This window comes from Arthrobacter bambusae (assembly GCF_022606295.1).
Lineage (GTDB): Bacteria > Actinomycetota > Actinomycetes > Actinomycetales > Micrococcaceae > Arthrobacter > Arthrobacter bambusae_A.
In genome coordinates this window covers 114,779-172,121 of sequence record NZ_JAHHZS010000005.1, presented here as the reverse complement: position 1 = coordinate 172,121, position 57,343 = coordinate 114,779, and the positions used below count along the sequence as shown (strand labels likewise).

Here is a 57,343-nt window from a genome sequence, read left to right as displayed (position 1 = left end):
TGTCCGTCCAGATTTCCACGAAGCTCAACCGCTCCCACGCCGTAGTGGGGGAACAAGCGATGATCCTGCCGACCATGGGCCGCACGGAAATAGACCGTCAGGCCAGCGGCGAGCAGTTCGTCACCGTCGAAGACACGGTCTGCGCGGTTCACCGTTCGGCGGGAAGGCTGGAGCCGATTTCGGACAAAGTCTTGTCCGAGGTGGCGATCGTGTGCCGCATGGCCGGCACGGTACTCGGCGATAAGGTCCCGGTTGATTGGCACGGCTTCGAGGCGGACTACGACACCGTGCGCGAACACATTTCCCATGTGGTGCCGGGCTTTGAGAACTTCAACCAGAAGGCCCGGAGCCGTGACGGTTTCGTCCTGGCCCACGGCCCGCGGGACGAGAGGAAGTTTCCCACCGCCACCGGGAAAGCAATGTTCACGGTCAACGACCTTGAGACCATCCATCTCCCCGAGGGGCGTTTGCTGCTCCAGACAGTGCGCTCCCACGATCAGTTCAACACAACCACCTACAGCATGAACGACCGCTACCGGGGCGTGAAGAAGGGCCGCATGGTGCTTTTCGCCCATCGTGACGACCTGGCTGATCTGGGCCTTGCCGATGGTGGCTATGTGGACGTGCACAGTGAAGCCGACGACGGCGTGGACAGGGTACTGCGGCAGTTGCGGCTCATCGCGTACCCGACGGCGCGCGGTTGCGTGACTGCCTACTACCCGGAAGCGAACGTCCTGGTACCGCTGGATTCGACCGCCGAAGGCAGCAACACTCCCGCGTCCAAGTCCGTCGTGGTGCGCCTGGAACCGGCTGCGCCACCCGGATGACTCCCTAATCGGGATTAAGGCGGCAAGGCGGGGTTCAGGCGGCGAGGCGCGCTTCGACCTCGGCTGCGGATGGGTTGGTGGCCGCGGTACCGTCCGGGAAAAGGACCGTGGGGACGGTCTGGTTGCCGCCGTTCAGCTTCTCCACGAGTTCGGCCGTGCCCTCAACCTCTTCGATGTTGATCTCGTTGTAGCCGATGCCCTTGGCGTCCAGCTGCTTCTTGAGACGGTTGCAATAACCGCACCAAGTGGTCGAGAACATAGTGATGGTGCCGGATTCGGGAGTGAAGTCCACGGATTCTCCTGTCGTTGTTGTGACGAACTACTCGCGTCAACGGTAACCCGGCAGGCGGTATTCCTTCGTGCGCATGTGTCACATGACACTCAAGGGAGCGGATGGAATAAGCATTCTGCCGCGAAATGTGACTTTTGGCCCTGCAAGACAGCTCGGTTCGCCGTCAGGCTTCAAGAACCAGAGGTTCCCCTTCCGGCAGGAGTACGCCATGGACCAGGAAGCATTCACGGGCAAGATCGTTGTTGGTGTTGACGGATCTCGCGCTTCAATTGAGGCCCTCAAGAAGGCCCGAAACATAGCGGTGCCGTTGGGGGCGCAGGTCGTTGCCATGGCGTGCTGGTCGTTCCCGCAGGTCTACGGAGGATATGTAGCCATGGGCGTCGAGGATTACGAGAAGGAGGCCCAGGGAATACTTGAGGAATCGCTGTCACGGGCGTTTGGCCCGGTTGTCCCTGAAGACGTTACGTCGCGCCTCCTCTGCGGTCCACCCCGGGACTTGCTCATCGACGCCAGCAGGGATGCCGACATGGTTGTTGTTGGCCGGCGGGGCCATGGAGGATTCGCCGGGCTGTTGCTCGGCTCGGTCAGCTCTGCCTGCGTGGCCCACGCCCACTGCCCCGTCCTGGTTGTCCGTGCCCCCGAGGAGGGTTGAACCCGGGATGATCCTAGAGCGACTCTTCGACAGCCACGCCTGACTGGAACTCGCGGCCGTCGGCTTCACTGAAGGCCGTCATCACATGCCCCTTGCCAAGGCCGTTGATCGCCGAGAGGGGGAAATGGCCCGTAATGGTGTTCCCCGAGTGCTCAACACCCTTGAGGTCGTAGTTCTCCTCGGCGCTGAGGTCGTGGTTAAACGAGAAGAAGGCAATCGCCTCCCCGTTCATGAACTCGATGCCCAGTCTTCGTTGAGAGGAATAGTCCGGAGTCGCCGCGACCAGCCCTACGACAAAGGCGCCGGAACCCGGGATGTTGCCCTCGATCTCGAACTTCGCCACGAGCGTGGCTTCCGTGGCGGTAATGCTGGCCTGCTTCAGAAGTGCCTCATGGATGCTCATGGCTCAATCCTGCTCTGTGCGACCTCCGCCGTCCACCCCTGATTCGGCTTTTGTCAGAGCGTGGCGGCCGGCCGGATCTGATCGAGCCCACGCGCGGAATCCGCCCTGACCAGCCGGAAGGGGTGCCGATACAGGTACCGGCAGGCCCTCCCTTACGGCCAGGAAGGCTTCTAGGGTTGAGGGCGTGGATCACCGGAATGAAGGCATGAAGCGATTACTCGTCCCGTCTGCGGCGCTGCTGTGGGGGTTCCAGTTCGCGTTCCTCAACCCTGCCCTGGCACTCCTCCTGGTGGCCCTGTTCAACGCCACCCCTGCGGAGGTGGGATGGGTCCTTGCCGTCTACAATGCCAGCGGCTTCGTCGCCTCCCTTCTGCTGCCTGCCTACGCAGATCGTGCGAACGACTACCTTCGGCCCATGCTGGCCTGCGGGGTCCTGACCCTGGCGTTGTCCGCCCTCCTGGCGGTGGGCACGTCGCTGCCGATCGCCGTCGTGGGCTTGATTGTCCTTGGCGGTCCGGCGGGGGTCGGCAGCTCGCTGCTCTTCGCCCACCTCAGGCACTCGGGTGCCGGAGCGTCGGACGTGATGAACACCCGCGCGATTGTCTCCTTCGCCTGGGTGGCCGGGCCGCCGCTCGCGACGCTCATCATGGGCGCGCTGGGCAACCGGGCCATCCTGCTAGCCCTCGGCGTGGTGGCTGTGCTCAATGTCGCCACGACTGCCGCCATGATTTCCCGACGACGCGCTGCCTCTGTCGAGGATCGTCCCAAGGCCCATGCCGAAGAAGACGGGCAGCTGTTCTCGAAATCAGGCGTCGCCGCCGTCGTCTTCGCCTTTGTCGCCTTGCAGGCCACCAATAGCGCCGCCGTGTCCATCATGAGCCTGTTCGTGACGCAAGGGCTCGGCGTGGACGTCATCTGGGCGGGCGTCGCGCTCGGCGTGTCCGCCGCGCTCGAGATCCCTGCGCTCTTCCTGATCGGGCGGCTGGCACGCCGCTACTCCAGCCGGGCGCTCATCGCCTCCGGATGTGTCGCCGGGATCGCCTACTACGCGGGCATGGCTTTTGTCTCCAACCCCGGCACCCTGATTGCGCTCCAGGTCCTGAATGCCTGGTTCTTCGGGATCGTGGCAGGTGTAGGACTGACCCTGTTCCAGCGGCTGATTCCCCGTCCCGGCCTGGCCTCCGGCCTCTACACCAACACGAGGCGCGTCGGCGCTATCGTTTCTGGCCCCATCATCGCTTTGGGATCGACGACGGCGCTCGGCTACCAAGGCGTCTTCGCGGCGTGCGCGGCACTCACCGTCCTGGCGCTGCTTGTCATCGTGTTGGCCGGGCGGCCGCGGCCGACGCCGGCAAAGGAACGGCCTGCTGCCCCTGCGCCCGCACTTGACGCTAGCGATTGATCCTGACGACGCGAAGGATGATCCCAGCTACGAACATGAGCACGCCCAGGGCCGCCGATAGCGGCGGAAGCGTGGTCACGAGGACGACGCAGGCCAGGGCCCCGAACACCTGGAGGGCCTTGGGGTATCGGCGGTCTTCGTCCGGCTGGGTGAAAGCCGCGATATTGGCGACCAGGTAGTAGACGAGCACGCCGAACGAGGAGAAGCCGATCGCACCGCGCAAGTCGGCGACGGCGACGATCACGCAGATCACCACGGCGAGGGCGGCTTCGGCGCGGTGCGGGACCCGGTACCGGGGGTGGACGGCGGCGAGCCAGTGCGGCAGGTCGTGGTGCCTGGCCATGGCCAGCGTGGTGCGGCCCAGGCCCGCGATGAGGGCGAGCAAAGCGCCGAGGGACGCGACGGCGGCTCCGACGCGGACCACCGGGACCGCCCAGGCGAAGGTCCCGGCTCCGGCCGCGGCAGCGAGCGGCGTCGGAGTGCCTGCAACACCGTCAGGCCCGAGGGCGGCGAGAAGCGTCACTGCGATGATCGCGTAGAGGACGACGGCGACGCCCAACGCTATCCCGATGGCACGCGGAATCGCGCGGCGTGGGTCCCGGACTTCCTCTCCCATGGTCGCGATCCTCGCATAGCCGGCGAAGGCGAAGAACAGCAAACCTGCGGATTGGAGGATCCCGTACCAGCCGTGTGCAAGGAGGCCATCCCCGGGGATGTTGGCCGGGGACGGCGCAGAACCGGTCCAACTGGCTGCCACCCCGATGGCCAGCGCCGCCAGCACTGCGAGAACCAGAATGCGTGTCAAGCCTGCCGTACGGGTCACCCCGTGATAGTTCACGGCGGCGAGGACGACGACGGCGACGATCGCCACGGGACGTTCCCAGCCCGGAGGGGCGGCATAGGCGGCGAACGTCATGGCCATGGCCGCCGCGCTGGCGGTCTTGCCGATGACGAATCCCCACCCGGCCAGGTAGCCGGACCATGGCCCCAGCCGTTCGCGCCCGTAAATGTATGTTCCGCCAGACGTGGGGTATGAGGCAGCGAGTTGAGCGGAGGATGTGGCGTTGCAGAATGCCACCGCTGCCGCGATGACGAGTCCGATCAGCAGTCCTGACCCTGCGGCAGCCGCCGCAGGGGTGAACGCCGCGAACACGCCGGCGCCGATCATGGAGCCCAATCCGATCACGACCGCGTCAAAGGTGCCCAGCCGGCGGGCCAGGGCCTGGGGATTGCTCATGGGATTAGGACTTCCCCGCGACTGTCAAGACGATGAGGACGCAATTGAGGCCGACGATCAGTGCGGCGCTGGTCCACCCGGCAATCTTCAATGCCGTGGAGTCCGTATGGATGCCCATGACCTCACGCTTGCCGGTAAGTCGGATCAGCGGAATCAAGGCGAACGGAATCCCGAAGCTCAGCAGGACCTGGCTCAGCACGAGCGCCAGGGTGGGTTCTATGCCCGCGCCGAGAATGGCCAGCGCCGGAACCAGCGTGACTACCCTGCGGACCAGCAAGGGCACCCGGATCTTGAGGAGGCCGCCCATGACCGTTGCGCCGGCGTAGCATCCGACGGACGTCGATGCCAGCCCCGAGGCAAGCAAACCGACCCCGAAAGCGACGCCGATGATTGGTCCCAGGGCCGAGGTCACGGCGGCGTGGGCTCCGGCGATGGTGTCGGTTCCGTCGACTCCCCGCAGGCTGGACGCGGCCAAAAGGAGCATGGCGATGTTCACGACGCCGGCCAGCATCAGGGCACCCGCGACGTCCACGCGGGTGGACTTGATGAGCCGCGTCCGCACGGCGGGATCCTCCGAGAAACCGTGCCGGTCGCGGGCCAGGGCCGAATGCAGGTAGATGGCATGCGGCATGACGGTGGCACCGAGCATGCTCGCGGCGAGGAGGACAGTGTCCGTGCCCTCGAAGCGCGGCACCAAACCAGCGAGCACTCCACCGGTCTCGGGTGGGTTGACGAAGAGCCCCGAAACGAACCCGACCGCGATGACAGCAAGGAGAATCATGATTGCATATTCAAAGGACTTCTGGCCCTGGGAGGACTGGAGCCCCAAGAGAACCATGGAAGCCAGGCCGATGATGATTCCGCCCGGGAGCAGCGGCAGTCCGAAAAGAAGGTTGAGGGCGACCGCGCCGCCGATGACTTCGGCCATGTCCGTAGCCCCGGCAACCACCTCAGCCTGGACCCAGAACAGCCTGCGGCGGCGGGTTCCCAAGCGTTTGCCCAGCAGTTCCGGAAGGCTCTGGCCGGTGGCCAAGCCGAGTTTCGCCGACTGGTACTGCACCAGGACCGCCATGACGTTCGCCGCTACCAGGACCCACACGAGAAGGTAGCCGTAATTTGCCCCGGCAGTGAGGTTTGCCGCGACGTTTCCCGGATCCACGTAGGCGATCGCGGCGACGAAAGCCGGACCCAAGAAGAGCAGCCGCGACCGCCACCGGGCCTTGCCCGCCGGTCGCTCGGCAATCGTGGCAGCCATGGTTTCCTCAACATCGCGGATACGGACACTTGAGGATACCGTTAAGTTAGGCATGCCGAAAAGTGGTTTTTAGGTACGGCTTGATACGCGCGCACTTTTCCCAACTGACTCGCATTAGGTGTCGTTCTGAGACCTCAAAACGACACCTAATGCGAGTCAGTTGGGTGGGTTCAGGCGTGGGTGGGTTCTTCCACGAGCGCCGTGGCGATGCTGTCCGCGTCGTCGAGCGCGGCGAGGTACCGTTCGGCATCCAAAGCCGCGGCGCAACCCGTTCCGGCGGCCGTAATGGCCTGGCGGTAGCGGTGGTCCACTGCGTCGCCGCAAGCGAAAACCCCGGAGAGGTTGGTAACGGTGGTGGGGGAGTCCACCTTGATGTAACCCTCGGCGTCGAGTTTCACCTGTCCCTCGACCAGGTCCGTCCGGGGGACATGTCCAATGGCAACGAAGATGCCGGTTGCTGCATGCTCGCGCGATTCGCCGGAACGCGTGTCTGCCAGGGTCACCCCGGTGACCTTGGCGTCGCCGTGGATGGCGGTGATGGCCGAGTTCCACGCGAAGCGGATTTTCGGATTGTCCTTGGCCCGCTGGGCCATGATCCTGGAGGCCCGGAGCTCCTCCCTGCGGACGACGACGGTCACGGTCTTCGCGAACCGGGTCAGGAACATCGCTTCTTCCATCGCGGAATCGCCGCCACCCACCACGATGATGTCCTGCTCACGGAAGAAGAAGCCATCGCAGGTGGCGCACCAGGAAACGCCGTGTCCGCTCAGCCTCTTCTCTTCGGGCAAACCGAGTTCCTTATAGGCCGAGCCGGTCGCAAGGATCACGGCGGGCGCCTCGTGGGTGTCGCCCGAGCCGGTGACCACGCGCTTGAGGTACCCCGTCAGCTGGACTTCAGTGGCGTCGTCGAAGACTATTTTGGCGCCGAAGCGTTCGGCTTGCTCCTGCAGGCCATCCATGAGTTCGGGACCCTGGATGCCGGCGGGGAAGCCGGGGAAGTTCTCCACTTCCGTGGTGTTCATCAACGCGCCGCCGGCGGTGACCGAGCCTGCAATGACGAGGGGGCTCAGGCCCGCCCTGGCTGCATAGATTGCCGCGGTGTAACCGGCAGGGCCGGATCCGACGATGATCAACTGTTCTTTGTTCATGGGACAAGTGCAACAAGGTCGGGGGATTCAATCAAGGGCCCGGCCATCCACGGGCATAATGGGTGGATGTTCAGCGAAGCCGGAGCCGTCCTGATCCGGCCCATGCGTCCCGGGGATTGGCCCGAAGTCCGAGCGATTTTCACGGAAGGCATCGGGACCGGGCAAGCAACCTTCGAAGCGGCCGCTCCCGAATGGGAGCAATTCGACGCAAGCCGCCTTCCGGACCACCGTTTCGTCGCTGAAGCATCCGGGCTCGTACTGGGATGGACGGCCGTTTCCGCTGTGTCCTCGCGACCGGCTTATGCCGGTGTCGTCGAACATTCCGTCTACGTCGCCGGTTCTGCCCGCGGACGGGGTGTCGGAGGCCTGTTGTTGAAAGCGCTGGCTGCGTCCACCGAAGATCGTGGCATCTGGACCATCCAGTCGAGCATTTTCCCCGAGAACCAGGCCAGCATCCGCCTTCACCAGGCGAATGGATTCACGATCGTCGGCCGCCGTGAACGCATCGCACGCATGATCTCGGGACCTTTTGCCGGCCAATGGCGGGACACGCTCCTGCTCGAGCGGCGCTCACGGAAGGTCTGACGTGCTTCCTGCTGATCCCTGGCTCACGCTACTCCGCCCAGTCCTGGTGTGCGCGGGTGACAAAGTGCTCCACCCGCCGGTCGGGAACGAGCCAGATCAGCGCCACGACAGTGTAGGCGGCGACGGCGAGCAAAGGATGCACGAAGCAGAGGCCAAGACCTGCAAGATAGATGAGGGGTGACGTCTTCCCCTTCCAGTCCCGGCCAACCGCCTGTGCGAGTGGACCCTGCCGCCCCTGCTGCCGGATCAAGGACTGCTGCAGGACGAAGTAGGCAATCGCGGCGCAGAGCAGGTTGAACCCGTAAGCCAGCACCGGGACCTCGGCGAAACCCGTCTCATCCATCCAGCGTGTGCTGAACGGGAAGAGGGATATCCAGAACAACAGGTGCAGGTTCGCCCACAGAATTCTGCCGTTGACCCGGTCCGCCAAGTGGATCATGTGGTGGTGGTTGTTCCAGTAGATCCCCACGTAGACGAAGCTGAGCAGGTAGCTGAGGAACGTGGGAAAGACGCTGAGCAAGGCATGCCAGCTCGGTTCCGGTGGCACCCGCAGTTCAAGCACCATGATGGTGATGACAATGGCGAGGACGCCGTCACTGAATGCCTCAAGCCTGTTCTTGTTCATCGGATTGCCTTCATGGGGAAATCATCGTTGCTGCGGACCCCCGTGGCCAAGTGACACTCCCTGACAGCAGAAAGCCCCCACGAAGCGCGAGCACGCGGCCAAGGGCCATGGTGCTTGCGCCCGCAGGGGCATTCGAGCCGAGGGCCGCCGGATCAGGTCCAGTGCGGCTTGAGGACCTCGGTCCGGTCTGTCGCCGGGGCCGGGGTTGGCGAGAGGGCCGAGATCTCGTCCCGGAGTTCCGCCGTCATCCCGACGTCCAGCGCGGCCAGGGAATCTTCGAGCTGTTCGAGGTTCCGTGCTCCGGTGATCGGCGCAGTGACTGCCGGATGCGACATTGCCCACGCCACGGCCAGTGTCGCAGGCTTGATGCCGGATTCCTGGGCGAACGCGGTAAATCGATCGGCAGTTGTCAGGTCGCTCTCGACGCCGTACCGGTCTGCATAGCGGGCATTGTCGACCAGCCTGCCGCCTTCGGGACGCTTGCCGGCACCATATTTGCCGGTCAGCAGCCCCGCTCCGAGTGGGCTGTACGTGATGACGCCCATGTTCTCGGCCTGGGCCAGCGGAAGAATCTCCACTTCCGCCTGCCGTTTGACCAGGTTGTACATGGGTTCGATCAGCTCGAACCGCGCGAGACCCTCCTTCGCGGAGATGCCCTGAGCGGTCGCGATTTGCCAGGCCGCCCAGTTGCTCACGGCAGGGTGGAGGATCTTCCCCTGCCGCTGCAGATCGTCGAGCGCGCGCAACGACTCTTCGATGGGAGTGTGCTCATCGAAGGCGTGGACAAAGTAGAAATCGATCCATTCTGTGTCCAGGCGCTTCAAGCTTGCCTCGACGGCGCGCACGATGTGCTGGCGGGACAAGCCCTGGGCATTGATGTCCGCGCCGGTCGGGTAGAACACTTTGGAGGCAATGACGACTTCGTCCCGGCTGTCCGAGACGAGCTTGCCCAGGATCTCCTCCGAGCGGCCGCCGCCGTAAACATCGGCAGTATCGAAGAAGTTGATGCCCAGCTCGCGGGCCCGGTGGAACATGTCCGCTGAGGCCTGTTCGTCGGCTTCGGAACCGAACGACATTGTCCCGAAGCACAACGGCGAAACCTGCACTCCCGTTCTGCCTACCGTGGTGTACTGCATTCTTTTCGCTCCCCTAACCCAGTGTCGAGCTGTCGATCACGAAGCGGTACCGCACATCGGACGCGAGAACGCGCTCGTAGGCGTCGTTGATCTTGTCGGCCGGGATGACCTCGATCTCGGCACCAAGTCCATGCTCGGCGCAGAAATCGAGCATCTCCTGGGTCTCGCGGATGCCGCCGATTGCCGATCCGGCGAAGGAGCGCCGTCCTGTGATGAGCGAGAACACATTGACCGGGAGCGGCTCCGCCGGTGCGCCCACGTTCACCAGCGCGCCGTCGAGCGTCAGCAACTGAAGGTAGGAGCTGATGTCGATCGGGGCGCTGACCGTGTTGATGATGAGGTCGAACGACCGCGCAAGCTCCTCGAAGGTGGCCGGATCGCTCGTGGCGAAGTAACTGTCGGCGCCCAAGCGCAGGCCGTCTTCCATCTTCTTCAACGACTGGGACAACACGGTGACCTCGGCGCCCATGGCGTGAGCGAGCTTGACGGCCATGTGGCCCAGCCCGCCGAGTCCTACGACTGCGACCTTCTTGCCCGGGCCGGCACCCCAGTGCCGCAGCGGCGAATAGGTGGTGATGCCTGCGCACAGCAGGGGAGCGGCGGCGTCGAGCTCTATTCCTTCGGGGATACGCACCACGAAGTCCTCGGTCACGACGACGTGGGTGGAGTAGCCGCCCTGGGTGATGGTCCCGTCACGGTCGACGGCGCCATAGGTACCGGTCATGCCTTTCAGGCAGTATTGCTCCTCGCCCTTGCGGCAGTTCTCGCATTCGCGGCAGGAGTTCACCATGCAGCCGACGCCGACGCGGTCCCCGACCTTGTGGCGGGTGACCGCGGGGCCGACTTCGGTGACGATTCCGGCGATTTCGTGGCCCGGGGCCAGAGGGTAGGACTGCGGTCCCCAGTCCCCGCGGACCGTGTGGATGTCTGAATGGCAGATGCCTGCGTACTTGATCTCGATCAGCACGTCGTGGGCGCCGACGTCGCGGCGCTCGATGGTGGTGGGGACGAGGGCTTCGCTCGCGGAGGGGGCGGCGTAAGCGTTGACGGTCAGCATTATTCTCCTGTTGATGGACGGAGGATTGGCACTTTCCATCAAACAGGAGAATTCCAAGCTGAGGGAGTCCCTGCTAGTAGGGGTACTGGCAGGGCCTCCCTCACATTGAATCGGATCCGTCGCGGACTAGCTGGCACCCAGGAAGATCGGGTTCGTCAACGCCGCCATGGGTCCGAGCGGGATGGCAGTTCCCATCTCCGTGCCGCTGCCCGAGGTTCCGTCGAGCTTCGGATGGCGGACCTCCACGCGAACGTAGGCCGCGAGCTGCGGGGTGGTCACCCACGTGCTCGTTCCCTGGCCCGACGCCGGAAGGGTGACCTGCTGGGTCTGTCCCTCATCCGTGATGAAGCGCACGACGCCGTTCGGCACCCCGGCGATTTTCGCCGTCACCGTGACGCGGGCATCTGCGGCGACGTTGAGCCGCTCGCCAACGGTCGCCCTCTTGCCGCCGGACGTGACCTGGAAATCCACTGAGACGTCGGCGGACTCTGCGATCCAGTTCCGTCCGTTGCGGATGCCGTCCAGCAGGGCATCGCGCGACAGAGCCGCGGCGTTGACCACGTTGTGCGGGAGCCCGATGACCTGCGGAACACTGTGGGCGTCGCTGTTGCCCATGGCCGGGAGCCACCGGCCACCTGTGCGCACGGAGTGGGCCAGCATCGAGTCCCACGTGTTGACGGAGGACTCGTCGTCAATGGTCCACGGGCCCGTCCATACCTCTACGGCGTCGGCGTCGTCGTAACCGAACTTCCAGCGGCAGGCGACGTAAGGGCAATAGGGGTGTGCGGGGACAACGATTCCGCCGGAGGCGTGGATCCGCTGGGCTTCCTGCTCGAACCCCTTGTCGCGGGCCCGGTAGCGCCAGTCGATCCATTCGCCGGGCTCCAGGCCAAGCGCGAGGTAGTGGCCGTTCCGCGTGGTGACTTCCTCGCCCGTGAGGATGAGCAGGTCGTTGCCGGCGAGCGGCCCCCAGACGCCGTGCGATGCCGGCGTGTTGTGGTCCGTGGAGATCATGAAGTCGAGGCGCGCGGCGCGGGCGCCGGCTGCGACCTCTTCGGGGGTGCGCTTTCCGTCGGAGTAGACGGTGTGCAGGTGCGCATCGCCGCGGTACCAGGCCGCACCACGGCCGGCAATCTGCTGCGGCGGGTACTGGGGCTTGAACGGAGCGACGTCGGGTCCATACTCAAGGGTGATGTTGACGGTGTAGTCGAGGCCTTGCTCGGCTACCTGGTACGGGCCGAGGACGACGTTCCACGTGCCCTTTCCGATCGGTCCAGGCAGGTAGCCCGGCGTCGTGTCGCCGGCGCTGATGCTGAATTCGGTGCGGAAACCGCCGGACCAGCCGCGGAAACCCTTCCCGGCGAGATCGGTGCCCTTCTCATCGAAGATTCCGATGTCGCAGGCGTTCCCGAGGAGTCCGGAGGCCACCTGGGGCTTGCTGTAGGTATACGAAACGCTGATCTTGTTGACGCCGGCGGGGACGTCGATCGGCAAATAGACGAAATCTGCGGCGCCCGGTTCCAGATGCCCGGTGATCGTCTTGCTCTTGCTGGTTCCGGTGGCGGCTGCCGCGAACGAAACCGGGGCCAGGGTCAACGCCGCGCCGGTCAGGGCGGCGGCGAGGAAGCCGCGGCGGGTGGCGGAAAAGGAGACATTGTCGCCCGAATGGGCTTTGCATGGTGAAGTCACTCCCTCGATGTTGCCGAGCGTTACTGAACAGTAGGCAACGGAACCAAGAACGCAACATGAAACCGGAAGCGCCAGCAAGCCGGGTCCATCCAGTGGACATGTCCTCAACGGACCCTTGCCACGAGCCATGCCCGGGCTTACTGTTCTTGGCATGCACCAAGGGCTGGGGCGACGGCGCAAACCTTTCCCGTGGACCGAACAGGACGGTGTTTTCAGATGTGCGATATTCCGGGTTTGATCAGTCGCCTTCAATCCGAAGACCTCGCGCGATTGCGCGAAGCAGGCAAAGAAAAGCCCTTGGAACCGGGGATGGTCGCCGCGATAGATGCCGCGGCCGGCGGACCAGGCGAAGGCCGCGGCTATTACGTGGTCAGCGGTTCCTTGTATCCGGTGGACGCCAGGGACTACCACCTCAGGGAAGATGTAGCGGAGGCCGTGCTTGCATCGGAAGGAACCTCCGTAGACGTGACGGCCTAAGGCCGGGTCAGCCATAACCCGAGGCCGCCGAGCGCCGGCCCCCCTGGAAAACCGGGTGGGCCGGTGCTTTGGGCTGGATGTGCCTTTCGCTAGTCCGAATCTACAGCGTGCCCAATAACTCCTGCATTTCCTTGATCTCGGCCTCCTGGGCCACCACGATGTCCTTGCCGAGTTTGAGGGCGTCCGCGTTCTTGCCGTCGGCGCCTTCCTTCTGCGCCATGGCCACGGCCCCTTGGTGGTGGGCGATCATGTGGGTCAGGAACAGCCTGGCAGCTTCACGGCCCTGGGCCGCCTCGAGTTTCGTCATGTCCCCGTTGTCCACCATTCCGTTCATGGTGTGGCCGCCCGACATCTCCGCCGGCTCGTTCCAGTCCCTGAGCCAGCCCGTCATCTTCTCGATCTCCGGTCCTTGGGCTGCCTTGATCCTGCCGGCGAGCGCAGTCACCTGGGCAGGGATGCCGTTCTTGGCGAGCACACCGTCGCTCATCTGGACGGCCTGGGCATGGTGGGGGATCATCATCCGGGCAAACTCTGCGTCCGCGGCGTTGTGGTCTGCCGGCGCGGACGCCGCTGAACCGGCAGGGGATGCGGAGGCGCTTCCGTGGTTCATTCCCGGCATGCTGCTGTCGCTGGTTCCAGCCGAGCAGCCGGCAAGCGCGATTGCAGTGGCAACAGTAATGGTGGTCATGGCAAGGTTTTTTCTCATGCTTTTGGGGTCCTTCAATCATCAGCCTGCAGAGGTGCGGCTGTGCGGGACGCGCACGGCAAACCCACCGTGTGGGCGGCGCGTCAGGGAGGAGTCTTGTGCAGCGGGCGGGCAAGCCCGGTGCGGGTGTGGATTCTACGTGCGACTGATGCAGAGATCGCCCGGGGAAGGACTACCCGGACGGTGCGCATAGTCGGAGACCAGGACACCTGCTCCTGCTGCCCCCGCAGTGGCATAGGGCGGGACGCCGGGCAACGGTGCTGTCAGCGTGTTGTGGCCCGGCGCAGGGACGCAGACGGCGTGCAGGGCCGACATCCCGGTGCAGCTGCCTGGGCATGTGCACGACGGCGCGGGTGGAGAATCCGCGTGGTGGACTGCGGGGTGGCTAACGACAGAGGCTTGGCTCACGACGGCGGCCGGGCCCGCCGCGGGGGTGGCTTGCATGCTGTGGCCACCCGCCATGACGTGCATCCCGACGATTCCGGCGATGATCGCAAACAGTCCTGCCAACAGGCCGATGCGGAGGAGGAAGGCGGTGGCACGGCCCCGTAGGGGGTCGGTCATGGTCTTCCTCCTTCTGCAGCTTATGCGCTCTGTTCCCGCGCTTTACGACGGGTTCAACGAGTATAGGCCGCGTTCAGTTTCATCCTGCTGTCGGTCTCACCCGGCCATGGTCCGTCCCGTCATGGTCCTCGGGGGCTGAGCAGCTTTCGCCGCGGCGGCTTCGCGGGCGAGGAATGCTCCGAGCTCGCCGATGGTGCTCATCAAAGGCGCGGGGAAAACGACGGTGGTGTTCTTGTCCACGCCGATCTCCACCATGGACTGCAGGTTGCGCAACTGCAGGGCCAATGGGTGGGCCATCATGGTGTCGGAGGCCATGCCCAGTGCGGCTGCGGCCAGGGACTCGCCTTCGGCGGCGATGATCTTGGCACGCTTCTCACGCTCGGCCTCGGCCTGGCGGGCCATGGCGCGCTTCATGCTCTCCGGCAGCTGGATGTCCTTGAGTTCCACGAGGGTCACTTCGACGCCCCATTCCAAGGTCAGTCCATCCAGGATCTGGCGGATGTTGGCATTGATGACGTCTGTTTCCGCGAGCGTTTCGTCGAGCGTGTGCTGGCCTACTACTTTGCGCAGCGTGGTTTGTGCGATCTGGTCGATTGCGGCGTAGACGTTTTCGATCGCAAGGACGGACTTGATGGCGTCCACCACCCGGAAATAGGCGACGGCGGAAATGTCCAGGCTGACGTTGTCCCGCGTGATGATGCCCTGGGACTGGATAGGCATGGTGACGATCCGCAGGGAGACTTTCCTCAGCCGGTCGACGAACGGGATGATGACCACAAGCCCAGGGGTCCGGAGTCCCTGGACCCTCCCCAGCCTCAACAGGACACCACGCTCATACTGCGTGACAATGTGGACGGCCATCGCAAACCAGATGACCAGCAGGACAATCAAGACAATCAGCCAGGTGATGGCGTCCGCTGTCATGGCCGCACACCGGCTTCGTCGCTTAGCTCTGATGCATTCATGGCGGAGATCCTTCGGTGGCAGTGGAGGGAAAAGGGAGCCCACTTTCCGCAGCGGGGCGGGCGAACCGCTCACGTTGTATCTCCAGTAAATACCTTGGATTCGCGGAGTTGTAGGGCCACACGAAAGGAATGCCCCCTGGGGACATTCCTTTCAATGCCGTGGCCTAGACCCTCTCGCGGGTCCGGTCGATAACCGGCTCCGGATTGTTCGTGAACTCACGGTGGCGGCGTGGGAAGGCCCAGAACATGAAGTCCTTCGCGTCCACCTTGGGCTCAGGGCGTTCCTCGGGTTCCTGTGAGGCATCTTTCCTGGTGTCCCGCCGGAAATCCTTGTTGTAGCCGTAGCACATCACAGACCTCCTTCTAGCAACTGCCTTTTAATCGTCCTCCCGATTCGGCAAGGAGTCCACCTTTGAGGGTCCGATCCGCATCTATGCACAATGGAGAAGTGAAATCCCCACTCGTTCCCCGGAACGCCGCGCTCGCCTACCGCCCTTTCGACCTGGACAGGATCGGCGCGGGACTGGTGTTCGGAGAATCGCTGGGGGAACTCGCCAAAGCCCTCGATGCGGGAGGAGCGGCAGGAACCGCCGTCGTGCAAGCGCCCCCGGGGACCGGCAAGACGACCCTTGTGCCGCCCTTGCTTGCCAACATCGCACTCGCCAGGAACGAGGCCGGCGCCGTCACAGGCAAAAAGCTCCCTCGGATGGTGGTGACCCAACCACGACGGGTGGCAGCGCGATCAGCGGCACGGCGCCTCGCCGCCCTCGACGGCAGCGGGCTCGGCGATCGGGTCGGGTACACGGTCCGCGGAGAAAGTCAAACAGGTCCGGGCACCATCGTTGAGTTCGTTACCCCCGGAATCCTCCTGCGCCGACTGCTGGCGGATCCCGGCCTTGAGAACGTCGGCACCGTGATCCTGGACGAAGTCCACGAGCGCGGCCTGGAGACGGACCTTTTGCTCGGAATGCTCATAGAGGTCCGTGAGCTGCGGGACGACCTGACGCTTGTCGCGATGTCGGCAACCCTCGACGCGCCACGGTTTGCCGCGCTGATCGGAGGCGCCGGCGCCGGAGAAGGCGCAGGCGGGAAGCACGACGGCGGCGGCCCGGCACCCGTCGTCGACTGTCCCTCCGCGCTGCATCCCTTGACGGTGGACTGGGCGCCCGCGGCAGGTCCACGGTTGGACGGACGCGGCGTGGCCCGCGCCTTCCTGGACCATGTGGCGGATACCGCCGCGGCGTCGTACACGGAGACGCTCGCAGCTGATCCGGATATCGACGCCCTGGTGTTCCTTCCTGGTGCGTGGGAGGTCTCCTACGTCGCGTCCCGGCTGCGCGCCAGAATGGCTGCGAGGCTACCGGGAGTGGAGGTATTGGAACTTCACGGCCAGGCAAGTCCGGCGGAACAAGACCAGGCGGTTTCCGGCCGGGAGCCCGGCGGACCTCCCCGGATCGTCGTCTCGACTGCCCTGGCCGAGTCCTCGCTGACAGTTCCAGGAGTCCGGCTGGTCATCGATTCGGGACTGTCCCGTGAGCTGCGCCGTGACGCCAACCGCGGGATGTCGGGACTCGTCACTGTCTCCTGCTCGCGTGCCTCCGCCGAGCAGCGCGCCGGACGCGCGGCACGCCAGGGGCCCGGACGGGTGGTCCGCTGTTACGAGCAAAAGGCGTATGGTGCCGCACCTGCCCACCCGACCCCGGAAATCGCGGCAGCCGACCTGACGGGCGCCGCTCTCGTCCTGGCCTGTTGGGGATCGCCGGGTGGCCGGGGGCTGGCACTTCCAGACGCTCCGCCCCAAGGTGCCACGGATGATGCCATCGAGGTACTGCGGGAGCTCGGTGCGATTGGCCCTGACGGACTGGCCACGGAGGCGGGAAAGACCCTGGCCAGGATCCCTGCCGATCCACGGCTGGCCCGCGCCCTGCTGGATGGCGCCGCCGCGGTCGGGCACCGGGCGGCTGCCGAGGCCGTCGCCCTCGTGGCGGGGGATCAGCGGGCTCCCGGGGCTGACCTGACGCGCCTTCTGGCCACACTCCGGACGGGCAAGGATCCGGCCGCCAGGCGTTGGGCGGAGGATGTCCGCCGCATGGAGGCGATCGCACGCCAGGAAAGGTCCGGCGTCGGGCCTTCCCTGACCACACCGCCGAGCCGGCCTTCACCGCCGAGCCGGCCTTCACCGGTGAGTCCGGCAGAAGCGCTCGGCTTCGTCGTCGCGCTCGCGTTCCCGGATCGCGTGGCGCGTCGCGTCCCAGGCGCCGGCCCCGAACGCTACCTGCTGACGTCCGGGACACGTGCCGGACTGCCGGCAGGTAGTACGCTCGCCGGCCACGATTGGCTCGCCGTGGCCGAAGTGTCCCGCGCGGAGGGCCGGGATGCGGCGGGCACCGGCGCCGTCATCCGATCCGCAGCCCCCTTGGCAGCGGATGCGGCGGAAGCTGCCGCCAGCCACCTGACGAGCGACACGGTGGAAGCCGATTTCACCCAGGGCCGTGTCACCGCCAAGAGGGAACGGCGGCTGGGAGCGATCCTGCTTTCGTCCACGCCCGTGCGCCCGACCATCGACGACGGGCGCGTTGCCGTCGCCCGCGCCCTGGCGAAAGAGGGCCTGGGGACGATTGGATGGTCGCCGGCCGCCGATGCCTTGCGCCGGCGATTGGCTTTGCTGCACAGGGAACTGGGTGATCCATGGCCGGACGTCTCCGAGCCGGCGTTGCTGGCCCGGCTGGAGAAATGGCTCGCGCCTGAACTCGAAGCGCTCGCAGGAGGCGCTGCCACGAGGGGTATTGACCTGGGCGAGCCGTTGCGGCGGCTTGTGCCGTGGGCTGAGGCGGCCCGACTCGGCGAGCTGGCACCGGAATGGCTTGAGGTGCCGAGCGGTTCGCGGGTGCGGATCGAGTATCCGGACGCGGCCGACGACGACGGCCGGCCGGTAGTGGCCGTGAAGCTGCAGGAGTGCTTCGGTTGGGCAGAGACGCCGCGTGTGGCAGGCGGACGCGTGCCGGTGCTGTTCCATTTGCTCTCCCCGGCCAGGCGACCGCTCGCCGTGACAGATGACCTGGCTTCCTTTTGGTCGGGCCCCTACGCCCACGTCCGTGCGGAAATGCGGGGCCGCTATCCGAAGCATCCCTGGCCCGAGGACCCATGGACCGCGCCCGCCACGGCCAGGACCAAGCGGAAGATGTGATCCCGGTCTGGCGACGGTTCCAGCCCTCTGGGAGGCATTCACAGGCTTTTTCTTTAGGATGCCACGGTGATGAACATGGAATTGCGACCCGCTGACCTGGCCAACGACTGGTGGCAGGCCGTCCTGCGGGGATTCACCACCCAAGAGGTCCCGAACCTGGCGGCCCCGGTTGTCCTGGGTATCCTCGCTGCGGCCGTCGTATTGAGCATCCCGCGGGCCACCTGGCGTTGGTTCGGCCTCTACGTGACCTTCGTGCATGAACTGGGCCACGCGTTCGCCGCCCTCATGACGGGGCGGGTTGTCCACGGGCTACGGATCGGGCTGGACCACTCCGGACAGCTCCTGAGCAGCGGGCGCGGCAAGTTCGGCGCAGCCTGGTCCGGTTTCTGGGGATATCCGAGTCCCGCGGTGGTGGGCGTGGCGCTCATATGGTCCGTGTCTGCAGGGTGGTCCGGGGCGGCCATGTCCGTCGGTGCGCTGGTATTGCTGCTCGCGCTGATCTTCCTGCGGAACTTCACCGGAATCTTCGTCGCGCTCCTGAGCGCGGCGACTGCCCAGCTGCTTGTCATGTTTGCTTCTGCACCGACGGTCAGCCATGTGGTGCTGGGCCTCGGCATAGCGCTCGAGGTGGGGGCCGTGCGGGACTGGTTCAAGGTGGCTGCCGTACATACCGGCCGCCGGGATCGGCTCGCATCCTCGGATGCCTACATCCTGGCCCGTTCCACGGGGGTGCCGTCCTTGTTGTGGCTGGCGGCTTTCGCGGTTGTCATTGCCGCGAGCGCGGCCATTTCCGTTCGCTTGGTGTGGGGAATGCTCTCCTAGCCTGCAGTTTCGGCACGGACTCCCTGGATTGCTCTTGCCGTGCGCCGGTCCAGGGTGTGGAATCGGTAAGCAAAGGACGCGGGGGATCCGGCTTCTACTCCAGGAGGTGCTCATGTCGGCGAAAGGCCCAGGCAGTGCGACGAAGGGGTCGAACCGGACCAACCCCGATCTTCGACGCGCGGACCCCTCCTCGGCGCCGGCCGACCGGCCGGAGAATATCCGCAACGTCGTGCTGATTGGCCGCTCAGGCGCTGGAAAGACGATGCTGCTCGAGTCACTTCTCTACGCTGCCGGCGTCGTGACCCGCATGGGTTCGATCGTCGACGGCACCACGGTGGGTGATTCGGAAGCGACGGCCATCCATCAACAACGGTCCATCGGACTCTCCGCGGCGCCCCTCGTCATCGACGACGTCAAAGTGAACCTTCTCGACACCCCTGGCTACGCGGATTTCATGGGAGAGTTGCGCGCGGGGCTGCGGGCCGCGGACGCGGCGTTGTTCGTGGTTTCGGCAGTGGACGGCGTCGACGTCGGAACCACCACTCTCTGGGGCGAATGCGAGCGCGTCGGCATGCCCCGGGCGGTCGTGATCAGCCGGCTTGACCATCCACGGGCGAACTACGATGCCGTCCTGGCCGAATGCCGGGCCGCCTTCGGCGATTCCGTCCTCCCCCTCTACGTGCCCGTCCGTGACGCCGACGCTGTTTCGGGAGTGCTCGGGCTGCTTTCGGGCACGGTGTCGGAGTACACCCTAGGGGAGCCGCGTCCCGCGGTACGTCCCGCGACCGCGGAGGAACTGGCCGGCGCGGAGGGTGTCCGCGGGGAACTCATCGAGGGCATCATTTCGGAGAGCGAGGACGAGAGCCTGATGGACCGATACCTCGGAGGCGAGGAGGTCCCCATCGATACCCTCGTGGACGATGTGGAGACCGCGATCGTCCGCGGCACGTTCTTTCCGGTGCTGGCAAGCTCTTCCGTGACCGGAGTCGGCACGGCCGAACTGCTGGAAGTGCTGACCCGGGCGTTCCCGTCACCGACTGAGCGAAACCTCCCGACGGTCACCGACTTGGGAGGGACGCCCGTCGCACCCCTGGCATGCGATCCGGAGGGTCCGCTCCTTGGCGAAGTGGTGCGTACCACCGTTGACCCGTTCCTGGGGCGGGTGTGCCTTGTCAGGCTCTTCTCGGGGACGCTTCGCGAGGACTCTGCCGTGCACGTCGGCGGGCACGGGCTGGCCGAACGGGGCCACCCCGACCACGACAGCGACGAGCGGATCACCCACCTTTACTCCCCGTTGGGGTCCAGCCTCCGTCCGGTACAGTTCGCCGTGGCCGGGGACATCTGCGCGCTGGCGAAGGTGGCGAGCGCCGAGACGGGAGATACGGTTTCCGCCCGCGAAGCTCCCTTGCTGGTGGAAACCTGGGACATGCCCGAGCCGCTGATGCCTGTGGCGATCGAAGCGGCGTCGCACGGCGATGAGGACGCGCTGTCCAAGAGCCTGGCCAAGGTAGCCGCGGGAGATCCGACCCTGAGGGTGGAGCGCAACTCCGAGACGCACCAGCTGGTCCTGTGGTGCATGGGCGAGGCCCACTCGGAGGCAGTCCTCGACCGCTTGCGGGAGCAGGGGGTGAAGCTGCAGACAGTGGACGTCATCACGCCCCTCCGGGAAACCTTCGCAGCCCAGGCCGCCGGCCACGGGCGCTATGTCAAGCAATCCGGCGGCCACGGGCAGTACGCGATTTGCGACATCGAAGTGGAGCCCCTTGAACGCGGGGCGGGTTTTGAATTCGTCGACAGGGTTGTCGGCGGGGTCATCCCCGGCACGTATGTCGTCTCGGTCGAGAAGGGCGTCCGGGCCCAGATGGGCAAGGGGGTGCGGGCAGGTTTCCCGGTGGTCGACATCAGGGTGATCCTGGTAGGCGGCAAGACCCACAGCGTCGATTCATCGGACGCGGCATTCCAGGCGGCCGGCGCGTTGGCCTTGCGGGAGGCCGCCGCGGCGGGCAGTATTCAACTCCTTGAACCGATTTCGGCCGTGACGGTCCTTGTGGCCGACGAGCATGTGGGTGCGGTCATGAGCGATCTGTCCTCCCGCCGCGGACGCGTCACCGGGACGACATCCGTCGGCGGAGAGCGTACTGAGATCAGCGCCGAAGTCCCGGAACAGGAACTGCTGCGGTACGCGATCGTACTGCGGGGACTGACGGCCGGCAGCGGCCGCTTCCGCAGGGAGTACTTGCGGCACGAGCCGCTGCCGCCCGGCATAGCCGTCGCCGCGGCGAAAGCCTGAGGCTCAGCCGTTCCTGCGAAGGAACGCCGACACGGGGGCCGCTAGTGATGCCCCTATGTCCGCGGCACCCTTCTTGACTCCCGCGCGCACGAAGGAATGGTCGCCGCCGTCCCACCACTCGATGGTGGCGGCGGGTCCGATCCGGGCCACGACGCCTTCGAGCAGCCCGGGCGTCGCGAAGGTGTCCCGGGTGCCCTGCAGGAAGAGCATCGGCAGAGCGAGCCCGTACAGGTGCTCGTCGCGGAGCTTCTCCGGTTTTCCCGGCGGGTGCAGCGGGTAGCCGAGATAGACGAGTCCGGCCGCGGACATTCCTTCGGCCGCCGCCATCGACGCCATGCGGCCGCCGAAGGACTTGCCGGCCGCCCACACGGGTTCGCCCTCCGACCGGGACGCCGCTTCCGCCATGACGGCCCGCCACGCCGCGATCGCAGCGGGTGGCCGGTCGGGGAACTTCCTGCCGGCTTCCCGGTAGGGGAAGTTGAAGCGCAAGGTCGCCACGCCGTCGTCGTTCAACGCGTGGGCCAGGCCGGCCAGGAACGGATGTTCCATGCCGGCTCCGGCTCCGTGTGCGAGGACAATTGTCGCCGCGGCTTTGTCCGGCCGGGCGTAGATCCCGGAAATCGCGGTGCCGTCGACGTCGATCGTGACGCGCGACTCGGCAGTGCCCATGCTCACTCGAACCGGGAGGGATCGCCGGTGCCGCGCCTGACAACTTCGGCCGTGCCGCTTGAGAAGTCCACCACGGTTGTGGGCTCTGCGCCGGTGTCGCCGGAATCGATGACGGCTTCCACCAGATTGTCCAGGCGTTCCTTGATCTCCCAGCCTTGGGTCAGGGGCTCCTCCTCGTCGGGGAGCAGCAAGGTGCTGGACAGGAGCGGTTCGCCCAGTTCGGCGAGCAGGGCCTGGACAAAGTTATGGTCGGGAATCCGCACGCCTACCGTCTTCTTCTTGGGGTGCAGGAGACGCCGCGGCACTTCCTTGGTGGCAGGCAAGATGAAGGTGTAGCTTCCCGGCGTAACGGCCTTGATGCTGCGGAACACGTCGTTGTCGATCATCACGAACTGGCCGAGCTGCGCGAAATCCTTGCAGACCAAGGTGAAATGGTGTTTGCCGTCGAGCTGGCGGATCGAGCGGATCCGGTCGAGGGCTTCCCTGTTGCCGATTTGCGCGCCGAGCGCGTAGCAGGAATCGGTGGGGTAGGCGATGAGGCCGCCGGACTGGAGGATCTTCACCACCTGGGAAATCGCGCGTGGTTGGGGGTCCTGCGGGTGAACATCGAAGAATCTTGCCATGCCATGAGCTTACGGGCAGGCCGAACTTCAGGACAGGACATCCTTGCTCGTGAACTTGCCGTAAGCCAACGCGCCGGCCACCAGGATGTAGCCCGCCTGCAGCAGGGCGTTGTCGCCGAAGCTCGTCCACGAGATCGGTTGGCGCAGGAGATCGGCGAAACCCAGCCAGTAGTGGCTGAACAGCCACGGGTGCAGCCACTCCAATTGCGGCAGGTTGTCAGCCACTTGCGACACCACGGACAACACGATGGTTGCAGCCATGGCTCCGACCGGCACGTCCGTGAAGGTGGAAATTGCCAGTCCGATAGCGGACAGCCCCAACAATGACACCGCGATGTATGCGGCAATCAGCAAGGAACGCACCACGGATTCGCCGACGCCGATCGTGTCGCCCGACAGCAGGGTGACAGGGCCCACCGGGAAGAGTGCGACGCCGGCCAGCGCGCCCGCGGCTGCAACCGTCAGGGTCGCTGCCAGGCAGAACACTGAGGCGGACGCGTACTTGATCAACAGGAGGCGGACACGTCCCGCCGGGGCGACGAGCAAGTATCTCAGGGTGCCAAGGTTTGCTTCGCCGGCAATCGTGTCGCCTGCCACCACTCCGATGGTGAGGGGGAGGAACAACGGTACGGAGACGATCATTGCCGTGACGCCGACGAAAAGCCCGTTCTGGGTGATGCGGTCAAGGAAAGGCGGGCCGCGCCCCGGGGCCACGGGATGCGAGCTCAGCTTGACCGCGGCGGCGATGAGGATGGGGATCGCCGCGAGCGCCAGGAGCATGGCCCATGTCCGCAGCCGCCGGAACAGCACCGAGAGCTCGGAGGCCATGAGCGACCACGAGCTTTGCGTGCCCTCCAGCACGGCAATCGTCGCTTCGGTTCCGCGTTCAGCCGGCAATGTCGAAGCCCTCTCCGGTGAGGGAGACGAAGCGCTCCTCGAGGCTCGCGCTCTCCACGCCGAAGCCCCGGACCCGGACGCCGTCGGACACCAAGGCAGCCACGATCGCCTCGGGTGCCACGTCGAGCCCCGCCGGACCGGTACTGACGAGGCTCCTGCCATCGGGACCGTACGAGCCGGGCGGCGGGGCAACCAGTTCCGACTCCAGGCCGAGTCTGGAGAGGACACGGACAGCGGCCTCGATATCGGGCGTGTGGAGCCGGATGATGGCCGTGCCCGCCGCGCGCAGTTCGTGCAGGGTTCCTTGCGCCACGAGCTTGCCCACGCTCATGACGCCCACATGGGTGCACATCTGCTCCACCTCCGCGAGGAGATGGCTGGAGACGAACACGGTGGTGCCCCCGGCCGCCAAGGAGCGGACCAGGCTGCGGACCTCCCGGGTCCCTTGCGGATCCAGGCCGTTGGTGGGCTCGTCCAGGACCAGCAGTTCCCGCGGCCGCAGCAAAGCATGCGCAATCCCCAGCCGCTGTTTCATCCCGAGGGAATAGGCGCGCACCCTTTTGCCCGCCGCGTGGGACAAGCCCACCCTCTCGAGCGCGTCATCCACGCGTGCGGCGCGGGTCCGTGGGGCGGCGTGAAGATCGGCGCTGTCCAAGCGCCGCAGGTTCGCTGCCCCGGACAGGAAAGGGTAGAAGGCCGGGCCTTCCACGAGCGAGCCCACGTTGGGCAGGACAGCTGCCAGTTGGCGCGGCATCTCGCCGCCAAGGACCCGGATGCGGCCGTTCGTGGCGGACGCCAGGCCAAGAAGCAACCGGATGGTGGTGGTCTTGCCGGAGCCGTTAGGACCGAGGAATCCAAAGACCGAACCGCGGGGCACCGCCAGGTCGACGCCGTCGACGGCGGCCCGGTGGCCGAAGCGCTTGCTGAGGCCTTGCGTCTCTATCGCCAGTTCAGCCGGCGGGGATGCCTCCGTCATTTCGCGGCGGCTGCGGCCTGCAACCGCTCAAGTGGCACCATTCCCGCGAAGACGCGGCCGTCGTCGAGCATCAAAACAGTAGCCAGGCTGGTGGTCAGCGCTCGACCGCCGGCGACAGGCTGGGTGAGCTGGGCCAACATCGGTGCCGAGCGGACATCGTTCGGCACAGTGCCGGCGGGCAAGCCCATCACTGCGTCCCAGCCGGTGCCCGTGATCGTTGGCCGGGCCGCTGTTGCCTTCGGCTGCCCGGTCTTTCCAGGGAGGGATCGCAACTGCGGGGTTGCCTTCTCCTCCACGGCGGCACCGCGGGGCGGAGTGAAACTGAACAGGGCGGCGTCGGGCGCCGACAAGCTCACGTCAGTGAATGCGAGCGAGAACGCCGCTGCCGCCTGGCCCCGTGCCCGGACATCGACGCCGAGCGGGAGGCCCGAAGCGGAGTCGACGGCGATTGTCACCGAATCGACGAGCGTGCCGGTACTGCGCGGCTTGATCACCAGTTGGTAGGCCGTGCGGCCGGCCACCGTGGTTCCGTCGCCCACGGCCACGTCCGTGGTGGGTCCGACGGCGGCGAGGAAGTGCTGCGCGACGACGTCAGGCGTGGTGACTCCGGGAGTCGGCGTCGCGTGCGGGGCCGCTGAACGCGCTGGTTCGGCGGGCATCGTCATGTGCGCCGCGCTGTTGTCTGCCGAGTTGTAGAGCCAGAGATCGTTGCCATTGCGGACGACGTCGCGCTCAGCGAGCATGTCCATCACCTGGAACCTGGCTTTGGCGGGACCGTCCATGTAGACCCGGGCTGTGTGTGAACCGCTCAAAAGCTCCATCACGGAAGCGGGCCCTTGGCTCGCCGTTGGCCCGACGGAGGGGAGTTGGGGCAGCCCCAGATCGGAACTTTGTTGAAGGGTTCCGGACAATGCATGGACGTCGGCGCGGCCGATCATGGCGATGACTTCCGCGGCCGTTTTGTGCGGCAGGCTCGTCGCAGCTCCGGCTTGGTAGGAACCAGCCAAGGCCGCCGCAGCAAGGGCCACCGGAGCCAGCACTGCCGGCAGCCAACGCAACCAGACGCGGGTCATGACGACCTCGCGAACCATCCACCATCGGGGAAGTTCATGGTTCCAGACTACTCCTGGTGCCCGGACTGATCACGTGTTCACGGGCTATCCCTCCAACGTCCTCCGCACGAATTCGGCGCTGGGCTTTGCATAGGCAGAGCCGAGGCGCTCGAACAGGGCGATCCCCGCCATTCCGGGCCAGTCCTCGGGAAGGAATTCGGCGGGCAGCCCCGGATCCAGATACGGAATGATCCGCCAGCGGTCGATGCTTCGGACATAGCGGGCGAAGGCCGCGGCAGTGTCCGGGCCGCCGTCGGGACCGTTGCCCGGGCCGTCGTCGTCGGCCATGGAACCATGATGCAGGATGAAGTCGCGATGCAGTTCCGCGACTGTGTCGAGGTCCCACCACGCGGAGGCGGCCTCGCGGAGGCTGCCTCCGACCAAGGGAGTGTCCGTCACGAACACCGTGGCCATGCCGCGCAGCTCCAGGTCCTCCAGGATCTCCTCCACTTCCTCCCGCAGTGCGTCGGGGCAGATCCACAGCCCTGCCGCTACGGTGCCGCAGCCGATCCAGTGCAGCCGCCGCCGCAACTGGTGCCGCTTTTCCCGCTCGGTTTCCGGGATGGAGAAGGACACGAGGCACCAGCGGTCGGCTGACGACATCAGGCGGGGTTTGAAGATCCGCCGGTCGCCGCGGGCGAGCATTGCTGCGGCACCCTCGGTGACGGCGAAGCCGGGAATCCCGTGACGCAATTGCGGCAGGACGATTTCCTTCTTCTTCAACCGTGACAGCGCCGTCCGGGACGCGGCAGCGCTCAACCCGAGTGCCTCCATGAGGGCGATGAGGTGCCTCGTGGACATCCATCCACCGGCATCGCGGAGGTACAAGCCGATGACCGTGCGCAGCAGTGACGTGGTGCTCCCGGGCCGGGAGTCCATGTCGTCAAGGACAGCGCTCACAGGAGTTCGGCGAGGGCGTCCCGGATGGCGGTCACTCCCAGCTCAACCTCCGCGTAGCTCGTGCTGAGCGGCGAGAGCCCGATCCGCAGTCCGTGCGGCGGACGGAAGTCCGGAATGATGCCCCGGTCCCAGAGCGTCCGGGTGACGTCACCGAACAGGGGATGGTCAACCGTGATGTGCGAGCCGCGCTCGGCGGTGTTGCGCGGGCTGACAATCTCGGCGCCGAGGGGGACCAGCATGTCCTCAGCCAAGGCAGCTGCGTAGTCGGTCAGTTTGATGGACTTCTCCCGCACGGCGTCCATGCCCACCGATGCGATCAGCTCGACCATGTCCTTGAGCGGCTGCATGGCCAGGACCGGGGGAGTGCCGGTGATGAAGCTTCGGATTCCCGTTGCCGGTGTGTAGCTTTCCGTCATGCCGAAGGGGTTGTCGGCGCCCATCCAGCCCCAGATCGGCTGTTGCAGGCGGTCCTGCTGCGATGCGTTGACGTAGGCGAACGCGGGAGAGCCCGGGCCGCCATTGAGGTACTTGTACGTGCAACCCACTGCGAGGTCCACGCCCCAGGCGTCCAGTTCGAGCGGCACCGAGCCCACCGAGTGGCACACGTCCCAGAGCATGAGCGCTCCGGATTCCTTGACCCTCGCGGTGATCGCAGCGGCATCCGCCAGGAAACCGGAGCGGTAAGCCACATGGCTGAGCACGACGACGGCGGTCCGCTCGCTGAGCAGTCCCTCGAGGTCCGTGGTCCGGACCCCGCTGGCCGGGTTGGAAGCGACCCACTTGATGGTGGCGCCCTTCTCCGCGGCGATGCCTTCGATGATGAAGCGGTCCGTGGGGAAGTTGTCCCGGTCCACAACGATCTCATCGCGGCCAGGCTGGGCGTCGACCGCCGCCCGGATGAGCTTGTAGAGCATCACGGACGTGGAATCGCCCACGGTGACCTGGCCGGCGGCCGCGCCCAGGGTGACGGCGCCGATCCGGTCGCCGACCGTGGTGGGCTCGTCCATCCACTGTTCGTCCCAACCGCGGATGAGGCGGCTGCCCCAGGCGTCCTCCACGAAGGACGCGAGCTTCGCCGACGTCGCCTTGAGCGGACGGCCGAGGGAGTTCCCGTCGAGGTAGGCGGTGAGCTGGCCTTCCGCCGGGGAGTAAAAGGCCTCACGCTGCCCGGCGAGGGGATCGGCGGCGTCGAGTTCTGCCGACGTCGGCCGTTGCGTTTGCTGCGCGCTGTTCATGTCTCTCCTGAGGGGAAATGTGGGGGTTTGCTCGGGTTGGAATTGCGGCTCAGTTGCCGATCTCGGTGCGGACGGCGTAGAGCTCCGGGAAGAAAGTCAGGTCCAGGGCCCGTTTGAGGAAGTCGACGCCGGAGGAGCCTCCCGTGCCCACCTTGAATCCGATGGTCCGTTGCACGGTCCGCAAGTGGCGGAAGCGCCAGGCGTGGAAGTTGTCCTCGATGTCCACGAGGTCTTCGCACGCTTCGTAGAATCCCCATGGCGTGGCTTCCGATTCGTAAATCTCCTGGAAGACCGGGACCAGGTCCTTCCGGAACGTCCACGGTTCGCTGGTGTCACGGTCCAGGATGTCGGCCGGAACGGCATAACCGGCCCGCGCCAGCACCGCGAGGAAGGCGTCGTACATGGTCGGCTCCTCCAACAGCGTCGTGAGCTGGCTGTGCGCCGCGGGATCGCTCTCGAAGACCCGCAGCATGGAGCGGTTCTTGTTGCCCAGCAGGAACTCGACGCCGCGGTACTGGTGGGACTGGAACCCTGAAGAGCTGCCCAGGAAGCGCCGGAATTCGGAGTACTCGCGCGGAGTGAGCGTGCCCAGGACGGACCACTGCTCGGTCATGGTCCGCTGGATCGCCTTGACGCGGGCGATGCATTTGAGGGCCTTGGCAAGGTTGTCCACATCGAGGAGCCGTCGGGCTTCAAGAAGCTCATGCAGGATCAGCTTGAGCCACAGTTCGCTGGTCTGGTGCTGGATGATGAACAGCAATTCGTCATGGTGCTCCGGGGTGCTCAACGGGTGCTGGGCAGTGAGGAGGCGGTCAAGGTCCAGATACCCGCCATAGGACATGGCCTGGCTGAAGTCGGTGCGGACCGAATCCTCGATGGGCCGGATGTTTGTGGCCTTGATGGTCTCTTCGGAGTGGCCGGTGCGGTTTTCCATGCATTGAGCGTATCACTTGCGTGACGCACGTCAAGATTATGAATTTCAGGTTCATCCTGAGCCGCCTTCCCAAGGCTGCTTTTTGTTGCCTACGTGAACCGCTCGCACGGTCCATACGTTGTAAGATCGGCAGGGGGGTATGCGGGCTCCAGGAGGCTCCATGTACCAGCAGACAGTCAGCATTCGGGATTTACCAGCAGACCGTCGGCATCCGGAGGCAGACGGATCAGAACAATTCCCCGGTCTCGAACAGATGGCGCTTCGTACGCGTACAAAACTTCGGGCCCGGGACCTCATAGTGCAAAAGTACGGTGGCTCCTCGGTCGCCGACGCGGCGGCCATCAAACGGGTGGCCCGGCGGATCGCCGAGACCCGCGAGGCCGGGCATCCGCTGGTGGTGGTGGTTTCGGCCATGGGCGACACCACCGATGAACTGCTTGACCTGGCCGTGTCCCTCAGCCCCAGTCCTCCGGCGGGCGAACTCGACGCGTTGCTGACCACGGGTGAACGGATCTCCGTGACCCTTTTGGCGATTGCCTTGGCCGAGCTGGGCGTGCCTTCCCGGACCTTCAGCGGCAAAAAGGCCGGACTGATTACCGACGGCGTCCACGGCAAAGCGCACATCGTCAACGTTGACCCGCACCGTATCCGCGCTTGCTTGAAGCGCGAAGAGGTTGCCATCGTGGCTGGTTTCCAGGGGAAGGGCCTCAAGAAGAGGGAAGTCACCACCCTGGGCCGGGGCGGTTCGGACATCACCGCCGTCGCCTTGGCCGCAGCGTTGGGCGCCGGCATGTGCGAAATCTATACCGACGTCGACGGCGTATACACGGCCGACCCGCGGGTGGTTCCCCGCGCGCGGAAAATCGACGTCATTTCAAACGAGGAAATGCTGGAGCTGGCTGCGTCCGGTTCCAAAGTGGTGCATACCAGATGCCTCGAGTATGCCCGCCGTTTCGGCGTCCCCATCCACGTGCGTTCGTCCTTCAGCCGTGCCATGGGAACGCTGATCCTCCCGGGCCAGGACCAGGAGTCGGACTGGGACCACAGGCCCATCTGGGAACGGGCTCCGGCCGTGGAGCAGCCAGTGGTGTCCGCGGTTCTCTGTGACGCGTCCGTGGCGAAGCTGAAGGTCATAGGCGTCGCGGATGGCGTGGGAAAGTCCGCGGAAATCTTCGGGCTTCTGGCTGATGAGAGCGCCGAGGTCGACATGGCAGTTCAAAGCACCTCGTCCGTGCGCGCCGGCGGAAGCGATATTTCGTTGGCGGTTCCCAGCCGGGACGGATTCCGCGTCCGGGCGGCCTTGTCCGCTGCCCAGGGGGCCATCGGCTTCCTGGACCTCCAATACGACGGCCAGATCGGCAGGCTCTCGCTGATCGGGCTCGGCATGCGCACTGACGCCCAAGTATTTTCACGGCTCTTCAAGGCCCTTTCGGACGCGGGAGCCGAGATCGAGTTGATCTCTGCGTCGGACATCCGCATCGACGTCGTCGTCCGCGTGGCGGTGCTCGAGGACGCACAACGCGCCGTGCAGTTGGCCTTCGGGCTGGACCCCGCGGGAAATGACCAGGCAGGAGAGGAGGCCGTCAGCGCGCCATAGCGGGGCCGCAGTACCGGCCCCCCATCTCCCCGCGCCGCAGGCAAGGCCGCGGGAAGCGCCCAGTCATCGATCCGCCACCGCGGATCCCCCGGATAAGGACCCGATCGCCATGTACACACACCAGCAGCAGGCTACCTTGACCTCGGCACATGTCACCGGACCCCTGCCAGGACCCAGATCAGCCGAATTGTTGGCGCGCCAGGAACGAACAGAATCCAACGCCCGCACCTATCCACGGCATCTTCCCATTGCGATTGCCGAAGGTTCCGGTGCGTTCGTGCGGGACGTCGATGACAATGTCTTCCTTGACTTCCTGGCCGGTGCCGGGGTTTTGACCTTGGGGCACAGCCACCCGGAACTGGTTGAGGTGGTGGCCGGACAAGTGCGGAACCTGAGTCATGGGCTTGATTTCCCGACGCCGGCCAAGGACGCCTTCGTGCGGGCACAGCTGTCCATGCTTCCGCCCGGACTCGCCGAACGGATGAAGGTCCACTTCTGCGGACCGACCGGTGCAAATGCCGTGGATGCCGCCATCAAATTGTGCAAGACGGCCACTGGGCGGGGGGACGTCATTTGCTTCCAGGGCGCATTCCACGGCAGCAGCGCGGTCGGGATGGCGTTGACCGGGCTGGTCGAACAGAAGCGGCCGGTGGCGAACGGGATACCCGGAGTGCACTTCTTCCCCTATTCCTATTGTGCCCAGTGTCCCGTGGGCCTGAACCCGGAGACCTGCGCGACCAATTGTGTCCAGTTCCTCGAACACTCCCTCAAGGACCCGCTCGGGGGCATCCCGCTTCCCGCGGCGGTCATCATGGAAATGGTCCAAGGCGAGGGTGGAGTCGTACCGGCCACCATTGAATTCGCGCAAACCGTGCGCAGGGTGACGCGTGAGCTGGATATCCCGTTGATTATCGATGAGATCCAGACGGGCTGCGGGCGTACCGGAACCTGGTTCGCGTTCGAGCAGTTCGGGATCGAGCCCGACGTCATCGTGGCATCCAAGGCCCTGAGCGGGATAGGCCTCCCGGTTGCCCTCATCATCTACAACAAGGACCTTGACCGCTGGCTCCCCGGTGCCCACACCGGGACATTCCGTGGAAACCAGCTGGCCTTCGCCGCCGGGGCTGCCGCCGTCGAGATCATCCGGCGCGACGACGTTCTTGGCAACGTCCGCAGCCGCGGTGCGCAGATTGCCCGGCTTCTCGCGCCCTTGGCCAGCAACCCCTGGGTGCGTGAAGTTCGGGGCCGCGGGCTGATGTGGGGAATCGAGCTCGCTGATCCGGACACAGGCCGTCCTGCCGGAAGACTGGCCCGGGCAGTGCAGCGAAATGCCCTGGAGCGGGGCCTGATACTCGAATGCGGAGGGCGCGACGACTGCGTCGTCCGGCTCCTGCCACCGCTGAACATCACGGTAGAAATCGTCGATGCCGCCTGCGAGCTGCTGCTGGCCGCCATTGCCGAACAAAGCGCCATGGCCGAACGCAGGACCACGACGGATGCAGTCCGATAAGGCTCGACGAATTGGCATGACCCATTGGCGGGACCAGGAGGGGAAGATGGGAAGGCATACGGACCACGGCCGGACCCCCGGCGAAACGGCCACAAGCGCCGGACCCATGATCCAGCTAAGGGACGGCGCTGCGGTTCTCCTCGGCAGCGCACCGGACGCCACGGCGTCGGGCAAAATCACAAACGGCACCACCATCCGGTGGAGCCCCGGCGAGCGGCTCGAGGAGCTCTTCGAGGACCGGTGTGACCGGCAACGGGCCGAAGGCCGCAGCCATCATCCGGCAGTGGAAACGACCGATGGATCACTCAGCTACGAAGAACTGGACGCCCGGGCCAACCGCCTCGCCCGCTACCTCCAGGCCCGCGGCGCAAGCCCGGGCGACAAAATCGCACTGCTGTTCGACGACGCGGTGCGGTCCTATGTCTCCATGCTTGCGGTCCTCAAGGCCCATGCCGTCTACGTGCCCCTCGACCCGGCGTTCCCCTCCGAGAGAATTGCCTACATTGCCGCCGATGCCGACGTCACCATGATCCTGACTGTCTCCCGCCTGGCGGACAGCCTCCCGCCCGCGAGCGCAGCCCTCGCGGTTCGCATGGACAAGGAGGACCGCCGCATTGCCGCGTTCGAAGCCTCCCGACTGGCCTGGGCCGGGGAGGAGTCCCCGGCCAACGGACTGGCATACATCATCTACACGTCAGGATCCACGGGGCGGCCCAAGGGAGTGGCCATAGCCCACGCCAGCATCTGCCACTTCGTGCGGACCGCCGCCGAAACCTACGGCTACGATGCCCGCGACCGGGTCTACCAGGGCATGACCACGGCGTTCGACTTCTCCGTGGAGGAGATCTGGGTGCCATGGATGGTGGGGGCCACCTTGGTTCCCCGACCGCCCGGGAACAACCTCCTCGGGCCGGACCTTGCCGAGTTCATAGAGGCCCGGAACATCACCGCCCTTTGCTGTGTGCCGACCCTGCTCGCCACGCTCGACGACGACGTGCCCGGGCTGCGGTTCCTGCTCGTCTCCGGCGAAGCCTGCCCCGAGGACCTTGTGGCGCGCTGGCACCGGCCCGGCCGGCGCTTCCTGAATGTCTACGGGCCAACCGAAGCGACAGTGACGGCGACCTGGGGCACGGCGGAGCCCGGCAAGCCCGTGACGCTGGGCAAGCCCCTGCCCGGCTATGCGGCAGTCATCCTGGATCCCGTCCAGGACCGGGCCCTGGCCCACGGCGAGTTGGGCGAAATCGGCCTGGCGGGAGTAGGGCTCGCCAGGGGCTACATCAACCGGCCCGAGTTGACTGAAAGGGCATTCATTCCGGATTTCCTCGGCCTCGAGGACAACCCGTCCCACCGCATCTACCGCACCGGCGACCTTGGCCGGTTCAACGACCACGACGAAATCGAGTACCACGGCCGCACCGACACGCAGGTGAAGGTCCGGGGCTATCGGGTTGAGCTGAGCGAAATCGAAAGCGTCCTCCTGCAGATGCCGGGGATGGCGGCGGCTGTTGTGAAAACCTGGGAGCCCGAGCCGGGAATCACGGAACTTGCCGCCTACTACACGCTGCACCACAACGCACCCACGGTGGAAGGCGGGGACATCCGCGCCTGGCTGCGCGAGCGGCTCCCCGCCTACATGGTGCCAGCGTATTTCCTGTCCCTCCGGACCATGCCGATGATGGTCAGCGGGAAAGTGGACCGCAGGAGCCTGCCGGATCCCACCGGCCCGCGCGCGGTCAGTACAGGCGTCGCCGACACCAGCCCGGTGACGCCCACGGAACGGATCCTCGCCCCCGCTTTGGCCTCGGCCCTCCACCTCACGTCTGTCTCCACCACCGCCAATTTCTTCAACGATCTCGGGGCAAACTCCCTGTTGTTGGCGCATTTCTGCGCCAACGTCCGCAAGGTCGCCAACCCACCGTCAGTCTCGATGCGCGAAATTTATGCACATCCGACCATCGCCGCGCTGTCGGCCGCCTTGGACTCCGCGAGCGTCGGATCGACGGCGGGAGCCGACGTCGAGGGCCGGGAAATTGCGACGGCTGAACCCTTCCTGCGCGTCGGGACCGGCCAGTACCTGCTGTGCGGGGTTTTGCAGGCATTGGCGGGCCTGGCCTACGCCTACCTCGTCGTCCTCATCCCCTCCGCAGGTGAACAGTGGATCGGTGGCTCCCGGCAGCCCGGCGTCCTCGCGGCCCGCTCCGTCGTCGTCGGCACCGTATCGTTCCTGGCCTTGGCAGTCATGCCCATTGCGCTCAAATGGGCGCTCATCGGCCGGTGGAAGGCCGAGGAGTTCCCCCTCTGGTCCTTGCGGTACGTCCGCTTCTGGTTCGTCAAGACTCTCGTCAACACAAGCCCGGTGCGCTTGTTCGTCGGGACACCGGTCTTCCCCCTGTACCTCAGGGCTCTGGGGGCCAGGATCGGCCCGGGAGTAACGATCCTCTCCTCAAGGATTCCAGCATGCACCGACCTGCTGACAGTGGGTGCGGACACAGTGATCCGGAGGGATTCCACGTTCAATTGCTACCGCGCCCACGCCGGCCGGATCCAGACAGGGCCCGTCACTTTGGGCCGCAATGTCCTGATCGGCGAACAGACGACCCTGGATATTGATACCGCCATGGGCGACGACGCCCAACTGGGGCACAGCTCCTGCTTGTACCGCTTCCAGACGGTTCCGCCGGGCGCATCCTGGGCAGGCTCACCGGCCGAGCCCACCGGCACCAGCTACCGCAGGGCGGGACAAGCCGCTTCCGGGACCGCCCGCCGGGCCAGTTTCAGTTTCTGGACCGTACTGGTCCACGTGGTCCTGGTGTCTTCCATCGGGCTTGGAGTCGTCGACGTCATGCTCGCCTTCCTCCCCACGGGCGAAACGAACCCGACCCGGCCGCTCTTCTGGGAAGCGCTTTTACTGATCTCGGCCGTCCTTCTTTTCGGCAGCATCCTGGCCGCGTTCGCCGCCGCCGCCACCCTTCCCAGGCTGATTGCCTTGCTTCTTGTTCCGGGCAAGGACTACCCCCTGTACGGCGTCCGCTTCGGACTCTTGCGGACAGCCCAGCGCCTGACCAACCTCAAAGCCCTCCTCCAGCTCACCGGTGACAGTTCCCTGATCGTCTACTACCTGAACGTCCTGGGCTACCACCAGCCGGACCTGGTGCAGACCGGATCCAATTTCGGCGTGGGGCTGAAGCATGACAGCCCCACCCTGACGACTGTCGGCAGCGGCACCATGGTCTCGGATGGCCTTTCGATCATCAATGCGGACTATTCGAACACTGCTTTCCGCCTCAGCCCCACCATCATCGGGGCCAGGAGCTTCTTCGGCAACAACATCGCCTATCCCGCCGGGGCCAGAATGGGGGACAACTGCCTCCTGGGAACAAAGACGATGGTGCCTTTGGACGGTCCGCTCCGCGAGGGGGTTGGCCTCCTGGGCTCACCGCCCTTTGAAATACCGCGCACCGTTGACCGTGACAACGCCTTTGACCGGTTCCGGACGCCAGAGGAGCTACGGCGCCGGATCCCGGCAAAGAACCTGCACAATACCGTCACGGTAATCCTCTACCTGCTGGCCCGGTGGGTCGAACTGTATGTGATCCTCCTCGTTGCCTGGGGCTCGCAGGCCTTCCTCCCGAGCGCAGGAGGGCTCGCCGCGGTGGTCGCGGTGGGAACGATGGTGGTCACCACGGGCGCCCTGATGGTCCTCGTGGAGCGGGCATCCCTGGGATTTGGAAGGCTCTCGCCGACGTTTTGCTCCATCTACGAAGTGCCCTTCTGGCGGCACGAGCGCTTCTGGAAACTCGGCGCCGGGGGCATTGTGCAAATGTTCAACGGCACACCCTTCAAAGCAGTGATCTGGCGGATCCTGGGGGTTCGGATGGGCAAGAAGGTCTTCGACGACGGTTGCGGGATCCCGGAAAGGACCCTCGTCACCATCGGTGACTACTGCACCCTCAACGCCTACGCCGTCGCGCAATGCCACTCCATGGAGGACGGCGCCTTCAAACTCGATTCCATCAACGTGGGCATCGGCTGCACGCTTGGGGTGGGTGCATTCGTCCACTATGGCACCACCATGCATGAAGGTTCCGAGCTCGAAGGCGATTCGTTCCTGATGAAGGGCGAGGACATCCCCGCCTACGGCATCTTCGGCGGCAATCCCGCACGGGAGCTGAGCCGGAAGGCTGCCCCCGGACTGCTCTAACGTCGGCGCGTGGCTTACGCTGGCCCTAATGGGCGCGTCCGGTGAGGGGGTTGCATGACCAGCGTGTCACTCTATCTGGACGTCGACGGCGTGGTGAACCCCTTCGGTCCCATGGGCTTCACCGATTGGGGTACTGAATGGAAAATCGCCGACGCCGGCATACTTGACGTCGTTTACGCGTCCGAACTGGTCGATGAGCTCAACGAGCTGGCCGCGCATCCCGCGGCGAGGTTTGTCTGGCTGACCACGTGGCAGCGGCTCGCCCCTGAGTTCCTGTGCCCGGCCATCGGCCTCCACGGTAAGCACTGGCCCGTCCTGACGAGCGACGGTTGGGACCAGACCGCCGATTGGTGGAAGTTCGACGTTTTGCAAAAGGACGTCCAAGAATCCGGAGCCGAACGCATCGTGTGGATGGATGACCAGTTGAACCATGAAGCCGCGGCACGGTCCTGGGCGGAATTCCTCGGCCCCCGTGTGCTTTGGATCTCACCGGACCCGCGGCGGGGCCTGTCGCGGCGAGATATCGAGGCTGTTCGGCAATTCCTTGGATGATTCGATGTTTGGCCCTGCCGTCAATGGCACGTAGGATTCTTAGGGTTCCACGCCCGCCATAGTTAATTCCGCCAGTACAGTCAGATGAACGCCTGCTGAACTGTTTTGCGTCAGGCAGGCCCCGGGGAAGTGGAACTGCGCATCGTCGACTCTGCAGATTGGGCACCAGGTGGGAATCACCTTCATGGTCGCGCTTGTCATAGCGCTGGCCTTATTTTTTGACTTCACCAACGGGTTCCACGACACTGCGAACGCCATGGCGACTCCGATTGCCACAGGGGCCATCAAGCCCAAAACGGCTGTCGCCTTGGCCGCGGTGCTCAACCTCGTGGGCGCGTTCCTGTCGACCGAGGTGGCAAAGACCATATCGGGAGGCCTGATCCGCGAGGGCACGGACGGTGTCCACATCACGCCGGAAATCATCTTCGCCGGGCTGATGGGAGCGGTCCTGTGGAACATGTTCACGTGGCTCAAGGGGCTGCCGTCCAGTTCTTCGCACGCTCTCTTCGGCGGCCTCATCGGTGCGGCGATCGTCGGCATCGGATTCAACGCCGTCAACTTCGACACCGTGCTCCAGAAGGTCATCCTTCCCGCCGTCTTCTCGCCGCTGCTGGCGGGGGCCGTCGCCTATATATGCACCAAACTGGCCTACGCCCTGACGTCACGCCACGACCCCGAAACCGGCGACAAGCTGACCCAGAAGCGCGGCGGGTTCCGAACCGGCCAGATCTTCACCTCCAGCCTTGTCGCGCTGGCCCACGGCACCAATGACGCGCAAAAGACCATGGGCATCATCACCCTCGTGCTGATCGCCGCCGGAACCCAGCCCGCCGGAAGCGGACCCCAGCTCTGGGTCATCGGGGCCTGCGCGCTTGCCATCGCCATCGGAACCTACGCCGGCGGCTGGCGCATCATCCGGACCATGGGGTCCGGGCTGACCGACGTCAAGCCGGCCCAGGGCTTCTCCGCGGAAGCCAGCACCGCTTCGGCCATCCTCGCGTCCTCCCACCTCGGCTTCGCGCTGTCCACCACACAGGTGGCCTCCGGCTCGGTCATCGGCTCGGGTCTCGGACGCAAAGGCACCACGGTGCGCTGGGGAACTGTCGGGCGCATCGCCACAGGCTGGCTCTTCACCCTCCCCGCGGCCGCGATCGTGGGCGCCTTGACCGCGTTCCTCATCGGCACCGGCACCGCTGGCGTGGTGATCGCCGCCGTTGTGGGCACCGCCGTCGTCGTCTACATGTTCATCTACTCGAGGAAGTCGCACGTGGGCCACCACAACGCCGTCGAAGTCGAGGAAGCCGGCACCGCCGTCCGCTTCCGCAAGAAGAACGCCAAAAAACATAGTCCGAGCAAAAGCACGAGTGAGGACATCCAGGCATGAAGTGGTTGGATCTGGTTCAGGTGGCCGGCGCGACCCTCGTCGCCGCCGTGGTCCTCGTGGTGCTGTATTCGCTCGGCGTCCGGCTCACTGCCGTCGCGGGCGACGCCCGGCAGAAGTCCCCGGCCATGGTCCGGACCCTGGCGTACGCGTGTTTCGCGGCCTGTGGAATTGCCGTGCTTTTCGGGATCTATCTGATCGTTCCGTACTTCACGAAGTAGCTGGGAACCCCGCTGCCTCATGGGTAGGGTGGTGCCATGGCGGACTTCCAGTACTACGTGGCATCCTCGCTTGACGGGTTCATCGCCACGAAAGAAGACGATCTCGGCTGGCTGCTCCAGTTCGAAGAGGCCGAGGGCGTCACCGAGAGCTACGAAGACTTCATGGCGGGCATCGGCTGCATCGTCATGGGTGGCCAGACCTATCGCTGGCTCATGGAGCACGAACCGGGCAAATGGCCCTATCCGGGTGTTCCATGCTGGATCTTCACCCACCGCGAGTATGCAGCGCCGCCCGGCGCGGACGTCACCTTCGTGCGCGGCGAGGTCGCGGAATTCGCACCGGACCTGATTGCCGACGCCGGTGACAAGAACGTGTGGCTGGTTGGCGGTGGGAACCTGGTGGCGCAGTTCGCCAAGGCAGGCCTGCTGGACGAGATGATTGTCACCCTCATCCCCGTCGCCTTGGGTACGGGCAAGCGCCTTTTGCCGGTCGAGAGCCCGACGGCGCCGCTCGAGTTGGTCTCGTCCCGCACCCTCGGTGCCGCAGCAGTCGAGATGCGCTACCGGTTCCCGGCCCGTGCCGGGTCAGCGGACCCTGTTCTCCCGGATCATGTTGGTGATCCGGGCCGTTGACAGTCGCCGGCCGTGTTCGTCGGTCATGACAATTTCATGGGTGGCGAGCGTACCGCCCAAGTGGATGGCCGTGCATGTGCCGGTGACCAGGCCGGCCGCTATGGAGCGATGATGGGTTGCGCCCACCTCGATTCCCACCACGTGGCGTCCGGCTCCTGCATGCAGGGCCGCCGCGAAGGAGCCCAAGGTTTCGGCGAGAACCACATGGGCTCCGCCGTGGAGGATGCCGGCAACCTGGGTGTTTCCCTCCACCGGCATGGTGGCCACGGTCCGTTCCGGCCCGAGCTCAAGGAACCTGATGCCCATCTTCGCCACGAGCGACCCCACCCCGTAACGGGAAAGCCAACCGTGCAACTCCGGCGGAACGCCGGCCGCATTGAGTTCGTCAGTGAACGGGCCCGGCGTGAAATTGTCCATCATGGCAACTAGGCTGGCACCTGTGAGCGAAACAACCAAACCGGACTCAGTTCCAACGTCAACGTCAACTGCCACCGCAACGGCACCAGACCCTTCGGCAACCATTGCGGGCACCGCGGCGGCTGGCCGCCCGAGGCTTCTGGTCCTCGATGGACACTCGATGGCGTTCCGGGCGTTCTATGCCCTGCCGGCTGAGAACTTCGCCACTTCCTCGGGCCAGCATACCAACGCCGTGCATGGCTTCACCTCGATGTTGATCAACCTGATCAAGGACCAGAAGCCCACCCACGTTGCAGTGGCCTTCGACGTCTCGGACGACACGACGTTCCGCAAGGCGGAGTACAGCGAATACAAGGGTGGCCGCAACGAAACGCCCCCGGAATTCCGCGGGCAGATCGATCTCATCGACCAGGTCATGGCGGCCTGGGGGATCAAGACCATCAAGATGCCCGGCTACGAGGCCGATGACATCCTCGCCACGCTCGCGGCACGGGGCGAGGCCGCAGGTTACGAAGTCCTCCTGGTTTCGGGGGACCGTGACGCTTTCCAGCTCATTACAGACAACGTGTTCGTCCTGTACCCGAAACAGGGGGTTTCCAACATTCCCCGCATGGACGCGGCAGCCATCGAAGAGAAGTACTTCGTTCCCCCCTCCCGCTACTCCGATCTCGCCGCGCTGGTAGGGGAGTCCGCCGACAACCTCGCCGGCGTTCCCGGCGTCGGCCCCAAGACCGCAGCCAAGTGGATCAACCTTTACGGCGGCCTGGAAGGGATCCTGGAGAACCTGGATTCCATCGGCGGCAAGGTCGGTGGAGCCCTCCGGGAAAACATCGACGCCGTCAAGCGCAATCGCCGCCTCAACCAGCTCCTGGGCGACCTTGAGCTCCCTGTGACGCTCGCCGAACTCGAGGAGCCGCGTCCTAATCGCCAAGAGGTCGAGACGCTCTTCGACACCCTCGAATTCAGGACCCTCCGCGCCCGGCTGTTCGCTCTCTACGGCGATGACACCGCCGGCGCGCCTGCCGAAACCATCGACGCGCCCGACTACGCGGTCCTGGAAGACGCAGCCGCCCTGGAGGCCTTCTTCGCGGGGGGTGCGGGGAGCCGTGCCGCGGTCGCCGTGCAGTTGGTTCCGGGACGGATTGGCGACGACGCCGCTGCCCTGGCCATCGTGCGGTCCAACGGGGCTGCCTACATCGAGCTGTCGTCCCTGGACGCGGCGGCCGATGCCGTCCTGGCCAAGTGGCTGCGTGATCCCGAAGAGGCCAAGGTCATGCACGAGTTCAAGGACGCCCTGAAGGCCTTGCACCATCGGGGACTTGGCCTGGAAGGCGTGGTGGACGACACCGCCATTTCGGGCTACCTGATCCAGCCGGACCGCCGCAGCTATGAGCTCGCCGAACTCGCCCAGCACCACTTGAGGATCACTGTCGCGGCTGCGGCGGCGCCAACAGGGCAGCTGGAACTCGAATTCGGCGATGGGCCGGACGGTGCCGCAGCCAGCGCGCTCGTCCAGCAGGCCGCCGTCGTGCACGCGCTGAGCAAGCACTTCGAAAGCGAGCTCGCGGAACGCAAGGCCGAGGCGCTCCTGACCACTCTGGAACTGCCGGTCGCACGGGTCCTGGCCCAGATGGAGCTCTCGGGCATCGCCATCTCCACGGAGCGGCTGAACGAGCAGCTCGCTGACCTCGCCAAGGTCATCGACAACGCCCAGGAGCAGGCATTTGCCGCAATCGGCCACGAGGTCAACCTCGGTTCGCCCAAGCAGCTCCAGACGGTCCTCTTCGAAGAACTCGGCTTGCCCAAAACCAAGAAGATCAAGTCCGGCTACACAACGGACGCCGCCTCGCTGAAGGCCCTCCTGGAGAAGACCGGCCACGAGTTCCTGGTTCAGCTCATGGCCCACCGCGAATCCTCCAAGCTGGCCCAAATGCTGGAGACTCTCAAGAAATCGGTGGCAGAGGACGGCCGCATCCACACCACGTACGCGCAGAACGTCGCGGCCACCGGACGCATTTCCTCCAACAACCCCAACCTGCAGAACATCCCGGTGCGCAGTGAGGAAGGCCGGCGCGTGCGCGGGATCTTCGTCGTCAGCGAGGGCTACGAATGCCTGCTGTCGGCCGACTACTCGCAGATCGAAATGCGCATCATGGCCCACCTGTCCGGGGACGAAGGACTCATCGAGGCGTACAAGGAGGGTGAGGACCTGCACCGCTACGTCGGCTCGCACATCTTCAACGTGGCACCGGAAGACGTCACGAGTGCCATGCGGTCCAAGGTCAAAGCCATGTCCTATGGATTGGCGTATGGCTTGACCTCGTTCGGCCTGTCCAAGCAGCTGGAAATCTCGGTCGACGAAGCCAGGACCCTCATGAAGGACTACTTCGACCGCTTCGGCGCCGTGCGCGACTATCTGCGCGGCGTGGTGGAGCAGGCCCGGATCGATGGTTACACCGCCACGATCGAGGGCCGCCGTCGCTATCTTCCGGACCTGACCAGCACGGACCGCCAGCACCGTGAGATCGCCGAACGCATTGCACTGAACTCGCCGATCCAGGGTTCGGCGGCGGACCTCATGAAGCGGGCCATGCTCGGCGTTTCGGCCGAGCTGACCAGCCAGGGACTCAAGTCCCGGATGCTGCTTCAGGTCCATGACGAACTCGTGCTCGAGGTGGCGCACGGCGAACGCGAAGCCGTCGAAAAACTCGTCACTGAACAAATGGGGACGGCGGCCCGGCTCACGGTGCCACTGGACGTGCAGGTAGGCGTCGGCTCCAGCTGGTACGACGCCGGGCACTAGCAGGCGCACCGGCCTGGTTGCAGGCTTCAACGGGGCACGCCGCCGGGATGGTGGCGTGCCCCCATGCTGTCTGGCTAGGCTCGGGACGTGGCTGATCCCAGGGAAACCAACGAAAAATACAACGTCAAGCGCTTTCGTTCCGTCGGAAAGGACAACCCGGACTACGGACAAGCACGTGAGTGGCTCCGCGCCGTCGGCTTCGGATTCCACGACGAGCAGCGAAGCGATGAGCTCATCGACAAGATCCTCGCGATGTACCAAGCGGACAACCGCGAGCTGACCGGCGTCTACGTCAACGAAGAACCACCCTTGCACGCGCTCAACCCGGGGTTTCCGGTGGCTACCTTTGGAACGCTGGAAAACAAACTGAATGTCGGCTTCGGCCAGGAACTGCGGACCCGCCAGATCACCGCCGTCACCGTCCGCGGGACGCACCGGCGCCATGGCATCCTACGGGGAATGATGACCGCGGATCTCGCCGATGCCAAGGACGATGGCTTCGCCATGGCCGCCCTGACCGCATCCGAGGCGTCCATCTACGGCCGCTTCGGCTTCGGCGTCGCAACCTTCGAGCGCAGCATCAAGGTGGACACCGGTCCGAAATTCCGCATCCGGCACGAGCCCGTTGGCCGGGTGGAGATCGCGGATCCCAAGGTCCTCCTCGAACTCGCGCCCGAGGTTTTCGGACAGGTTCACCACCGTACGCCGGGGTCCATCGTGAGGCAGGACTCCTACCGCCATCACGTGTCCGGGGCCATGAAGCGCGACGGCAGCGAGGACAGAGCCATCAAATGTGCGCTCCACTACGCACCGGACGCCACAGTTGACGGCTACGTCTCCTACAAGTTCGCCGGTTGGGATACGAAGCCATACACGGTGGAAATCGTGGACCTCGTCGCCGCGTCGGACTCCGCCTACCTGGAATTGTGGCAGTTCCTGGGCAGCCTGGACCTCGTCGACCAGGTCTCCTGGCCTGACGCGCCCGTTGAAGACCCTCTCGCGTGGGCGCTCGTGGACGGGCGCTGCGTCACGTCATCCGACTACCGCGACATGTTGTGGCTGCGCGTCCTGGACGTCCCGGAAGCCCTGTCGGCACGGCGCTACGGGGCCGACGGGCGGTTGGTGCTGCAAGTCAGGGACGCGCTGGGTTTTGCCGACGGTACGTGGGAATTGACGTCCGACGGCGGCGTCGTAACCGTCAGGGAGGCGGGTGGCGGGAGCCAGGACATGAGCCCGGACCTGAGCATGGATGTCACGGATTTGGGGTCGGTCTTTCTGGGCGCCGTCAGTCCTGTAATCTTGGCTTCGGCAGGCCGGATCCGCGAGCACACGCCCGGAGCAGCATTGGCTGCCCAGCACATGTTCGCCGTCGAACGTCCGGCCCATTGCCTCACACACTTCTAGGCACATCTCCGTACGCAGAACCAACCAACAGAAGAGGATTCCATGGGGGAATTCCAGCCGGGGGGACACTCCTCCGGCCCATCAGGGCTGCCGGGCCGGCGGTCGTTGCTGGCGGCTGCCGCCGGACTCGCAGTAACCGGCCTGGCGGCTTGCGCCCAACAACCGGCAGCTGCACCCGCATCCCGCCCCGCGTCGGGTTCAGCGCCGGTCGTGGAGGATATAGGCCAGCATCCGGTCGTGCCCGAAACGCGGCCCGCGCTGCCGTCGAGATCCCAGGTTGTGGCCGAATACTCCAGGCGCAAGCCCGTCCAATGGGGGCTCGACGTCGTCGGCGTGGTGTCGAAGACAACGTCCCCTCATGCGGTCCTGACGTTTGATGCTTGCGGTGGTCCGAACGGTTCGGAATGCGATCACCGCCTTCTCCAGACCCTGCGCAAGTTCAACGTTCCCGCCACGCTGTTTGTCAACGGTCGCTGGATCAAGGCGAACCCCGGGCTGGCGGCTGATCTCGCGGCCGATCCCTTGTTCGAGCTCGGCAACCACGGCTTCCGGCACCAGCCCCTTTCGGTCAGCGGGCGCTCGGCATACGGCATCACCGGCACGTCCAACGCCGGCGAGGTTTATGACGAAATCATGGGCAACCAGGAAGTCATGGAGCGGCTCTGCGGCAAGGCTCCCCGCTTCTTCAGGGCGGGAACCGCCTACTATGACGACGTCGCGGCAGCGATCACCAATTCCCTCGGACTGGTTCCGGTGAGCTTCACGGTGAATGGCGACGGCGGCGCGACCTTCCCGGCCCCGACGGTCGCGGGCGAGGTGGGAAAAATCGCCGCAGGCCGGGGCGCCGGCCACATTGTGATCTCGCATTTCAACCAGCCCACGAGCGGCACCGCTGAGGGATATGCACGAGCCCTCCCAAGCCTGATGGACCGTGGCGTGACGTTCGCGCGGCTTGGTGACACGCTGCCGCTTTGACCCTCCTTGAGGCGAACGACTAGAATGAACGGGCGCATACTACTTGCGCGCAAATTTACAATCCACAATTCAGGATGACCCGGCGTTTTGCCGTGTCCTGCGGACCGGCGACGGAAAGCGGGCGGTTTGCCTGACCGATACTCTATCCACAACGGAGCCCCTACTACATGACCATCACCTCCACCGAGAAGCCCGGTACCCCCGTAGTCGCGATCAACGACATCGGTACCGCTGAGGACTTCCTCGCAGCTGTCGACGCCACCATCAAGTACTTCAACGACGGAGACCTCGTCGAAGGTATCGTCGTCAAGGTTGACCGCGACGAAGTTCTGCTCGACATCGGTTACAAGACCGAAGGTGTCATCCCTTCCCGTGAGCTTTCCATCAAGCACGATGTCGACCCCGGGGACGTCGTCTCCGTTGGCGATCAGGTCGAAGCCCTGGTGCTCACCAAGGAAGACAAAGAAGGCCGACTGATTCTCTCCAAGAAGCGTGCTCAGTACGAGCGTGCCTGGGGCGACATCGAAAAGGTCAAGGAAGAAGACGGTGTCGTCACCGGTACCGTCATCGAGGTTGTCAAGGGTGGTCTTATCCTCGACATCGGCCTGCGCGGCTTCCTGCCCGCATCCCTCGTCGAGATGCGCCGCGTCCGCGACCTTGCTCCGTACATCGGTCAGCAGATCGAAGCCAAGATCATCGAGCTGGACAAGAACCGCAACAACGTTGTTCTTTCCCGCCGTGCGTGGCTCGAGCAGACCCAGTCCGAGGTTCGCTCCACGTTCCTCAACAAGCTGGAAAAGGGCCAGGTTCGTCCCGGCGTCGTTTCCTCCATCGTCAACTTCGGTGCATTCGTGGACCTTGGCGGCGTAGACGGTCTGGTTCACGTTTCCGAGCTGTCCTGGAAGCACATCGACCACCCGTCCGAGGTTGTCGAGGTCGGCCAGGAAGTCACCGTCGAGGTCCTCGAAGTGGATCTGGACCGCGAGCGCGTGTCCCTGTCCCTCAAGGCTACGCAGGAAGACCCGTGGCAGACCTTCGCCCGCACCCACGCCCTTGGCCAGGTTGTTCCGGGTAAGGTCACCAAGCTGGTTCCGTTCGGTGCGTTCGTTCGCGTCGAAGACGGCATCGAAGGCCTCGTCCACATCTCCGAGCTGGCTGTCCGCCACGTTGAGCTTGCTGAGCAGGTCGTCTCTGTTGGCGACGAGCTCTTCGTCAAGGTCATCGACATCGACCTCGAGCGCCGCCGCATCTCCCTCTCCCTCAAGCAGGCTAACGAGGGCGTTGACGCTGACAGCACCGAGTTCGACCCGGCTCTGTACGGCATGGCCGCTGAGTACGACGAAGAGGGCAACTACAAGTACCCCGAGGGCTTCGACCCCGAGTCGAACGAATGGCTCGAGGGCTACGAGACGCAGCGCGCCGCTTGGGAGCAGCAGTACGCTGACGCCCAGGCACGTTGGGAAGCTCACAAGAAGCAGGTTTCCCAGCACGCTGCTGACGACGCCGCTGCTGCCGCTTCCGGCGAGAGCGACTCCGGTACCACCAGCTACTCTTCCGAGCCGGCTGTCGCCGAGTCCAACGCGGGCACCCTGGCATCCGACGAGGCCCTCGCAGCTCTGCGCGAGAAGCTGACCGGCAACTAATTGCCCCCGGCCCGGATTTCCGGGCCGGATCAAAGCGGCTCCTGCGATTCATTCACGAATCGCAGGAGCCGCTTTTGTTTAACCCTGTCCTACTCCTGCCCGGGTTGCTCTTGCCCGGGTCCCCACGGGACATGCCCATCGTTCGCAGCAAGGACTGGGCATATACCCACTATGTCCAGTGGTGGTGGTCGGGGGAGAGCATGTCCCTGCGTGGAAGCCCAGCCGTGTCCCGGGTCCCCACGGGACATGCCCCTCGTTCGCAGCAAGGACTGGGCATATACCCACTATGTCCAGTGGTAGTGACAAGGGGTGGGCATGTCCCTGTGTGGAAGCTCAGCCCTGGACGTCGACCCATTCCGTTCCACGCAACTGGAGTCCCGAGGCGCCTGCGGTCATGGATGCAAGCCGCTCACCGGCGTCGGCGATTGCGTTTGCATCATCGGGCAGGGCCACGCGCAGGATCGTCTCTGAGGGCCCGTAGCTTGTTTCGGCCATGACGTAGCCCGCGGAGCGCAGATCGTTTTCCAGCTTTCCGGCCGCGTGGTGGGGCACCGGGATGTCGCACATCCGCAGGCGACGCCGCTGAACCAGGGGAGCGGAGTCCAAAGCGGCCGAGACTGACTCGGAGTAGGCACGGACCAGTCCGCCGGCGCCCAGGAGGATCCCGCCGAAATAGCGGACGACGACGGCGCTCACGTCGCTGAGGTCAGTCACCCCGGGCAGTGTCTCGCGTTTGATGAGCGCCTCGAGCATGGGGATGCCGGCAGTTCCGGAGGGCTCGCCGTCGTCGTTGGAACGCTGGATGGCGCGATCAGGGCCCAGGACGAATGCCGAGCAATGGTGCCGGGCGTCATGGAATTCCTTGCGCAGTCCGGACGCCAACGCGCGGGCGGCATCCTCGTCGGAGGCGCGGCGCAGCACGGTGATGAAGCGCGAACGCTTGATCTCGAGTTCATGGCGGAAACCGTCACCGGGGGCCAACGTTGTGTACGAGGTCGCCCGGCTTTCTTCCTGTTCTGCCACCGACCCAGTCTAGTGTGGAGGGGTGCTGAAGATTGGACTTACCGGCGGGATCGCCTCCGGCAAATCACTCGTGTCCGCCCGGCTGAGGGAGTTGGGCGCCGTCTTGATCGACGCCGACGCTCTGGCACGCGAAGTCGTGGAGCCGGGCACGCCGGGCTTGGCGGGCGTCGTGGCCGAGTTTGGTGAAGACATCGTCGACGCCGGGGGTCGCCTTGACCGTGCACGCCTCGGCGCGATTGTCTTCGCTGAGCCCGATCGCCGGGAAGCACTCAACGCGATCATCCATCCGCGCGTGAGGGAGCGGGCTGCCGGGATGCTCGCGACCGCGAAACCCGGAGACATCGTCGTCCAGGATATTCCGTTGCTGGTCGAAACCGCGCAGGGGAGCAGTTTCCACCTGGTGCTGGTGGTCGACGCCCCGGACGGGGAACGGATCCGGCGCATGACGGAGAACCGCGGCATGACAGCCGAGGACGCGGTCTCCCGCATGGCCGCTCAAGCCAGCAGGGATGAACGGTTGGCGGCGGCCGACATCGTGTTGGACAACTCGGGAAGCGTGCAGGACATCACCGCACTCGTGGACGCCTTGTGGGAAGAGCGATTGGTCCCGTTCGCACGCAATCTTGCGGCCGACCGGCCGGCGCCACGAACCAGCGGCCCCGTATTGTCACCGCCAAACCCCGACTGGCCGGTCCAGGCTGAACGTCTGCTTGCCCGGATCCGGCGGGTATCTCCTGAGGTCCTGGGTGCAGACCATATCGGTTCGACGTCGGTTCCCGGCCTTCCTGCAAAGGACGTCATCGACCTGCAAGTGAATGTGTCCTCGCTGGACGCCGCCGACCGGATAGCCCGGGCCCTGGGCGAGGCCGGCTTCCCGTTGCGGGAGGCCTCAGCCCGCGACACCCCCAAGCCGCCTGACCTGGATCCATTGGCATGGCAAAAACGCTTCCACTGCAACGCCGACCCCGGACGGCCCGCCAATGTCCACGTCCGGGTCCTTGGAAGTCCGGGGTGGCGTTATGCCTTGTTGTTCCGCGATTGGCTCCGCGCCAACCCCGACGCCCTGCGCATGTATGCGGACCTGAAGCACGAGCTCGCCGCGCTCCACGCCGGAGACCGCAGGACCCTGGCGTACGCGGAAGCCAAGGAGCCGTGGTTCACCGAGGTCGCCTGGCCGCTCATGGACTCCTGGGCCGGAAGCAGCGGCTGGCACCCGCCGTCGTACTCCGCGGCGCAAGCCTAGAAAACGCGGACAGTAACTGTCCGCGGGCGGGGGTACATTGGATTCATGAGTCTTGCCCAGGAGATCAACCGCGTCGTCGCGCCCTTTGAGGTCATCAGCGAATTCAAGCCGGCAGGTGACCAGCCGGCCGCCATTGCGGAGCTGACTGAACGGATCAACAACGGCGAAAAAGACGTCGTGCTGCTCGGCGCCACCGGTACGGGCAAGAGCGCCACCACTGCCTGGTTGATCGAGCAGGTCCAGCGGCCCACCCTGGTGATGGTCCAGAACAAGACCCTTGCCGCGCAGCTCGCCAACGAGTTCCGGGAACTGCTGCCCAACAACGCGGTGGAGTACTTCGTTTCGTATTACGACTACTACCAGCCCGAAGCCTACGTTCCGCAGACGGATACGTTCATTGAGAAGGACTCCTCCGTGAACGAGGAAGTCGAGCGGTTGCGGCACTCGGCTACCAACGCGCTGCTGACCCGCCGGGATGTCATCGTGGTGGCTACCGTTTCCTGCATCTATGGCCTCGGCACCCCGGAGGAATACATCGCCGGAATGGTCACGCTCACCAAAGGCGCCGAAATGAACCGGGACGATCTCCTGCGCAAGTTTGTCGGCATGCAGTACACCCGCAACGACATGGACTTCCACCGCGGCACCTTCCGCGTCCGCGGAGACACCGTGGAAATCATCCCCATGTACGAAGAGCTGGCCCTGCGCATCGAGTTCTTCGGCGACGAGATCGAGAACATCTACACGCTGCATCCGGTCACGGGCGATGTCATCCGCGAGGAAACCGAGATGTACATCTTCCCGGCCTCGCATTATGTCGCCGGTCCGGAACGCATGTCCCGCGCCATCACCGCCATCGAGGGGGAACTCGCCGAGCGGCTCAAGGTCCTCGAAGGCCAGAACAAGCTGGTGGAAGCCCAGAGGCTGCGCATGCGCACCACGTACGACCTCGAGATGATGCAGCAAATGGGATTCTGCAACGGCATCGAGAACTACTCGCGGCACATCGATGGCCGCGGCTCCGGCACGGCCCCGCACTGCCTCATCGACTACTTCCCGGACGACTTCCTGCTGGTCATCGACGAATCCCACGTCACCGTTCCACAGATCGGCGCCATGTACGAAGGCGATATGTCGCGCAAGCGCACCCTCGTGGACCACGGCTTCCGGCTGCCTTCCGCGATGGACAACAGGCCGCTCAAATGGGATGAGTTCCTGGAGCGGGTGGGCCAGACCGTCTACCTTTCCGCGACCCCCGGAAAATATGAGCTCGGCAAGGCCGACGGGACCGTCCAGCAGATCATCCGCCCCACCGGGCTGATCGATCCCGAAGTCATCGTGAAGCCCACCAAGGGCCAGATCGACGATCTCCTCGGGGAAATCCGGACCCGGGTGGAGCGCGACGAACGCGTGCTGGTCACCACGCTGACCAAGCGCATGGCCGAGGACCTCACCGACTACCTGCTGGGCCATGGGGTCAAGGTCCAATACCTGCACTCCGACGTCGACACCCTCCGGCGCGTGGAACTGCTCCGGGAACTCCGCATGGGCAGCTTCGACGTCCTGGTGGGCATCAACCTGCTCCGCGAGGGCCTCGACCTGCCCGAAGTGTCACTTGTCAGCATCCTCGACGCCGACAAGGAAGGCTTCCTCCGTTCTGCCACGTCCCTCATCCAGACCATCGGGCGCGCGGCCCGAAACGTCTCGGGCCAGGTCCACATGTACGCCGACCGGATCACCGACTCCATGGCCAAGGCCATCGAGGAAACCAACCGCCGCCGGGAAATCCAGGTCAAGTACAACACGGACAATGGTGTGGATCCGCAACCGTTGCGCAAGAAGATCGCAGACATCACCGATCAACTTGCCCGCGAAGACGCCGACACCCGCGAGTTGCTGGCCGCAGCCGGAAAGGGCGGCCGGACCGGCAAGGGCAAGGGCGCTTCGAAGGTCCGTCAAGACGGCCTGGCCGCGGCGCCGGCCGAAGACCTCGTGGGTCTGATCGAACAACTGACCGAGCAGATGCATGCGGCCGCCGCCGAACTCCAGTTTGAGATCGCAGCGAGGATCCGTGACGAGGTGGGAGACCTCAAGCGCGAACTACGCCAGATGCAGTCCGCCGGGCATGCCTAGGGTAAAGTTGGGCCTACGTAGGGGAGTATCCCAAGCGCTAAGTCCGTCAACACGCAAGGCACAGACGCCTCGCCGGGCCTAGCGGATCGCCGTTTGAGCGTTGATTGCCTATTGAGCATGGACACGCAGGCAGGTCGGAGAGACTTACGCCGTTTTGGCGTACCTGCGAAAGGCATTCTTGATGCAACTCCCCGCCTGGTTTGAGATCGGCTCCTTCGTCGTTCTCGGAATCATCCTCCTTGTCGACCTTCTTTTGGTGATCAAACGTCCGCATGAACCCTCCATGAAGGAAGCAGGCCTCTGGGTCGCCTTCTACGTCACCCTCGCTTTGGTGTTCGCCGGGGCGATGTTCGCGTTTGCCGGCCCGGAGCATGGCAGCCAGTTCATCGCCGGTTGGGTGACCGAATACAGCTTGAGTATCGACAATCTCTTTGTCTTCATCATCATCATGGCGCGGTTCTCGGTGCCCCGTAAGTATCAGCAGGAAGTGCTCATGGTGGGCATCATCATTGCCCTGGTCCTGCGCGGTATCTTCATTGCCCTTGGCGCCGTGGTGATTGAGCAGTTCAGCTGGGTCTTCTACATCTTCGGCGCGTTCCTGCTGTGGACCGCATGGAAGCAGGCCACGGACAACGGCGAAGACGAGGAAGACGCCGCCGAAAGTCCGCTGATTGCCCGCATCCGCAAAGTTGTCCCGATGTCGGAGAAGTTCGACGGCGGCAAGCTGAGGACCACGGTCGACGGCAAGAAGCTGTTCACTCCCATGCTGATCGTCTTCGTGACCATCGGCATGACGGACCTCCTGTTCGCCGTGGATTCCATTCCGGCCATTTTCGGACTGACACAGAGCGCCTTCATCGTCTTCACCGCGAACATCTTCGCCCTGATGGGCCTTCGCCAGCTGTACTTCCTGCTGGGCGGACTCATGACCCGCTTGATCTACCTCAAGCACGCCTTGTCGGTCATCCTCGCGTTCATCGGCGTCAAGCTGGTCCTGCACGCCATGCACGTCAATGAACTGCCGTTCATCAACGGCGGCCACCATATTGACTGGGCGCCGGAGATCCCGACCTATGTGTCCCTGGCGGTCATCATCGGCACCATCGTGGTGGCGGTTGTCGCGAGCCTGCTGACCCCGGCGGCTGCGAAATCCAAACTGGATGCCCGGCTCGAGGAGGACTCCCGCAAGAGCATGAACAAGGTCAGCGGCCACTAACAACCGCCGAGCCATTGACACAGCAGAACTGAGCCCCGGTCAGCGCTTTGGCCTGGGCTCAGTTCTGGCCGCGGGCCATTCCCAGGAGCCGGTTGAAGATTCCTTCCCCGTCTTCGCCGATGCCGTCGTGGTGAAAGTCTCCGGTGGTCCAGGCACGCAGTCCGCGTACCGCCGCGGCGGTTTCCATGGACAGCTGGAAGTCGACATAGATGTCGTCGCGGTACACGGCAGCCGCGACCGGCACGGTGTTCGCTTTCAACCGGGACACATCGTAGAGCGGTTTCCAGTCTTGTTTGGCGGCCAACAGCGCGGCTACTTCCTGAAGGGGCACAAGCGCCGGATCCTGCTCGAAGTACCAGGGGTAGACCATTTCGCCGGTCAGGAGCGGCTCTGCGGCGTCGGGACGGAATTCCGGGAATTCCGAGCCCACCCGCCACGCCGCCCAGTCGGTGGCCTGGCCCTGGCCGTAGATGGACTCGTGCAACACCGCGTACAGCGGATTCGATGCGCGGGAGACCAGCCCGTGGACCTGTTCGAGGAAGGCGTCGGAGAGCCGTTCTCCGTCGGGCGTGGGCACGAACGCATCCTCCAGGAGGGTGTGCAGGGCATCCACCCGGGCGTTTCCGCCCAGGAACGATCCCACCATTTGGAAGCGCTCCGGAGTGAGTGGTTCCCCGCTGGGCAGCCGCTCCTCCGTGGACTCCAGATGCCGCGCAATCCGGGTGACCAGGCCGCGGTCCTCGGGGTACCACGCGAAGTATTCCGCGTTACGTTCCGCAACCCGTTGGAAGGTTGCCCGGTAGACCCGCTCGGCCGGGCCTTCCAACGGCGCCAGCCCGCCCGTGATGAGCACTTCGCTCAAGCCTTCCGGCGCGAAGGACAAGTAGGTCAGCGCGCAGAAACCGCCGAAGCTCTGGCCAAGGACGGTCCACGGCTCCGAGCCCAGCGCCTTCCGGATGAGTTCGGCGTCGGCGACGATCGAGTCCGCCCGGAAATGCGCGAGGTAGCCAGCCTGCGCTGCCGCGTCGCCCCGGAGCGGCAAGGTGTTGCGGTCCGCCGGCGTGGACAGGCCCGTGCCGCGTTGGTCCAGCATCAGGATGCGGAAACTCCTTGCGGCAGCCTTCATCCAGCCGGACAGGGAGGTGGTCCGGGTGCCGCGTCCGCCGGGGCCGCCTTGGAGGTAGAGCAACCACGGCAGCCGGTCCGCGTCCTCTTCCGAGTGCTCGGCAGAGACGATCTCCCGCGCGAAGACGGTGATCGTTTTCGCGTTGCCTGGAGCTTCTTCACCTCCGGACGCCCAATGGTCGAGCGGGACGGTGAAGAAATGCTCGGTGGTGCGGACACCCCGGAATTCGTGCCTTGCCCGGATGGTGTGCGCCGCTTGCCCAACCATGGGCTCAGCGAGACCCCCGACCGTGCGCTCAGCCACGGGCCATGACCTTGTCATCGCTGCCGAAGGCGCCCAGGGCGTCGCCGCTCAGGCGGAACGTGGACCAGCCGTCCATCGGAACGGCACCGAGGTTGCGGTAGAAGTTGATGGACGGTTCGTTCCAGTCCAGGACGCTCCATTCGACCCGCGCATAGCCGCGTTCGACGGCGGTCGCGGCCAGGTGCCGCAGGAGCGCCTTCCCGTGGCCCTCGCCTCGCGCAGCGGGAGTGACGTAGAGGTCCTCGAGGTAGATGCCGTGGACGCCTTCCCACGTGGAGTAGTTCAGGAACCACAAGGCAAAGCCCTGGACATCCCCGGCCGCGTTTTCCGCCATGTGTGCGTACACCCGCGGATTTTCGCCGAACAAAGCCTCGGTGAGCATTTCCGGCGTGTTCTTCACGGCGTCGGGCTCTTTTTCGTAGACCGCAAGCTCGTGGATCATCTGCAGGATCGCGGGAACATCGGATAATGTGGCTGGGCGGATAACACTCATGATTCGAGCTTACTAGGCGCCTAGAGACGGTTGACCGCGGTCACCCTGACCACGGCCGTGCCGCTCTCGTCGGAGGCTGCCAGGTCCACTTCGGCGGACACGCCCCAGTCATGGTTGCGGGCCGGGTCATCGAAAATCTGCCGTACGCGCCAGACGCCGGGTTCCTCGGTGATCATGAGGAGTCCCGGGCCCCGGGCATCGGGGCCGGTTCCGATGTCGTCGTGTTCGTCGAAGTAGTCGTCCAAAGCGTCTTCCCAGCGTTCCGCATCCCAGCCGCTGCCGGCGTCGAGCTCGCCCAGGGCGGCCGCATCCTCGTCCGCGAACAACTCAACGCGCCGGAACATTTCGTTGCGGACCATGACCCTGAAGGCGCGGATGTTGGACGTGAGCGACGGCGGCGCGGGAGGCGGAGCGTCGTGCGGCGTCGGGGCCACCCCGGAGGTAAGCTCTTCCCACTCGTCGAGCAGGCTCGAGTCGACCTGGCGGACCAGTTCACCCAGCCAGGCGATGAGGTCCTCGAGGTCTTCGCGAAGGGAGTCCTGGGGGACGGTCTGGCGCAGGGCCTTGAACCCATCGGCCAGATACCGCAGCACGATCCCTTCGGAGCGGGCGAGCCCATAGAACTGCACGAACTCACCGAAATTCATGGCGCGCTCATACATGTCGCGGACCACCGACTTCGGAGCAAGCTCGAAGTCGCCCACCCAGGGTGCAGCCTTCCGGTACACCTCAAACGCTTCGCCGAGGATCTCCGCCAACGGCTGGGGGTAGGTGACCTCTTCGAGCATCGCCATTCGCTGGTCGTAATCGATGCCATCGGCCTTCATCGCGGCGACGGCCTCGCCGCGTGCCTTCTTCTGCTGCGCAGACAGGATCTGCCGTGGCTTCTCGAGGGTTGACTCGATCACGGACACCACGTCCAAGGCGTACGACGGCGACTCCGGATCCAGGAGTTCGAGCGCGGCAAGCGCGAACGGTGAAAGAGGCTGGTTCAGCGCGAAGTTGGCTTGCAGGTGAACGGTCAACCGCACGGAGCGGCCTTCTTTCTCCTGCTCGGCCTCGGGAATGCGTTCGACCACGCCGGCTGCCAGCAGCTCGCGGTAGATGCCCAAGGCCTTCTTCATGAGCTGCAGCTGGGCGGGGCGCGCCTCGTGGTTTTCGGTCAGGAGACGACGGGCAGCGGCGAACGGGTCGCCAGGGCGCTCCATCAAGTTGAGCAGCATGGCATGGGTCACGGTGAAACTCGAGGTCAACGGGTCCGGCACGGACTCCACCAAACGGGTGAAGGTGGGCTGCCCCCAGGACACGAAGCCTTCCGGCGGCTTCTTCCGCACGACCTGCCTCAGCTTCTTCTGGTCGTCGCCGAACTTGGCGGTGGCCTTTGCCATCGCCTTCGCGTTTTCCACGACGTGTTCGGGAGCCTGCACCACGACCGTTCCGGCAGTGTCATAGCCCGCACGGCCGGCGCGGCCCGCGATCTGGTGGAACTCCCGGGAGTTCAGCAGGCGGGTGCGGACGCCGTCGTACTTGCTGAGCGCCGTCAGGAGGACAGTGCGGATGGGAACGTTGATCCCGACGCCGAGCGTGTCGGTGCCGCAAATGACCTTCAGGAGTCCTGCCTGTGCCAATTGCTCCACGAGGCGGCGGTACTTCGGCAGCATGCCCGCGTGGTGGACGCCGATGCCATGGCGGACCAGCCGGTTCAGGGTCTTGCCGAAGCCGGCGGCGAACCGGAAACCGGCGATCAGCTCGGCAATCTTGTCCTTCTCCTCGCGGGTGCACATGTTGACGCTCATGAGGTTCTGGGCACGCTCGATGGCCTCGACCTGGCTGAAATGCACCACGTACACGGGAACCTGCTTGGTGCTCAGCAGCTCCTCCAGGGTTTCGTGGACCGGCGTTTCCTGGAAGTAGTAATGCAGCGGGATGGGCCGTTCGGCCGAACTCACGGTGGTAGTGGACCGCCCGGTGAGTTCGCTCAGGCCGGCTTCGAAGCGGCTGACGTCTCCCAGGGTGGCCGACATCAGCAGGAACTGGGCCTGGGGGAGCTCAAGGAGCGGCACTTGCCACGCCCAACCGCGCTGGGGATCGGAATAGAAGTGGAATTCGTCCATGATGACCGTGCCGAGCTCGGCCTCCTTGCCTTCGCGCAAGGCGATGTTGGCGAGGATTTCTGCGGTGCAGCAGATGATCGGGGCGTCCTGGTTGACTCCCGAATCACCGGTGATCATGCCCACGTTCTCCGCTCCGAAAATGTCGCAGAGGGCGAAGAACTTCTCGGAGACCAGGGCCTTGATGGGGGCCGTGTAGTAGCTGCGCAAGCCGCGGGACATCGCCTCGAAGTGCGCGGCGATCGCCACGAGGGACTTTCCAGAGCCGGTGGGGGTCGCCAGGATGACGTTGGAACCGGACGCTAGTTCCATGATGGCTTCGTCCTGGGCAGGGTACAGCTGGAGCCCGCGGCTCTCCGTCCATTCGACGAAGCGTGTGTAGATTTCGTCCGGGTCAACGCGTGCGCCGTCGGTGAGCTGCTCAAGAAGTTTCATTGCCTTCCAGCTTAGTGTGGGTGGAGCAGACGACGGAGACCGACGATGGAGCATGCAGTGAAGTGGGATCCAGCCAAGTACGTCGAGTTCGGCAATCACCGTGACCGGCCGTTCTTTGACCTGGCCTCGAGGATCCTGGCGGAGGATCCGCGGCACGTCGTGGACCTGGGCTGCGGCCCGGGGAACCTGACGGCGACGCTCGCGACGCGGTGGCCCCGCGCCGCCGTCGTCGGGCTGGACTCCTCAGCGGACATGCTGGCCAAAGCCCACGCCCTCGCTGCCGCGCACCCTGCTCTTTCGTTCGTGCACGCCGACATCGCCGGGTGGACGCCGGAAGCGGACACCGACGTCGTCGTCAGCAACGCGGCGTTGCAATGGGTGCCGGGCCACTTGACGATGCTCGCCGCGTGGCTTGAAGCGCTGAAACCGGGAGCCTGGTTTGCGCTCCAGGTCCCCGGAAACTTCGGTGCGCCGTCCCACGTGCTCATGCGCGAACTGGCCGCCTCGCCCGAATGGTCCGGGAAGCTGTCCGGCGTGCTTCGCCACGACGACGCCGTCGGGGAACCGGCCGACTACCTGCGGATCATGCTCGACGCCGGATGCGCAGCCGACGCTTGGGAAACGACCTACCAGCAACTTCTGCCGGGAGCCGATCCGGTCCTGGAGTGGGTGCGGGGAACCGGCCTGCGTCCGGTGCTCGCAGCCCTCCCCGAAGCCGAAGCGCGCGCTTTCGAAAACCACTACGCGGCGGCCCTCCGCGAGGCCTATCCACGGGGGCGGCACGGCACGCTGTTTGCGTTCCGCAGGATTTTTGCGGTGGCACAAAAACAGGGCTGAGCCGGCCCAGGTCCAAAGGACTCCGGAAACGCCCTGATGACAAGGATTCGCACTGTGATCTGAACTACAATGGCAACGCGATCCAGGGGCGGCATCGTGTGAAATCCGCGGCTCCGGAGGCCAACGATTGGAGGCAATGTGCTGGCATCCTTGCTGTTGCAGCGCCTGGCTCCCTACAAGAGCCACGTCTTGGCCATCGTTCTCCTGCAGCTTGTCCAGACCGGCGCCACACTCCTCCTGCCCACCTTCAATGCCAAGATCGTCGACGACGGCCTCGTCGCCGGGAACAGCGGGGTGATCCTGCGCCTCGGCGGGTGGATGCTGGTCCTCACGGTCATCCAGGTGCTCGCCGCCGTGCTGGCCGGCTACCTTGGAGCCATTGTCGCCATGAAGGTCGGCCGCGGACTGCGGCAGGAACTGT

50 protein-coding genes (2 of these 50 cut by a window edge) are annotated in these 57,343 nt (G+C 65.2%); 24 read left to right on the top strand and 26 right to left on the bottom strand.

Annotated features, from left to right (window positions below):
• Positions 1 to 827, top strand: the 3' end of a protein-coding gene (locus KNN17_RS05500) for an FdhF/YdeP family oxidoreductase (protein WP_241707815.1). 1,474 nt of this gene lie to the left of the window's left edge; the window shows 827 of its 2,301 coding nt (coding positions 1,475–2,301); its start codon lies off the left edge, out of view; it ends in the stop codon at positions 825 to 827.
• 34 nt (positions 828 to 861) lie between these two features.
• On the opposite strand, the gene KNN17_RS05495 is transcribed toward KNN17_RS05500, so the two are convergent.
• Positions 862 to 1,119: a mycoredoxin gene (locus KNN17_RS05495; RefSeq protein ID WP_059389319.1), complete on the bottom strand. Its 258-nt coding sequence runs from the start codon at positions 1,117 to 1,119 to the stop codon at positions 862 to 864.
• Positions 1,120 to 1,327: 208 nt separating this feature from the next.
• Between KNN17_RS05495 and KNN17_RS05490 the strand changes: the two genes are divergently transcribed.
• Positions 1,328 to 1,771: a universal stress protein gene (locus KNN17_RS05490; RefSeq protein WP_241707814.1), complete on the top strand. Its 444-nt coding sequence runs from the start codon at positions 1,328 to 1,330 to the stop codon at positions 1,769 to 1,771.
• 13 nt (positions 1,772 to 1,784) lie between these two features.
• Here the strand turns inward: KNN17_RS05490 and KNN17_RS05485 are convergent, their stop codons facing one another.
• Entirely contained in the window at positions 1,785 to 2,174 is a 390-nt protein-coding gene (locus tag KNN17_RS05485) for a hypothetical protein (RefSeq protein WP_078108751.1), read from the bottom strand.
• Positions 2,175 to 2,358: 184 nt separating this feature from the next.
• Here KNN17_RS05485 and KNN17_RS05480 point away from each other — a divergent pair, with 184 nt between their 5' ends.
• Positions 2,359 to 3,576, top strand: coding sequence for an MFS transporter (locus tag KNN17_RS05480; protein ID WP_241707813.1), 1,218 nt, complete (start codon positions 2,359 to 2,361; stop codon positions 3,574 to 3,576).
• Here KNN17_RS05480 and KNN17_RS05475 read toward each other — a convergent pair.
• The 3 genes from KNN17_RS05475 to trxB all read right to left on the bottom strand — a co-directional run bounded on the left by KNN17_RS05475 (position 3,566) and on the right by trxB (position 7,216).
• Complete coding sequence (locus KNN17_RS05475; protein WP_241707812.1) at positions 3,566 to 4,813, bottom strand: APC family permease; 1,248 nt, start codon at positions 4,811 to 4,813, stop codon at positions 3,566 to 3,568. The genes KNN17_RS05480 and KNN17_RS05475 overlap by 11 nt on opposite strands.
• A 4-nt stretch (positions 4,814 to 4,817) precedes the next feature.
• On the bottom strand, positions 4,818 to 6,068 hold the full coding sequence (locus KNN17_RS05470) for an Nramp family divalent metal transporter (protein ID WP_241707811.1): 1,251 nt from the start codon (positions 6,066 to 6,068) through the stop codon (positions 4,818 to 4,820).
• A 170-nt stretch (positions 6,069 to 6,238) separates the two neighbouring features.
• Complete coding sequence (trxB, locus tag KNN17_RS05465) at positions 6,239 to 7,216, bottom strand: thioredoxin-disulfide reductase (RefSeq protein ID WP_241707810.1); 978 nt, start codon at positions 7,214 to 7,216, stop codon at positions 6,239 to 6,241.
• A 66-nt stretch (positions 7,217 to 7,282) separates the two neighbouring features.
• On the opposite strand from trxB, the gene KNN17_RS05460 reads away from it, so the two are divergent.
• Entirely contained in the window at positions 7,283 to 7,801 is a 519-nt protein-coding gene (locus KNN17_RS05460) for a GNAT family N-acetyltransferase (protein ID WP_241707809.1), read from the top strand.
• A gap of 28 nt (positions 7,802 to 7,829) precedes the next feature.
• On the opposite strand, the gene KNN17_RS05455 is transcribed toward KNN17_RS05460, so the two are convergent.
• The 4 genes from KNN17_RS05455 to KNN17_RS05440 form a co-directional block, all read right to left on the bottom strand.
• Positions 7,830 to 8,426 (bottom strand): TMEM175 family protein, encoded by a 597-nt coding sequence (locus KNN17_RS05455; protein WP_241707808.1) that lies wholly within the window; start codon positions 8,424 to 8,426, stop codon positions 7,830 to 7,832.
• A gap of 152 nt (positions 8,427 to 8,578) precedes the next feature.
• A complete protein-coding gene (locus KNN17_RS05450; RefSeq protein WP_241707807.1) occupies positions 8,579 to 9,562 on the bottom strand; it encodes an aldo/keto reductase in 984 nt (327 codons plus the stop codon).
• 13 nt (positions 9,563 to 9,575) lie between these two features.
• A complete protein-coding gene (locus tag KNN17_RS05445) occupies positions 9,576 to 10,619 on the bottom strand; it encodes an NAD(P)-dependent alcohol dehydrogenase (protein WP_241707806.1) in 1,044 nt (347 codons plus the stop codon).
• A 126-nt stretch (positions 10,620 to 10,745) separates the two neighbouring features.
• On the bottom strand, positions 10,746 to 12,308 hold the full coding sequence (locus KNN17_RS05440) for a CehA/McbA family metallohydrolase (RefSeq protein ID WP_241707805.1): 1,563 nt from the start codon (positions 12,306 to 12,308) through the stop codon (positions 10,746 to 10,748).
• A 234-nt stretch (positions 12,309 to 12,542) separates the two neighbouring features.
• On the opposite strand from KNN17_RS05440, the gene KNN17_RS05435 reads away from it, so the two are divergent.
• Entirely contained in the window at positions 12,543 to 12,785 is a 243-nt protein-coding gene (locus tag KNN17_RS05435) for a hypothetical protein (protein WP_241707804.1), read from the top strand.
• 100 nt (positions 12,786 to 12,885) lie between these two features.
• Here KNN17_RS05435 and KNN17_RS05430 read toward each other — a convergent pair whose 3' ends face one another.
• From KNN17_RS05430 to KNN17_RS05415, 4 genes are all read right to left on the bottom strand, one after another.
• A complete protein-coding gene (locus KNN17_RS05430) occupies positions 12,886 to 13,491 on the bottom strand; it encodes a DUF305 domain-containing protein (RefSeq protein ID WP_241707803.1) in 606 nt (201 codons plus the stop codon).
• Positions 13,492 to 13,626: 135 nt separating this feature from the next.
• Positions 13,627 to 14,055 carry a hypothetical protein gene (locus tag KNN17_RS05425; protein ID WP_241707802.1) on the bottom strand — a complete coding sequence of 143 codons (429 nt, stop codon included), beginning with the start codon at positions 14,053 to 14,055 and terminating at the stop codon, positions 13,627 to 13,629.
• A 96-nt stretch (positions 14,056 to 14,151) separates the two neighbouring features.
• The gene (locus KNN17_RS05420; RefSeq protein WP_241707801.1) at positions 14,152 to 14,979 is read right to left on the bottom strand and encodes a slipin family protein; all 828 of its coding nucleotides are present in this window, start codon (positions 14,977 to 14,979) and stop codon (positions 14,152 to 14,154) included.
• Between the two features lie 205 nt (positions 14,980 to 15,184).
• Positions 15,185 to 15,370 carry a hypothetical protein gene (locus tag KNN17_RS05415; protein WP_241707800.1) on the bottom strand — a complete coding sequence of 62 codons (186 nt, stop codon included), beginning with the start codon at positions 15,368 to 15,370 and terminating at the stop codon, positions 15,185 to 15,187.
• Between the two features lie 83 nt (positions 15,371 to 15,453).
• Between KNN17_RS05415 and hrpB the strand changes: the two genes are divergently transcribed.
• The 3 genes from hrpB to KNN17_RS05400 all read left to right on the top strand — a co-directional run bounded on the left by hrpB (position 15,454) and on the right by KNN17_RS05400 (position 21,319).
• Positions 15,454 to 18,207, top strand: a complete 2,754-nt coding sequence (gene hrpB, locus KNN17_RS05410) for an ATP-dependent helicase HrpB (RefSeq protein ID WP_241707799.1) — start codon at positions 15,454 to 15,456, stop codon at positions 18,205 to 18,207.
• A gap of 69 nt (positions 18,208 to 18,276) precedes the next feature.
• On the top strand, positions 18,277 to 19,029 hold the full coding sequence (locus tag KNN17_RS05405) for a M50 family metallopeptidase (RefSeq protein ID WP_241707843.1): 753 nt from the start codon (positions 18,277 to 18,279) through the stop codon (positions 19,027 to 19,029).
• A gap of 112 nt (positions 19,030 to 19,141) precedes the next feature.
• The gene (locus KNN17_RS05400; protein ID WP_241707798.1) at positions 19,142 to 21,319 is read left to right on the top strand and encodes an elongation factor G-like protein EF-G2; all 2,178 of its coding nucleotides are present in this window, start codon (positions 19,142 to 19,144) and stop codon (positions 21,317 to 21,319) included.
• 3 nt (positions 21,320 to 21,322) lie between these two features.
• Here KNN17_RS05400 and KNN17_RS05395 read toward each other — a convergent pair whose 3' ends face one another.
• The 8 genes from KNN17_RS05395 to kynA form a co-directional block, all read right to left on the bottom strand.
• The gene (locus KNN17_RS05395; RefSeq protein WP_241707797.1) at positions 21,323 to 21,988 is read right to left on the bottom strand and encodes an alpha/beta hydrolase family protein; all 666 of its coding nucleotides are present in this window, start codon (positions 21,986 to 21,988) and stop codon (positions 21,323 to 21,325) included.
• Positions 21,989 to 21,990: 2 nt separating this feature from the next.
• The gene (locus KNN17_RS05390; protein WP_241707796.1) at positions 21,991 to 22,611 is read right to left on the bottom strand and encodes an L-threonylcarbamoyladenylate synthase; all 621 of its coding nucleotides are present in this window, start codon (positions 22,609 to 22,611) and stop codon (positions 21,991 to 21,993) included.
• A 27-nt stretch (positions 22,612 to 22,638) separates the two neighbouring features.
• Positions 22,639 to 23,439 carry an ABC transporter permease gene (locus KNN17_RS05385; RefSeq protein WP_078108824.1) on the bottom strand — a complete coding sequence of 267 codons (801 nt, stop codon included), beginning with the start codon at positions 23,437 to 23,439 and terminating at the stop codon, positions 22,639 to 22,641.
• Between the two features lie 58 nt (positions 23,440 to 23,497).
• Entirely contained in the window at positions 23,498 to 24,484 is a 987-nt protein-coding gene (locus tag KNN17_RS05380) for an ABC transporter ATP-binding protein (protein WP_241707795.1), read from the bottom strand.
• A complete protein-coding gene (locus KNN17_RS05375) occupies positions 24,481 to 25,557 on the bottom strand; it encodes a LolA family protein (RefSeq protein WP_241707794.1) in 1,077 nt (358 codons plus the stop codon). The genes KNN17_RS05380 and KNN17_RS05375 overlap by 4 nt, the downstream gene beginning before the upstream one ends.
• A gap of 84 nt (positions 25,558 to 25,641) precedes the next feature.
• On the bottom strand, positions 25,642 to 26,496 hold the full coding sequence (locus KNN17_RS05370; RefSeq protein WP_241707793.1) for a PaaX family transcriptional regulator: 855 nt from the start codon (positions 26,494 to 26,496) through the stop codon (positions 25,642 to 25,644).
• Positions 26,493 to 27,731, bottom strand: coding sequence for a kynureninase (locus KNN17_RS05365; protein WP_241707792.1), 1,239 nt, complete (start codon positions 27,729 to 27,731; stop codon positions 26,493 to 26,495). Before KNN17_RS05365 ends, KNN17_RS05370 begins: the two co-directional genes overlap by 4 nt.
• Positions 27,732 to 27,780: 49 nt before the next feature.
• Positions 27,781 to 28,665, bottom strand: coding sequence for a tryptophan 2,3-dioxygenase (kynA, locus tag KNN17_RS05360; protein WP_241707791.1), 885 nt, complete (start codon positions 28,663 to 28,665; stop codon positions 27,781 to 27,783).
• A 253-nt stretch (positions 28,666 to 28,918) separates the two neighbouring features.
• Between kynA and KNN17_RS05355 the strand changes: the two genes are divergently transcribed.
• From KNN17_RS05355 to KNN17_RS05325, 7 genes are all read left to right on the top strand, one after another.
• Positions 28,919 to 30,262: an aspartate kinase gene (locus KNN17_RS05355; RefSeq protein ID WP_241707842.1), complete on the top strand. Its 1,344-nt coding sequence runs from the start codon at positions 28,919 to 28,921 to the stop codon at positions 30,260 to 30,262.
• A gap of 109 nt (positions 30,263 to 30,371) precedes the next feature.
• Positions 30,372 to 31,772 (top strand): diaminobutyrate--2-oxoglutarate transaminase family protein, encoded by a 1,401-nt coding sequence (locus tag KNN17_RS05350; RefSeq protein WP_241707790.1) that lies wholly within the window; start codon positions 30,372 to 30,374, stop codon positions 31,770 to 31,772.
• 46 nt (positions 31,773 to 31,818) lie between these two features.
• Positions 31,819 to 35,973, top strand: a complete 4,155-nt coding sequence (locus KNN17_RS05345; RefSeq protein WP_241707789.1) for a Pls/PosA family non-ribosomal peptide synthetase — start codon at positions 31,819 to 31,821, stop codon at positions 35,971 to 35,973.
• A 54-nt stretch (positions 35,974 to 36,027) separates the two neighbouring features.
• The gene (locus KNN17_RS05340) at positions 36,028 to 36,525 is read left to right on the top strand and encodes an HAD domain-containing protein (protein WP_241707788.1); all 498 of its coding nucleotides are present in this window, start codon (positions 36,028 to 36,030) and stop codon (positions 36,523 to 36,525) included.
• Positions 36,526 to 36,694: 169 nt separating this feature from the next.
• On the top strand, positions 36,695 to 37,909 hold the full coding sequence (locus KNN17_RS05335; protein ID WP_241707787.1) for an inorganic phosphate transporter: 1,215 nt from the start codon (positions 36,695 to 36,697) through the stop codon (positions 37,907 to 37,909).
• Entirely contained in the window at positions 37,906 to 38,127 is a 222-nt protein-coding gene (locus KNN17_RS05330; RefSeq protein ID WP_241707786.1) for a hypothetical protein, read from the top strand. Before KNN17_RS05335 ends, KNN17_RS05330 begins: the two co-directional genes overlap by 4 nt.
• Before the next feature lie 36 nt (positions 38,128 to 38,163).
• Positions 38,164 to 38,760 (top strand): dihydrofolate reductase family protein, encoded by a 597-nt coding sequence (locus KNN17_RS05325; protein ID WP_241707785.1) that lies wholly within the window; start codon positions 38,164 to 38,166, stop codon positions 38,758 to 38,760.
• Here KNN17_RS05325 and KNN17_RS05320 read toward each other — a convergent pair.
• Entirely contained in the window at positions 38,713 to 39,180 is a 468-nt protein-coding gene (locus tag KNN17_RS05320; RefSeq protein WP_241707784.1) for a hotdog fold thioesterase, read from the bottom strand. The two genes, KNN17_RS05325 and KNN17_RS05320, sit on opposite strands and share 48 nt — an antisense overlap.
• Before the next feature lie 157 nt (positions 39,181 to 39,337).
• On the opposite strand from KNN17_RS05320, the gene polA reads away from it, so the two are divergent.
• The 4 genes from polA to rpsA all read left to right on the top strand — a co-directional run bounded on the left by polA (position 39,338) and on the right by rpsA (position 46,002).
• Positions 39,338 to 41,980 (top strand): DNA polymerase I, encoded by a 2,643-nt coding sequence (polA, locus tag KNN17_RS05315; RefSeq protein WP_241707841.1) that lies wholly within the window; start codon positions 39,338 to 39,340, stop codon positions 41,978 to 41,980.
• 87 nt (positions 41,981 to 42,067) lie between these two features.
• Positions 42,068 to 43,384, top strand: coding sequence for a GNAT family N-acetyltransferase (locus KNN17_RS05310; protein WP_241707783.1), 1,317 nt, complete (start codon positions 42,068 to 42,070; stop codon positions 43,382 to 43,384).
• Between the two features lie 237 nt (positions 43,385 to 43,621).
• Positions 43,622 to 44,359 carry a polysaccharide deacetylase family protein gene (locus tag KNN17_RS05305; protein ID WP_241707782.1) on the top strand — a complete coding sequence of 246 codons (738 nt, stop codon included), beginning with the start codon at positions 43,622 to 43,624 and terminating at the stop codon, positions 44,357 to 44,359.
• Positions 44,360 to 44,526: 167 nt separating this feature from the next.
• Positions 44,527 to 46,002, top strand: a complete 1,476-nt coding sequence (gene rpsA / locus KNN17_RS05300; RefSeq protein ID WP_234749534.1) for a 30S ribosomal protein S1 — start codon at positions 44,527 to 44,529, stop codon at positions 46,000 to 46,002.
• A gap of 333 nt (positions 46,003 to 46,335) precedes the next feature.
• Here the strand turns inward: rpsA and KNN17_RS05295 are convergent, their stop codons facing one another.
• Positions 46,336 to 47,025: an IMPACT family protein gene (locus tag KNN17_RS05295; protein WP_241707781.1), complete on the bottom strand. Its 690-nt coding sequence runs from the start codon at positions 47,023 to 47,025 to the stop codon at positions 46,336 to 46,338.
• Between the two features lie 22 nt (positions 47,026 to 47,047).
• Between KNN17_RS05295 and coaE the strand changes: the two genes are divergently transcribed.
• The 3 genes from coaE to KNN17_RS05280 all read left to right on the top strand — a co-directional run bounded on the left by coaE (position 47,048) and on the right by KNN17_RS05280 (position 51,617).
• Positions 47,048 to 48,268: a dephospho-CoA kinase gene (coaE, locus tag KNN17_RS05290; protein WP_241707780.1), complete on the top strand. Its 1,221-nt coding sequence runs from the start codon at positions 47,048 to 47,050 to the stop codon at positions 48,266 to 48,268.
• Between the two features lie 45 nt (positions 48,269 to 48,313).
• On the top strand, positions 48,314 to 50,401 hold the full coding sequence (gene uvrB / locus KNN17_RS05285; protein ID WP_241707779.1) for an excinuclease ABC subunit UvrB: 2,088 nt from the start codon (positions 48,314 to 48,316) through the stop codon (positions 50,399 to 50,401).
• Positions 50,402 to 50,582: 181 nt separating this feature from the next.
• A complete protein-coding gene (locus tag KNN17_RS05280; protein ID WP_078108784.1) occupies positions 50,583 to 51,617 on the top strand; it encodes a TerC family protein in 1,035 nt (344 codons plus the stop codon).
• Between the two features lie 58 nt (positions 51,618 to 51,675).
• Here the strand turns inward: KNN17_RS05280 and KNN17_RS05275 are convergent, their stop codons facing one another.
• The 3 genes from KNN17_RS05275 to KNN17_RS05265 are packed head-to-tail and all read right to left on the bottom strand — an operon-like array spanning position 51,676 to position 56,085.
• Positions 51,676 to 53,010 (bottom strand): alpha/beta fold hydrolase, encoded by a 1,335-nt coding sequence (locus KNN17_RS05275; protein ID WP_241707840.1) that lies wholly within the window; start codon positions 53,008 to 53,010, stop codon positions 51,676 to 51,678.
• A gap of 28 nt (positions 53,011 to 53,038) precedes the next feature.
• Positions 53,039 to 53,539 carry a GNAT family N-acetyltransferase gene (locus KNN17_RS05270; RefSeq protein ID WP_241707778.1) on the bottom strand — a complete coding sequence of 167 codons (501 nt, stop codon included), beginning with the start codon at positions 53,537 to 53,539 and terminating at the stop codon, positions 53,039 to 53,041.
• Between the two features lie 20 nt (positions 53,540 to 53,559).
• Positions 53,560 to 56,085, bottom strand: a complete 2,526-nt coding sequence (locus tag KNN17_RS05265) for a DEAD/DEAH box helicase (RefSeq protein ID WP_241707777.1) — start codon at positions 56,083 to 56,085, stop codon at positions 53,560 to 53,562.
• Positions 56,086 to 56,142: 57 nt separating this feature from the next.
• On the opposite strand from KNN17_RS05265, the gene KNN17_RS05260 reads away from it, so the two are divergent.
• Both KNN17_RS05260 and KNN17_RS05255 read left to right on the top strand, forming a co-directional pair.
• Positions 56,143 to 56,922 carry a trans-aconitate 2-methyltransferase gene (locus KNN17_RS05260; RefSeq protein ID WP_241707776.1) on the top strand — a complete coding sequence of 260 codons (780 nt, stop codon included), beginning with the start codon at positions 56,143 to 56,145 and terminating at the stop codon, positions 56,920 to 56,922.
• A 138-nt stretch (positions 56,923 to 57,060) separates the two neighbouring features.
• On the top strand, positions 57,061 to 57,343 hold the start of the coding sequence (locus tag KNN17_RS05255; RefSeq protein WP_241707775.1) for an ABC transporter ATP-binding protein. The gene runs 1,460 nt beyond the window's last position; 283 of the gene's 1,743 nt are visible here — the first part of the coding sequence; the start codon lies at positions 57,061 to 57,063; its stop codon lies beyond the right edge, outside the window.

Excerpts from the sequence above, each read along its gene's own strand:
- KNN17_RS05320 (WP_241707784.1), bottom strand. The coding sequence starts at position 39,180 with ATGATGGACAATTTCACGCCGGGCCCGTTCACTGACGAACTCAATGCG.
- KNN17_RS05350 (WP_241707790.1), top strand. The coding sequence starts at position 30,372 with ATGTACACACACCAGCAGCAGGCTACCTTGACCTCGGCACATGTCACC.
- KNN17_RS05470 (WP_241707811.1), bottom strand. The coding sequence starts at position 6,068 with ATGGCTGCCACGATTGCCGAGCGACCGGCGGGCAAGGCCCGGTGGCGG.
- KNN17_RS05405 (WP_241707843.1), top strand. The coding sequence starts at position 18,277 with ATGAACATGGAATTGCGACCCGCTGACCTGGCCAACGACTGGTGGCAG.
- KNN17_RS05425 (WP_241707802.1), bottom strand. The coding sequence starts at position 14,055 with ATGACCGACCCCCTACGGGGCCGTGCCACCGCCTTCCTCCTCCGCATC.
- KNN17_RS05390 (WP_241707796.1), bottom strand. The coding sequence starts at position 22,611 with ATGGCAAGATTCTTCGATGTTCACCCGCAGGACCCCCAACCACGCGCG.
- KNN17_RS05365 (WP_241707792.1), bottom strand. The coding sequence starts at position 27,731 with ATGAACAGCGCGCAGCAAACGCAACGGCCGACGTCGGCAGAACTCGAC.
- KNN17_RS05355 (WP_241707842.1), top strand. The coding sequence starts at position 28,919 with ATGGCGCTTCGTACGCGTACAAAACTTCGGGCCCGGGACCTCATAGTG.
- KNN17_RS05325 (WP_241707785.1), top strand. The coding sequence starts at position 38,164 with ATGGCGGACTTCCAGTACTACGTGGCATCCTCGCTTGACGGGTTCATC.
- rpsA (WP_234749534.1), top strand. The coding sequence starts at position 44,527 with ATGACCATCACCTCCACCGAGAAGCCCGGTACCCCCGTAGTCGCGATC.
- KNN17_RS05375 (WP_241707794.1), bottom strand. The coding sequence starts at position 25,557 with ATGACCCGCGTCTGGTTGCGTTGGCTGCCGGCAGTGCTGGCTCCGGTG.
- KNN17_RS05340 (WP_241707788.1), top strand. The coding sequence starts at position 36,028 with ATGACCAGCGTGTCACTCTATCTGGACGTCGACGGCGTGGTGAACCCC.
- KNN17_RS05455 (WP_241707808.1), bottom strand. The coding sequence starts at position 8,426 with ATGAACAAGAACAGGCTTGAGGCATTCAGTGACGGCGTCCTCGCCATT.
- KNN17_RS05380 (WP_241707795.1), bottom strand. The coding sequence starts at position 24,484 with ATGACGGAGGCATCCCCGCCGGCTGAACTGGCGATAGAGACGCAAGGC.
- KNN17_RS05280 (WP_078108784.1), top strand. The coding sequence starts at position 50,583 with ATGCAACTCCCCGCCTGGTTTGAGATCGGCTCCTTCGTCGTTCTCGGA.
- KNN17_RS05265 (WP_241707777.1), bottom strand. The coding sequence starts at position 56,085 with ATGAAACTTCTTGAGCAGCTCACCGACGGCGCACGCGTTGACCCGGAC.
- KNN17_RS05460 (WP_241707809.1), top strand. The coding sequence starts at position 7,283 with ATGTTCAGCGAAGCCGGAGCCGTCCTGATCCGGCCCATGCGTCCCGGG.
- KNN17_RS05330 (WP_241707786.1), top strand. The coding sequence starts at position 37,906 with ATGAAGTGGTTGGATCTGGTTCAGGTGGCCGGCGCGACCCTCGTCGCC.
- KNN17_RS05385 (WP_078108824.1), bottom strand. The coding sequence starts at position 23,439 with ATGGCCTCCGAGCTCTCGGTGCTGTTCCGGCGGCTGCGGACATGGGCC.
- KNN17_RS05475 (WP_241707812.1), bottom strand. The coding sequence starts at position 4,813 with ATGAGCAATCCCCAGGCCCTGGCCCGCCGGCTGGGCACCTTTGACGCG.
- KNN17_RS05275 (WP_241707840.1), bottom strand. The coding sequence starts at position 53,010 with ATGGTTGGGCAAGCGGCGCACACCATCCGGGCAAGGCACGAATTCCGG.
- KNN17_RS05270 (WP_241707778.1), bottom strand. The coding sequence starts at position 53,539 with ATGAGTGTTATCCGCCCAGCCACATTATCCGATGTTCCCGCGATCCTG.
- KNN17_RS05395 (WP_241707797.1), bottom strand. The coding sequence starts at position 21,988 with ATGGGCACTGCCGAGTCGCGCGTCACGATCGACGTCGACGGCACCGCG.
- KNN17_RS05450 (WP_241707807.1), bottom strand. The coding sequence starts at position 9,562 with ATGCAGTACACCACGGTAGGCAGAACGGGAGTGCAGGTTTCGCCGTTG.
- hrpB (WP_241707799.1), top strand. The coding sequence starts at position 15,454 with ATGCACAATGGAGAAGTGAAATCCCCACTCGTTCCCCGGAACGCCGCG.
- kynA (WP_241707791.1), bottom strand. The coding sequence starts at position 28,665 with ATGGAAAACCGCACCGGCCACTCCGAAGAGACCATCAAGGCCACAAAC.
- KNN17_RS05485 (WP_078108751.1), bottom strand. The coding sequence starts at position 2,174 with ATGAGCATCCATGAGGCACTTCTGAAGCAGGCCAGCATTACCGCCACG.
- KNN17_RS05415 (WP_241707800.1), bottom strand. The coding sequence starts at position 15,370 with ATGTGCTACGGCTACAACAAGGATTTCCGGCGGGACACCAGGAAAGAT.
- KNN17_RS05345 (WP_241707789.1), top strand. The coding sequence starts at position 31,819 with ATGGGAAGGCATACGGACCACGGCCGGACCCCCGGCGAAACGGCCACA.
- KNN17_RS05430 (WP_241707803.1), bottom strand. The coding sequence starts at position 13,491 with ATGAGAAAAAACCTTGCCATGACCACCATTACTGTTGCCACTGCAATC.
- KNN17_RS05490 (WP_241707814.1), top strand. The coding sequence starts at position 1,328 with ATGGACCAGGAAGCATTCACGGGCAAGATCGTTGTTGGTGTTGACGGA.
- trxB (WP_241707810.1), bottom strand. The coding sequence starts at position 7,216 with ATGAACAAAGAACAGTTGATCATCGTCGGATCCGGCCCTGCCGGTTAC.
- polA (WP_241707841.1), top strand. The coding sequence starts at position 39,338 with ATGGCGTTCCGGGCGTTCTATGCCCTGCCGGCTGAGAACTTCGCCACT.
- KNN17_RS05420 (WP_241707801.1), bottom strand. The coding sequence starts at position 14,979 with ATGACAGCGGACGCCATCACCTGGCTGATTGTCTTGATTGTCCTGCTG.
- KNN17_RS05400 (WP_241707798.1), top strand. The coding sequence starts at position 19,142 with ATGTCGGCGAAAGGCCCAGGCAGTGCGACGAAGGGGTCGAACCGGACC.
- uvrB (WP_241707779.1), top strand. The coding sequence starts at position 48,314 with ATGAGTCTTGCCCAGGAGATCAACCGCGTCGTCGCGCCCTTTGAGGTC.
- KNN17_RS05445 (WP_241707806.1), bottom strand. The coding sequence starts at position 10,619 with ATGCTGACCGTCAACGCTTACGCCGCCCCCTCCGCGAGCGAAGCCCTC.